Below are 55534 nucleotides of genomic sequence, written 5' to 3'. Positions count from 1 at the left end.
TCCGGAAGATGACGACCCAGCCGATCCGCTGGCCGAGTTTCGCTCCGGTCATCACGAGGGCGGCCACCGCGAGGCCGTACATGACGATGGTGGTGCTCGCGACCGTGGGCGGAACACCGAATTCGCTCACCATGCCGCCGAGCGAGATCGGCAGCGCCGCCACGTTGAACGACATCAGCACCTGAGCGAGGAACAGGCTGACCATCGGCAGCCACGAGGTCTTGGTCGGGCTCTGCACCGGCTGGATCATGAGTGCTCCTGCGGTGCGGCCGAGGGTGCGGGTGGATCTCTGCGCGCCGGGGCGGAGGCGAACAGGTTCAACCCCAGGACGCGCGACAGATAGCCGATCGCCATCTGCGATCGGATCGAGTTTCCGGCCTCGTCGAGCCGTGGCGAGAAGCCGGCCACCGCGCCCTTCCCGGGGGCGACCGCGACGACGCCTCCGGAGACGCCGGACTTCGCCGGGAGCCCGATCTCGAACAGCCAGTCGCCGGAGCGTTCGTACAGCCCTGTCGACGCGACCACGGCCAGGGTGTCTCGGCACACCTCTTCCGAGACGACCCGCTCACCGCTGACGGGGTTGACTCCCCCGTCGGCGAGCGTCGCCCCCATCACCGCCAGATCGTGAGCCGTCACGGCCAGAGCACACTGACGCGTATATACGTCGACCACCTCATCGGGATCCCCCTCGAGCCGACCGTAGCTGCGCAGCAGACGCCCCAGCGCGCGATTGCGATCGTTCGTCTGCGCTTCCGAGGCGTACACGACGCCGTCCAGGCTCAGCGGTCGCCCGGCGAAGGCGGAGAGCCCTTCCCGCACGCGCTCCCACTGCTCGACGGCTGTCCGACCCGGCATGAGCGCGGTCGTCGCGATGGCACCCGCGTTGACCATCGGATTCATCGGATGCCCATCGTTGAGCTCGACCGCCATCACGGAGTTGAACGCGAGTCCGGTGTTGTTCACGCCGACGATGTCGCGCACACGTTCGTGGCCGTGCTCCTGGATCGCCAGTGCGTAGACGAACATCTTCGAGATCGACTGGATGGAGAACGGGTGCAGGGCATCGCCGGCGTCGTGCCGCCCGCCGCCGACATCGATCACCACCAGCCCGAACAGTTCCGGGTCCACCTCCGCGAGCACGGGGATGTAGTCGGCGACGCCGCCCGAGTGCTCGCCCGCGTAGCGGGAGTGCGCCTCGCGTACGAGCTCCTCGACGCGATCCCATCCCGGCAGGGTGCCGGTGGAGACCTCCTGCGGAACACCGCGCCACGCCGTCGGGTCGAGCACATCTCCTCCTCGGATCCGTGACGCCTCCAGCCGTCAGAGTCACCGTAGCGCTCGACGGCCGCCTTCGGCTAGAGAATCCTCGGCGGGATGACCCGGGGTCAGTACCAGTTCATGGCCTGGGAATGCGACCACGCACTGCACGGCGTTCCGTACACCGACGAGATGTATCCGAGACCCCAGGCGACCTGGGTGGCGGCGTTCGTCTGCCAGTCGGAGCCCGCGGACGACATCTTGCTGCCGGGAAGGGCCTGCGGGATGCCGGTGGCGCCGCTCGGGTTGTACGCCTGGTAGTTCCAACGGGACTCCTTGTTCCACAGCGAGTTCAGGCAGGAGAACTGATCGCCGCCCCATCCGTAGGTGCTCGACATGATCTGCTGCGCGGCTGCCTTGGCGCCTTCCGGAGTGTTGGCTGCGGCCAGAGCAGCTGCGGCCTGCTGTTCCGCCGCGGCCTGCGCAGCGGCCTGCTCCGCCGCGACCCTGGCTGCCTCCTCCTCGGCCTGCTTCTGCTGAGCAGCGGTGAGCGCGCTCCGAAGCTCGTCGGTATCGGAGACGACGTTCGCCGTCTCCTCTTCGACCTCGTCGGCGAGGACCCCCACCAAGAGCACCGGCGTCACGTCGATGTCGTCGAGTTTGTCGATGTCCTTCTGCAGGTCGGTGGTGTCGACGGACGTCACCGCGCCGACGTCGAGCCCGGACGCGACGACCTCGGATTCCAGCGTGGATGCCGCCGTCGCGGCATCCTTCGCCTTCGCCAGCGTGGCGGCCGCATCCTCGGTGATCTGCGCGAGGGGTTCTGCACCGGCCAGCGCGGGGGCGGTGACGGCCACCGCGGGGTTGATGGCTCCGACCGCCGGCGCGGACGCGAGGCCGACGCTGAGGGTGATGCCGACCAGGGTGGCGGAGGCGAGGCCGAGGAGGGTCATGGGGCGGTGGGCGGCGGAACGGGCGGACGCCGCCGCGGAGGCGCGCCGAAGCGCACGGGTTTTCTGAAGCATGGGTTCGACTTTCGGGTGGTCGTACGCCCTTGCAGGAGACTCATCGGGAGCTCGTCCCAGGCGCAAGTCAACCACTCTGAACCACGAACCTGAGCGAAAACCATCCCTCACCTGGGATTTACATGAGAAGAGGGCCTCGTGCACGCCTTCCGGCGGCACGAGGCCCTCTCACTCGGAGCTTCGCCGAGTGTGGTCTCAGACGTTCGCGTCCTGACGCTTCAGACGAGCGGTCTCCCGCGCGCGGGTGTTCGCGTCGAGGTTCACCTTGCGGATGCGGACGACCTCGGGGGTCACCTCGACGCACTCGTCGTCGCGGGCGAACTCGAGGCTCTCCTCCAGCGTCAGCTGGCGCGGAGGCGTCATCGACTCGAAGGTGTCGGAGCTCGCCGCACGCATGTTGGTGAGCTTCTTCTCCTTGGTGATGTTCACGTCCATGTCGTCGGCGCGGGAGTTCTCGCCGATGACCATTCCCTCGTAGACCTCCTGCGTGGGCTGCACGAAGAACGACATGCGCTCCTGCAGGGCGATCATCGCGAACGGGGTGACGACGCCCTGGCGGTCGGCGACGATGGAGCCGTTCTGACGCGTCGTGATGGAACCGGCCCACGGCTCGTACCCGTGCGAGATCGCGTTCGCGATTCCGGTACCACGCGTGGTGGTGAGGAACTCGCTACGGAAGCCGATGAGGCCGCGCGACGGGACGATGAACTCCATGCGCACCCAGCCGGTGCCGTGGTTGGTCATGTTCTCCATGCGACCCTTGCGGTTCGCGAGCAGCTGGGTGATCGCCCCGAGGTGCTCCTCCGGAGTGTCGATCGTGAGGTGCTCGAACGGCTCGTAGGTCTTGCCGTCGATCTTCTTCGTGACCACCTGCGGCTTGCCGACGGTGAGCTCGAAACCTTCGCGACGCATGTTCTCGACGAGGATGGCGAGGGCCAGCTCTCCACGGCCCTGCACCTCCCACGCATCCGGACGCCCGATGTCGACGACCTTGAGCGAGACGTTTCCGATGAGCTCCTTGTCGAGACGGTCCTTGACCATGCGAGCAGTGAGCTTGTGCCCCTTGACCTTGCCCATGAGGGGCGAGGTGTTGGTGCCGATCGTCATCGAGATGGCGGGGTCGTCGACCGTGATGGCCGGCAGCGGGCGCACGTCCTCGGGGTCGGCGATGGTCTCACCGATCGTGATGTTCTCGAAGCCGGCGATGGCGACGATGTCGCCGGGACCGGCGGACTCGGCGGGGTAGCGCTCGAGCGCGCGAGTCTTCAGGAGCTCGGTGATACGCGCGTTCTGGTGCGTGCCGTCGGAACGGACCCAGGCCACGGTCTGGCCCTTCTTCAGCGTGCCGTTGAAGACGCGCAGCAGCGCCAGACGGCCGAGGAAGGGGCTGGAGTCGAGGTTCGTGACCCAGGCCTGCAGCGGGTGCTCGTCGTCGTACTCCGGAGCGGGAACGTGCTCGAGGATCGCCTCGAACAGCGGCTCGAGGTCGTCGTTGTCCGGCAGCGAGCCGTCGGCGGGACGGTTCTGCGATGCCGCACCGGCACGACCGGAGGCGTAGACCACCGGAACGTCGAGGAGCGCGTCGACATCGAGGTCGGGCACATCGTCGACCAGGTCGGAGGCAAGACCCAGCAGCAGGTCGTGCGCCTCTTCCTCTACCTCCGCGATGCGGGCGTCAGGACGGTCGGTCTTGTTGACCAGGAGGATGACGGGGAGCTTCGCCTCGAGCGCCTTGCGCAGCACGAAGCGGGTCTGTGGCAGCGGACCCTCGCTCGCGTCGACCAGCAGCACGACACCGTCGACCATGGACAGGCCGCGCTCGACCTCGCCACCGAAGTCGGCGTGACCGGGGGTGTCGATCACGTTGATCGTGATCTCCTTGCCCTGGGCGTGCTTGCCCTTGTATGTGATCGCCGTGTTCTTGGCGAGGATCGTGATGCCCTTCTCACGTTCCAGGTCGTTCGAATCCATGGCGCGCTCATCGACGTGGGCGTGTTCGCCGAAGGAGCCCGTCTGACGCAGCATGGCGTCGACGAGAGTGGTCTTGCCGTGGTCGACGTGCGCGACGATCGCGACGTTGCGGAGGTCAGAACGGAGGGCGTGCGCCATGCAGGTGTCCTAAAAGATGTGGGGTTTCGCCGGGAAGCCGACGTTCCAGGATAACGCAAGCTCAGGGCTTGTTCCTGAAAAGCAGGTCGTAGCATCGAGATCGTGACCCGACCGCAGGCTCCGTGGGACCTCCCCGACCTCTCCCCCGCTCCCTCCCGCGCACGACTGTGGTGGGAGATCGCCATCGTCCTCGCGCTGGGCCTCGGCCAGTCGGCGGTATATGCGATCGTGCAGCTCGCCTACCGGCTCACCGACGAGACCCCCATCGCCGACCAGGTGGCCGCGCTCAACCCCTCGCGAAGCGACCGGGAGATCTTCGACCTCATCTACCAGGTGCTCGCCATCGGCTTCTCCCTCGTCCCCGTCCTGCTGGTGTGCTTCCTGCTGTGGCAGTCGCGTCGCCCGCACCTGGCGCGGCTGGGGCTGGACGGCACGGGGATCGCGAAGGATGTCGGACGTGGGGTGCTCCTCGTCCTGGCCATCGGAATCCCCGGACTCGGCCTCTACCTCGCCGGCCGCGCCCTCGGGCTCACGGTCGCGATCGACCCCGCAGGGGTGGGCGCTTTCTGGTGGACCGTTCCCGTCTTGCTGCTGGCCGCCGCCCGAGCCTCCCTGCAGGAGGAGTTCGTCGTGCTCGGCTATCTCTTCACCCGGCTCCGGCAGCTCGGGTGGAGTCCGTGGGCGATCATCATCTCCACGTCGATCCTCCGCGCGAGCTATCACCTCTACCAGGGATACCCCGCCTTCATCGGGAATCTGGTGATGGGGCTGCTCTTCGGCTGGCTGTATCAGCGCACCGGGCGGTTGATGCCGTTCCTCGTCGCGCACTTCGTGATCGACGCCGCCGCGTTCGTCGGGTATCCGTGGGCGGCGGCCACCTGGCCCGAGCTGTTCGGGTTGCCCGGCTGAGTGTTGGACCCCGGGCACGTTCTCCTCCCCTCGGCGGGTATGTCCTAGCCTGGGTGCTTCCAATGACGGAACACGGAGGGATGTCCTATGAAGATGAATCGGATGACCAAGGCGGGGGCCGCGATCGCGATAGCGGCAGGGCTCACGTTGCTGAGCGTGGCGCCCGCGTCGGCCAGCGTTTTCGGGCCGTACTCGTCGGCAGCGCAGTGCAACGCCGATCGCACCGACTACGTCCGAGGTGGCGGGAAGGCAGCGCCCTGCATCCCGGGAACCGGCGGCTGGTATTTCCAGTCCTACTGAGCGCCATCGCACGGGAGGGCGGGCGCACAGCCCGTCCTCCCGTGCGTTGACAGGCTGTGACGCCCACCCTAGGCTCGGGGCACCCACGACGACGTGGGCACGACAATCCGGGGGGATTCGATGAAGAAGAAATTGTCCGCAACGGCCGCAGGTATCGTCCTGGTCGCAGGCATGGTGTTCGGTGGGGCCGCCGGCGCGCAGGCCGCCACGTGGTTCGGCCCGTTCACGGACCTGTCCTACTGCCAGGCCGAACGACGGGTCTTCATGCAAGAGGGCTACAGCGTCGGATCGTGCGTGCATCGCGCCGGTCAGCCGGGCTACTGGTTCTCCTACTCCTGAAAAGGGCTCGACCTCTGGAAAAGGGCTCGACGCGCATGACGATGCGCCCCCTGCCCTCACGAAGAGGGCAGGGGGCGCACGTGTCGAGGGGGCAGAACTCGTTCAGCCCGCGGCGACGATCAGTACGGCGACAACCGCCCAAAGGACGATCACGCCGAGCGCGAGCAGCGCGCTGGTGTCCCAGGAACGGCGGATCGGCGCGCTCGCACCATGCCCCGCCGCCGCCTGCCAGCGGTCTCGGATGTCGGTGAAGCTGCGCAGCGAGGTCGAGACGCTGGTCTCCTCGTCGCGCATCTTGCTGCGTCTCGGCCGGGCATGCGCCGGTCCGCCCCAGCAGGTGAGTTCCGTGTCGTCGTCGAAGGAGAACTTCAACTGCCACTCGAGATCGATGTCTCGAACCCGGTGCCAGCCGAAATCCGTCCGTCGCAGCATGTTCTGCACCTGCGCCCCGTCATCGCGGATGCGGACCATCGACACGTAGCTGATCTCGTAGACGATCCACAGGCCGAGAAGCACCCAGGGAGCCAGCAGCAGTGTCTGCGTCCATCCGCCCCGCACGACGGCGTCCCCGAGGAGGAAAACCGCGAGCGCGAGGCTCACGACCATGACGACCGTGCCCGAGGACGAGCGGAAAGTCCGCTCGTCCTCGGGAGAGTTCAGCCTCGCCACGATCAGAGGCCGCCCAGAGGGATCGACGCACCGGGGATGGCCTCGAGCAGGCGGCTCGTGTACTCCTGCTTCGGGTTCGCGAAGGTCTCATCGACCGTGCCCTGCTCGACGATCCGGCCGCGCTCCATGACGCAGACCAGGTCGCTCGAGACACGCACCACCGCGAGGTCGTGCGTGATGAACAGGTAGGTGAGCCCGAGCTCGGTCTGCAGATCGGCCAGCAGCCTGAGGATCTGCGCCTGGACGAGCACGTCCAGAGCGGAGACCGCCTCGTCGAGCACCACGATGTCCGGCTTGAGCGCCAGAGCACGCGCGATCGCGACCCGCTGGCGCTGTCCACCCGACAGCTCGCTCGGGTAGCGGGTTGCCAGATCCTGCGGCAATGACACCTGATCCAGAAGCTCACGCACGCGCTCGCGACGCGAAGTGCGATCACCCACACCGTGGATCTCGAGCGGCTCCGCGATCGTGTTCTCGAGGTTGCGCAGCGGATCCAGGGACCCATACGGATCCTGGAACACCGGCTGCATGCGACGACGAAGACCGAACGACTGCGCCCGGGAGAATCCGGACACGTCCATGCCGTCGATCTCGATGGTTCCCGAGGTGGGTTCCTCGAGCTTGAGGACCATCTTCGCGACGGTCGACTTGCCCGAGCCTGACTCGCCGACCAGCGCCAGCGTCTTTCCCCGCGGGATCTCGAACGACACGTCGTCCACAGCACGGAACATCTCACTGCGGAAACCACCCTGGCGGATGCGGTAGTCCTTCGTGAGAGCAGCGACGCGAACGGTCGGCGGGATATCGGCGAGGTCGTCGAGCGTTTCCACGCCGCGGTCCTCGACCACGGCCTGGATGCGCTGCGATGCCACGCTCGGCGCTGCGGCGACCAGGCGCTTCGTGTACGGATGCTGCGGGTTCTGCAGGATCTCCTTGCTCGGACCCGACTCCACGATCGAGCCGTTCTGCATCACGATCAGCCGCTCCGCGCGCTCGGCTGCGAGACCGAGGTCGTGGGTGATCAGCAGCATCGAGGTGCCGCGGTCGCGCGTCAGGCTCGCCATGTGGTCGAGGATCACGCGCTGCACGGTGACATCGAGCGCCGACGTGGGCTCGTCCGCGATCAGGAGCCGCGGGTCCGCAGCCAGTCCGATTCCGATGAGCGCACGCTGGCGCATTCCGCCGGAGAACTGGTGGGGGAACTGACGCAGCCGCTTGGCCGCGTCGGCGAGCCCCGCCTGCTGGAGCACCTCGATCGCGCGGGCGCGCACCGCAGCACGGCCCTGAGCGAGGCCGTTCGCACGAACCGCCTCCTCCACCTGGAAGCCGATGCTCCAGACGGGGTTGAGGTTCGACATCGGGTCCTGCGGCACGTAGCCGATCGCCTTGCCGCGGATGCGCTCCATCTCCCGCTCGGAGAGGTGCGTGAGCTCCTCGCCGTCCAGGGTGATGCTCCCGCCGGTGACCTTTCCGGTGCCGGCCAGCAGTTTGATGATGGACGTCGCCGCCGTCGACTTGCCCGAACCGGACTCGCCGACGATCGCGACCGTCTCTCCCGCCATGACATCGAAGCTGATGCCGTGCAGGACCTGTCGTGTGCCGTTCTGCGTGTCGAACGCGACCGTGAGATCGCGAACGCTCAGCAGCGGAGCTGTCGATTCGTTCATCGGCGTGCCCTCGCCCTCGGGTCGAGGGCGTCTCGGATGAGCTCGCCCAGGAGGATGAACGCGAGCACCGTGATGGTGAGCGCGATCGACGGATAGATCAGGGCCATCGGCGCGACGCGCAGGGAGCGCTGCGCCTGGCTGATGTCGTTGCCCCAGGACATGACGTCGCTGCCGAGCCCGACACCGAGGAAGCTCAGTGTCGCTTCGGCGACGATTCCACCGGCCAGAGCCAGCGTCGCCAGGACGAGCAGCGGTGCGAAGGCGTTCGGGATCACATGCGACATCAGGGTGCCGAAGCGCCCCTTGCCGAGCGCGGCCGATGCCATCACGAAGTCCGCCTGTTTCACTCTGAGTACTTCCGCTCTGACGACGCGCGCGGTCGCAGCCCACGCGAATCCACCGATCGCGAGAGCGAGGGTGAAGACGTTGCGGTACTGCGCGAACACCGTCATCACGACGACTGCCGCGAGGATGTAGGGGATCGAGAAGAAGATGTCGCCGACGCGGGAGAGCACCGCGTCGAGCCATCCACCGTAGTAGCCGGCGAGCGCACCCATGATCAGTCCGAGAGTCGAGCTGATGATGGTCGCCAGAAGACCGACACTGATCGACGTGCGCGAGCCCCACACGATGCGCGACCAGATGTCGCAGCCCTGGAACGTGTACCCGAGAGGGTGGCCCGCAGCCGGTCCGGCATTGGAGTTCGCGAGCTCGCACTGGTTGTTCGGCGGCGTCTGCGTGAAGAGCGTCGGCCACAGAGCCATCAGCAGGATGAGCGCGACGATTCCGAGGGAGATCCAGAATGACGGCCTGCGACGCAGATCCGTCCAGGCGTCCCGCCAGAGGCTCGCGGGCTTGCCTTTGACATTGATGGCATCCGTCGGCGGCTGTTCGGCCACCACCGGTGCGACGTAGTGGGTGGGACGGTCACTTGACATAGCGGATCCTCGGGTCGAGCAGCCCGTAGAGCAGGTCCACGAGCAGGTTGACGAGAACGTAGATGATGACGAACACCGTCACGAACGACACGATGGTCGGTCCTTCGTGCCTCAACGTCGCCTGGAACAGGGTCTGTCCCACGCCGGGAATGTTGAAGATGTACTCCGTCACTGTCGCTCCGACGAGGAGCACACCGAAGTTCGTCGCCGAGTTGGTGATCACCGGGATCAGGGAGTTGCGCAGCACGTGCACGGGGATCACGCGGTTGCGTGACAGCCCCTTGCCATATGCGGTGCGGACCCAGTCCTGGTTGAGGGTGTCGAGGACAGATCCACGCATCAGCCGCATGCTCGTCGCATACAGGCTCAGACCCAGCACGATGGCGGGCAGCCACAGGTCGCCCCAATCGTTCTGACCGCCCACCGTCGGACGGAACCAGCCCAGCTTGATCGCGAGGAAGTACTGCGCGAGGAAGGCGACGACGAAGATCGGCATCGAGAGGAACACGAGCGAGATGATCAGCGACACATGGTCGAAGAACTTGCCCTTGCGGAGCGCCGAGAGCGTTCCGATGATGATGGCGAGCGTGAACTCGATCGCGATCGCCATGATGGCCAGGCGTCCGGTGATGGGAAGCGTGCGCGCGAGGACGGTGCTCACAGACTCACCGGAGAACGTCGTTCCCATGTCGCCCTTGAAGACGCCGGTGATGTAGTAGAAGTACTGGACGAGGAACGGGTCGTCCAGGTGGTACTGCGCTCGGATCGTGGCGAGCAGCTGCGGGCTCGGCGGTTTGTCACCGAAGAGCGCCGCGATCGGGTCACCCGGCATCAGGAAGACGAGCGCGTAGATGAGAAGCGTCGCACCGAAGAAGACCGGGATCAGCTGGAGAAGTCGCCGCAGGGTATAGGCGAGCATCCTTGCTCCTTTCGTGGAGTCGGAGTCAGCCGGAGTGCACGACGCGAGGCGGTGACGTCGCCGCCACCGCCTCGCTGCCGTTCACTCCAAGGACCTACTCGGCCTTGGTGATCTCGTAGTAGAGCGGAACAGAGTTCCAGCCGACGGTGACGTTGTCGACGTTGTCGCCGAAACCGCCGATGGAGTTCTGGTACCAGAGCGGGATGACGGGAAGGTCGTTGAACAGGATCTCCTGGACCTTCTCGTACGCCGCGTTGGCGTCGTCAGCGCTCGTCGCCGCTGCACCCTCTGCGAGCAGTGCATCGACCTCCGGGTTCGAGTAGTCACCGTCGTTGGACGATGCGCCCGTGCCGTACAGCGGCTGCAGGAAGTTGTAGACGGCGGGGTAGTCGCCCTGCCATCCGGAACGGTTCGCCGTCTGGATCGTGCGCTTGCCGGCGTCGTCACGAGCGTTGACTGCAGCACGGAGCGTCGCGAGGTCGACGTACGGTGCACCCGACGCCTCGATGCCGAGAGTGTTCTTCAGCGAGTTCGAAACCGCGTCGACCCACACCTGGTGTCCACCATCGGAGTTGTACGCGATCTGGAACGTGCCGGACCACGGCGCGATGGCGTCAGCCTTCGCCCACAGCTCCTTGGCCTTCTCCGGGTCGTACTTCAGCACGTCGGAGCCGGGAACGCTGTCGCTCCAGCCGTCGATGACCGGCGTGGTGAAGTCGCTCGCGGGGGTACGCGTGTCGGCGAAGATCTTGCTCGTGATCTCCTCACGGTTGATCGCCAGCGAGATCGCCTGACGACGGAGCGTGCCCTCTTCGCCCGAGAAGTGGGCGAGCTGGCCACCGATGGTGAACGACTGGAAGATGGCTGCGGGCTGGTTGGTCGCCCGCTCGCCGAGCTCGTCCTCGAACACCGCGAGGGAAGCCTCGGGGATCTGGTCGATGACGTCGATGTTGCCGCCGAGAAGGTCGGCGTATGCGCCCTCGGGAGCCGTGTAGAACTTCAGCGTGAGGCCGCCGTTCTGCGCGACGCGCTCACCCTTGTAGTCGTCGTTCTTGACCAGGTCGATCTGGACATCGTGCTGCCAGGCACCGTCCTTGGCGAGCATGTACGGACCGTTGCCGATCGGGTTCTCGCCGAAGGCGTCCATGTCCTCGAAAGCCGCGTCGGGGAGCGGGTAGAACGCCGAGTATCCCAGGCGCGTCACGAAGTCGGATGCGACGTCGCTGCTCAGATCGATCGTGAAGGTCTGGTCGTCGACCTCGGTGAGGCCGGTGAGCTCGGAGTCGGCGTCGGCGTTGAAGCCGACGATGTCGGCGAACCAGGACTGGTTCAGCTGTGCGTTGGAGAGCTGCGCGCCGTAGTTCCACGCGTCGATGAAGTTGTGGGCGACGACGTCTTCACCGTTGGTGAACTTGTTGCCCTCCTTCAGCTTGACGGTGACCTTGTTGGGTGCGTCGACCGTGATCGACTCGGCCATGTCGTTGACGAGGGCGCCATCGCCGTCGTAGAAGGCGAGGCCGGCGAAGATCGAGTCGAGGATCTTGCCACCACCGACCTCGTTGGTGTTGGTCGGGATCAGCGGGTTCTCCGGCTCGTTGCCGTTCGCCGAGATGATGGCCGACGTCGAGCCCTTGGAGCCCTCGTCGCCCGAGTCGTTCCCGCCTGCACATCCGGCCAGCGCCAAGGCGCCGATCACGAGCAGAGCGCTGCCCGCGAGGGCAATCCTGTTTCTTTTCACTTTTCGTCCTCCTGTGGACAGTGCTGAGTCTGCGCGCTCACCATCGAACACGCAGGGATACCTGAGCGTAACCCGCCCCTTCGCCCACAGCCGCCCTCAGCTAACGAACTGTTACTGAGTGGTGACCATCTGTAACACCGGGGAAACACCACGAAACAGAAGACGGTGCCGCGCTCCACACGGAAGCGCGACACCGTCTGCTCGGATGAGCACGAGGCTCAGGCGAAGGCCTCCACGGGCGGGCAGGCGCACACCAGGTTGCGGTCGCCGTAGGCCTGGTCGATGCGGCGCACGGGCGGCCAGTACTTTCCGGCGACCAGCGCATGCACCGGGTAGGCGGCGTCCTCGCGCGAGTAAGCGTGGTTCCACTCCCCCGCGATGAGCGAGACCGCGGTGTGCGGCGCGTGCACCAGCGGGTTGTCATCGGCCGGCCAGCGACCGGCAGCGACGGCCTCCGCTTCGGCCTTGATCATGATCATCGCTTCGATGAAGCGCTCGATCTCGTCGACGTCCTCCGACTCCGTCGGCTCGACCATCAGGGTTCCCGCGACGGGGAACGACATGGTCGGCGCGTGGAAGCCGTAGTCGATGAGGCGCTTGGCGACGTCGTCGACCGTGATGCCGGTGGCTTCCTTGAGCGGACGCAGATCGAGGATGCACTCGTGCGCCACCCGACCGTTCTCGCCGGTGTACAGCACCGGGAAGTGGCTGCCGAGGCGCTCCGCGATGTAGTTCGCCGAGAGCACGGCCGCTGCCGTGGCGCGACGCAGCCCGTCGGCGCCCATCATGCGCACGTACGCCCACGAGATCGGCAGGATACCCGCGGACCCGTAGGGAGCTGCGGAGATCACACCGCCCTCGAACGTGAACCCGCCGAAGTGCTCCGCGCTCTGCGCGAGGGGGTGCGAAGGCAGGAACGGTGCGAGGTGCGACTTCGCCGCGACCGGCCCGATGCCGGGGCCGCCGCCGCCGTGCGGGATCGCGAACGTCTTGTGCAGGTTGAGATGCGAGACGTCGCCGCCCAGGTCACCGAAGCGCGCATAGCCGAGCAGGGCGTTGAGGTTGGCGCCGTCGACGTACACCTGCCCACCGGCGTCGTGCACGGCGGCCGTGATCTCCACGACCTGCTCCTCGTACACACCGTGCGTGGAGGGGTAGGTGATCATCAGGGCCGACAACTCGTCGGCGTGCTGGGCGATCTTCGCGCGCAGGTCGTCGAGATCGACGTTGCCGAGTTCGTCCGTCGCGACGACGACGACCTTCATGCCGGCGAGCACGGCCGAAGCCGCATTCGTGCCGTGTGCCGACGATGGGATGAGGCAGACCGTGCGATGCGTGTCGCCGTTCGCGTGGTGGTACCCGCGGATGGCGAGGAGACCAGCCAGCTCGCCCTGCGAGCCGGCGTTCGGCTGCAACGAGACCGCGTCGTAGCCGGTGACCTCGGCGAGCCAGCCCTCGAGCTGACCGATGAGCTCGAGGTAGCCCTGCACATCGGCGGCCGGAGCGAACGGGTGGATGCCCGCGAACTCGGGCCACGTGATGGCGGCCATCTCGGTCGCGGCGTTGAGCTTCATGGTGCACGACCCCAAGGGGATCATGCCGCGATCGAGCGCGTAGTCGCGGTCGGAGAGGCTCTTCAGATACCGCATCATGGCGGTCTCCGAGCGATGCGAGTGGAAGACCGGGTGCGTGAGGTACTCGTCCTGACGCCGCAAGTCGTTCGGGAGCGCCCGCAGCTTGTCGTTGCCGAAGAGACCGAACGCCCGCTCGTTCTTGCCGCCGAAGACCATGGCGACCTGGTGCAGCTCGCCGAGAGTCGTGGTCTCGTCGACCGCGATGCCGACCGTGTCGGCGTCGGCGACGTGCAGCAGGATGCCGTAGCCGTCGTGCGCCTGCGCGGCGTACTCGGCCGCCCGACCGGGAACGCGCACCTGCACGGTGTCGAAGAACTCCGCGTGCACGACCTCGGCACCGGAATCGACCAGCCAGTCACGCAACAGGGCGGCCTTCGCGGTCGTCTGGGTCGCGATCTCGCGCAGCCCGTCGGGGCCGTGGTACACCGCGTACATCGATGCCATGACGGCCAGCAGCACCTGGGCGGTGCAGATGTTCGACGTCGCCTTCTCGCGACGGATGTGCTGTTCGCGCGTCTGCAGCGAGAGCCGGTACGCGGGCTTGCCGTCGGCATCCACCGACACTCCCACGAGTCGACCGGGCAGCTGACGCTCGAGGCCGGAGCGGACCGCCATGTAGCCGGCGTGCGGCCCGCCGAAGCCCATCGGCACGCCGAAGCGCTGGGTCGTGCCGACCGCCACGTCGGCGCCGAGGGATCCGGGCGAGGCGATCAGGGTGAGTGCGAGCAGATCCGCCGCCGCGACGGCGAGAGCACCGGAGAGGTGCGCGGCGTCGAAGACGGCGGACGGGTCCCAGACCCGTCCGGATGCCCCGGGGTACTGGACGAACACACCGAACAGGTCGGCCGGCAGCTCCTCGCCAGCGGCGAAATCGACCGTGACGATCTCGATACCCAGGGCCTCAGCACGCGTGTCGAGCATCGCCCTCGTCTGCGGGAGGGCATCGGCGTCGACCGCGAACACGGTCGACGCCGACTTCGAGGCACGACGGGCGAGCAGCATCGCCTCGACGACCGCGGTCGACTCGTCGAGCATCGACGCGTTGGCCGTGGTCAGCCCGGTGAGCTCGGCGACCATCGTCTGGAAGTTGATGAGCGCCTCCAGACGCCCCTGGGAGATCTCCGGCTGGTACGGCGTGTACGCCGTGTACCAGGAGGGGTTCTCCAGCACGTTGCGCTGGATCACCTGCGGCGTGATGGTGCCGTAGTATCCCAAGCCGATCATCGGGCGGTTCACGGTGTTGCGCGACGCGAGCGTCCGGAGCTCGGCGAGAGCCTCGGTCTCGCTCGCCGCGGACGGGATGAGCGAGGGCGCATCCGTGGCCTCGGCAGACGGACCGGTGTAGATCGATGCCGGCACGGCCTGGCGCATGAGCGCCTCTACCGGACTCAGCGCAGAGTCGGCTGCGGTGGTGTCGAGACCGAGGGCGGCGAGCATCGTGCGCTGCGCGGCATCCGTGGGTCCGATGTGACGATCGGCGAAAGTGACCACTGGAGAATCAGCCCTCCGTGAGAGCGACATAGGCGTCGCGGTCGAGCAGACCGTCGAGAGCACCGGCGGCAACGGTGACCTTGAGCAGCCATCCGCCCTCGAACGGCGCCGCGTTGACGAGCGACGGGTCATCCACCGCTGCGTCGTTGATCTCGACGACCGTGCCCGAGACGGGAGCATAGAGCTCGCCGACCGACTTCGTCGATTCGATCTCGCCGACGACCGCTCCTGCGGTGACCTCGGTGCCGACGGCGGGGAGCTCGACGAACACGACGTCGCCCAGCTTCTCGGCGGCGTAGTCGGTGATCCCGATGGTCACGGTGTCGCCGTCAGCGGCGATCCACTCGTGCTCTTCGGTGTAGTGGAGTGCGGCGAGATCGGTCATTTGGTCCTCCGGTAGAAAGGCAGGGCGGTCACGGTCGCGGGGATTCTGGTTCCCCGCACATCAAGGAATACTGCGGTTCCCTCTTCCGCGGAAGACGGGGTCACGTAGGCCATCGCGATCGGATGACCGAGCGTGGGGCTGAGCGCGCCGCTCGTGATCTCACCGAGCACCGACCCGTGTTCGTCGACCACGGCGTAGCCGGCGCGACCGGCGCGCTTGCCCTCGGCGACGAGTCCGACCAGGACCGGCGCTTCCGATGCGTCGGCCGACTCCGCAGCGGCGGAGAGAGCGGCCTTGCCGACGAACTGCTCCTTCGCGCTCACGACGACCCGGCCAAGGCCCGCCTGCGCCGGCCGGGTGTCGAGGCTCAGCTCGTGGCCGTACAGGGGCATACCCGCCTCGAGCCGCAGGGTGTCGCGCGCGGCGAGTCCGGCGGGGACGAGGCCGTGCGGTGCGCCCGCGGCGAGGAGCGCATCCCAGAGCGACGCGGCGCGGTCGGCGGCGACCAGAAGCTCGAAGCCGTCCTCGCCGGTGTAACCGGTGCGCGCGAGGAGGACGGGCACGCCGTCGTAGTTCGCGGACGCCCAGGCGTAGTACTTCTGCTCGGTCCAGGGAATGCTGACGTCTGTGATGCCCGGCGTCTCGGCGAGGATCGCCTCGGCGTTCGGTCCCTGCACGGCGATGAGTGCATAGTCGTCGGAGACGTCCTGCACCACGACGTCGAAGCCGTCGGTGCGATCGCGCAGAGCAGCGGAGACGGCGTCGCGGTTGCCCGCGTTGGAGATGATGAGGAAGTCGTCGCCCTCGAGGCGATAGACGATCACGTCGTCGATGATCCCGCCGGACTCGGCGAGCAGGAGCGAGTACTTCGCCTTCCCGACGGCCAGCGCCGAGAGGCGGCCGGCCAGGGCGTTGTCGAGGAAATCGGCGGCTCCGCTGCCCTGGACCGTGAACTCGGCCATGTGCGAGATGTCGAAGATGCCCGCGCTCTGGCGCACGGCGTGGTGTTCGGCGAGGTCGGAGGTGTACCGCACCGGCATCTGCCAGCCGCCGAAGTCGGTGAACGATGCGCCCAGCGCCTCATGGCGTGCGCGCAGCGGGGTGTAGCGGGGGTCGGACATGGAGTTCTCCCGGGCTGTGTCGGGCGGAACGGCGGCACCGTCGTTCCTCGGAACTCCCCCTCTGTCATGGGCCTGAGAGCTTCACCCGTGCACGGAGGCGGGGCTTTCACCGTCGGCGGATCCGCAGAGTCGCCGGATCGCTTTTCAGAGTGGCCGGAACCGCGCGGTACGCGTACCTGAGAGATTGGCGGGGAGGCTTGCTCCTTCGGTGCCCGGCTGCGTTCGCCGGGGCTCTCCCGCGTGGTTCATTCGGCCTGTCTTCAATTGTGGGTCCAGTCTAGCCGGTCGGATCCTCGGTGCCGGATTCTCCGGAAGCGCGTTCGAATCGCGCGAATGGTCCGTTCGGGGGTCAGACGCGACCATTCACGCGATTCGAAGGCGGAGCTCCGGCCGTCAGCGGGTGATGCCGAGTTCGGCCCGCACCTCGTCGCGCAGGCGGCCGAGGTTGTCGGGTTCCGGTGCGGCACCGAGGAGCGTCCTGGTGTATTCGTGCTGCGGGTTGAGGATGACCTCGTCCGCGGGGCCGCGCTCGACGACGTCACCCTTGTAGAGCACCATGATCTCATCCGAGAAGTGCCTCGCCGTGGCCAGGTCGTGTGTGATGTACAGCACACCCAGGTTCTCCTCGCGCTGCAGATCAGCGAGAAGGTTCAACACCCCCAGCCGGATCGACACGTCCAGCATCGAGACCGGCTCGTCGGCGACGATGAACCGGGCGCCCGGGGCGAGAGCCCGCGCGATCGCGACACGCTGTCGCTGCCCGCCCGAGAGCTCGTGCGGGCGCCGCTCCGCGAAACTCTCCCCTGGGGTCAGACGCACCCGCTCCAGCAACTCCACCGCGCGCTCCCGCACCTGCGCCCGCGACAGCTCCGGGTGGTGCAGACGGATCGGCCGCTCCAGATGATGAACGATCGTGTGGAACGGGTTCAACGACGCGAACGGGTCCTGGAACACCATCTGCACGTCCGCGCGGTACCGCTCCAACGCGCGCCCCCGAGCCCCGGACGCCTTCCCGTCCAACAGGATCTCGCCGCTGGTGGGCGTCTCCAGCTTCATCAGCATCCGGGCGATCGTCGACTTCCCCGACCCCGACTCCCCCACCAGGGCGACCGTCTTGCCCGCCTCGATGGTGAACGACACGTCCTTCACCGCATGGAGGATGCTGGTCTTGAATCCCGACCGCAGGTGGAAATCCTTCACCAGATTCCGCGCCTCCAACGTCGCCACCTGCGGCACGGCCGCGGTGGAGCTCGTGATGCTCGTGGTCATCGGACGCCCTCCTGGCTCACACCGGTGCGGACGAAGTCGCCCCGCTCGCCCTTGAGCGACGGGAAGCTCGACAGCAACCGCTTCGTGTACTCGTGCTGCGGAGTCCGGTAGATCTCCTCCGCCGTTCCCTCCTCGACGATCTGCCCCTGCAACATGATCGCGATCCGATCACTGATCTCGATCAGCATCGGCAGATCATGCGTGATGAAGATCACCGCGAATCCGAGCTTCTCCCGCAGCCGCATGATCTCCCGGATGATGCCCCGCTGCACGACCACGTCCAGCGCCGTGGTCGGCTCGTCCATGATCATCACCTGCGGATCGAGGGCCAGAGCCATCGCGATCATCATGCGCTGCCGCATGCCACCCGACAGCTCATGCGGGAAACTCGACAGGCGGTTGGGGTCCACGCCGACGAGCGTCAGCAGTTCCTCCGCCCGCGCGGTCTTCGCCTTCTTGCTCATCCCGGGCCGGTGCGTGTCGAAGATGTCGAAGATCTGTGCCTTGACACTGATCACCGGGTTCAACGAGTTCATCGCCCCCTGGAACACCATCGAGATCTTGTCCCACCGGAACGCGCGCAGACCCTCGCCGTCCAGTCCCACAATGTCGATGTCATGACCATCCCGGTCATGGAACACGATCTCCCCGCCCGTCATCAGAGCCGGAGCCTTGAGCAGACGGTTCATGCCGTAGGCCAGGGTCGTCTTCCCGCAGCCCGACTCCCCCGCCAACCCCAGGATCTCGCCCCGGTTCAACGTCAGCGACACATCCCGCACGGCCTTCACCGGCGGATCCACCTCATACTCGATCGACACGTTCCGCGCCGTCAGGACCGGCTCGCTCATGCGGTGACTCCCTTGGTCTTGGCGGCCTTGCGCACACGCCGCGCGGCTTCGGGCGCATTGCGCAGCTTCGGATTGATGACCTCGTCGATCGCGAAGTTGATGAGCGACAGGCCGGCACCGAGAATCGCGATCATGAGCCCCGGCGGGACGAACCACCACCAGGCACCGCGTCCGAGGGCCTGCCCCGACTGCGCGTCGTTGAGGATCGATCCCCACGTGATCGAGGAGTTGGGGCCGAGACCGAGGTAGGACAGGCCGGCCTCTCCGAGGATCGCGAAGATGATCGCGAAGAGGAACTGGGCCGTGAGCAGCGGCAGGAGATTCGGCATGATCTCGACCAGGATCACGCGGAACGACCGCTCCCCTGCGACCTTCGACGCATAGACATAGTCACGGGTACGGAGCGATCGTGTCTGGAGCCGGAGCACATATGCCGCCCCGGCCCAGGAGGTGATGCCGAGCACGAACGCGACGAGCTGCCAACTGCGCTGCGGCACGAACGAGGCGATGACCATCACCAGCGGAAGCCCGGGGATCACGATCATCACGTTCGTGAGGAGTGCGAGACCGTCTTCGCGCCAGCCGCCCAGATATCCGGCCAGAACGCCGAAGAACAACGACAGCACGATCGCGATGCCGCCGGCGGTCACACCGATGAGCAGGGACCCCTGAGCGCCGATCGCCAGTTGCGCGAACATGTCGTTGCCGAGCTTGGTGGTGCCGAGCCAGTGTTCCGCGGAGGGCGGCTGGAGCGCAGGGTTCGCCGTGCTGCGCGGGTCCTGCGAGAAGATCGGCGCGATGATCGCGAACAGCACGATGGCCGCGACCAGGATCACGCCGACGATGAACTTCGGCGAAGTGCTGGGAAGGATGCGACGACGCTTGCGCCCCTGCTGCGTGGCGAGCGAGACCGTGCTGGCCGGGGCGGTGACGGGTGGCTCCTGCGTCAGGAGCGGGTTCTTCGTGTCAGACATTCTGGCGAGCCCTCGGGTCGATGAAGCCATAGACGAGGTCCATGATGAAGTTGGCGGCGAGCACCGTCAGGGTGATGACGAGGAACAGTCCCTGCATCAGCGCGTAGTCGTTGTTGGTCACGGCCTGGAACATCAGCTTGCCGATTCCGGGGTAGGTGAACACCTGCTCCATCACGATCGAGCCGGCGACCACGAAACCGAGCGTGATCGAGAAGCCCGCGATCGAGGGGATCGCCGCATTGCGGGCCGCGTAGGTGGTGAGCACGCGACGGGGCCGGAGACCCTTCGCCTCCGCCGTGAGCACGTAGTCCTCGGCGAGCGTGGAGACCATCATGTTGCGCATGCCGAACATCCACCCGCCGACCGAGCTGATCACGATCGTGATAGCGGGCAGGATCGCGTGCGCGACGGCGTCGGTGAAGAACGCCCAGGTCGGCTCGGGGCCGTCCGGGTAGTCGAAGACGTCGTACCCGCCGAAGATCGGGAACCAGCCGAGACCGACCGCGAACACCGAGACGAGGATCAGCGCCAACCAGAAGTACGGGATCGACTGGAGCACAGTCGTGACGGGGATCAGGTGGTCGACCCAGGTGCCTCGCTTCCATCCGGCCCAGGCGCCGAGCACGACGCCGAGGACGAAGGAGATGACGGTCGCGGTGCCGACCAGGACGAGCGTCCAGGGAAGCGCACCGGCGATGAGCTCCGTCACCGGAGTGGGGAACTTGGTGACCGATACTCCGAGATCGCCCTGGAACATGCGTCCCCAGTAGGACAGATACTGCTCCCAGAGAGAGGAATCGTCGCCGCCGAGCAGGAGCTTGATGTTGCGGATGGCGGTCTCGGAGACCTCACCGCCTGCTCGCTGCATCTTGGCGATCATGATGTCGGCCGGGTTCCCCGGCATGAGCCGGGGAAGAAGGAAGTTGATGGAGATCGCGGCCCAGAGCGTGAACGCGTAGAACCCGATTCTTCGTGCATAGAACTTCATGTCACTGTTTTCCTGACTTCCTTCTTCCCCGACTCCTTTACTACTTGACCGGCTGCAGCTGCGTCAGCACGTAGCCTGCCGCGATCGCACCCCAGGACGGCGGGAAGGCGTAGAGGTCTTCCTCGGTCGGCCAGCCCGTGTAGTCCTTCGTGTTGTAGAAGGTCTGCGTCGCGTTGATCACGAGCGGGATGTAGGGCAGGTCACGGACGATCTCGGTCTGAATCGTCGCGTACAGCTCCTTCTTCGTCGCCTCGTCGTTCGTGCTGATCGCCGACTGGATCGCGGTGTCGACGACCGGGTTGCTGTAACGGCTGAAGTTCCAACGGCCTGCCGGGACCTCCGTGCCGACGGGGCTCGTCGACTCGACGGCGGTGCCGCCGAACCAGTCGCGGTAGATCTGGAACGGGTCGGCGACGGACGTGCCGATCACACCACCCATGATCAGCTGGAAGTCGCCACCCTGACGGGAGTCGGAGAACTCCTGCCACTGCACGGTCGATGCCGTGATCTTGATGCCGGCCGCCTCTGCCTGCTCGGCGATCAGCTTCGCGGCGTCGTTGTAGTCGGTCCACCCGTCGACCGAGGTGAGCGTGAGCTCGAGCGGCACGCCACCCTTCTCGTAGATGCCGCTGGAGCCCTTGGTGTAGCCGGCGGCCTCGAGGATCGAACCAGCCTCGGCGGCGTTCGCCTCCTGCGGGCTGACCTCGTTGGCCGGATCGGCGAGCCACTTCTCGTCGCGCGGCAGCAGAGTGAACGCGGGAGAGATGTCGCCCGTCAGCCCGACGAACGCCTTGTCCTTGATGGTGGAGCGGTCGATCGCGACGTTGAGCGCCTGACGCACGGCGACGTCGGTCTGCGGACCGGTGCAGCCGAGGTCGGCGTTCGAGCAGGTGTAGAGAACCGTCGGGTCCTGGGGCGTGTTGATCCAGTCGATCTTGCCGTTGCCGGTCACGTCGTCCGGGTTCGGGATGAACATGCCGGTCCAGTCGAGCTTGCCGGCGGCGAGCAGATCCTGAGCGGTCTGGTTGTTGTCGACCGCGATGTACTGGACCTTCTTGATGCCGAGCTTGTCGGCATCACGGTAGTTCTCGTTGGCCACCAGCGTGTAGGACTCGCTCGTGGTCTTGTCGACGACGTAGGGGCCGGATCCGACGGGGTCCTCGTTCGTGAAGTTGGCGAAGTCCTTGACGTCTTTCCACACGTGCTCGGGGAGGATGTAGCTCGACCCCATCCGCTGGAACTCCGTGGTGTACTGCGCGGACGAGTAGGTCAGGACGGCGGTCGTGTCGTCGGTGGCCTCGGCGGAGACCAGACCGTTGCCTTCGGGGTTGTTGGCCTCGTAGTTGAACGAGAACGCCACGTCCTTGGCCGTGAGCGGCTCGCCGTCGCTCCACTTGAGGTCGGGCTTGATGGTCACGGTGATGACCGTGCCGTCCTCGTTGTACTCGAACGAGTCGCCGATCAGGCCGACCGGCTCGGAGTCCGCGGTCTTGTTGTAGAAGAACAGCGGTTCGTAGATCGGTCCGAGCGCGCCATGAAGCACTGTCGGTGCGAACGGGTTGTAGTTCGCGGCGATCGGGGTCTGGCTGCCGGCCCAGACACGCAGGGCCCGGTCGCCATCGGCGTTGCCGCTGTCGCTGCCGCCACCACAGGCCGTGAGGCCCAGGGCGAGGACGGATGCTCCGGCAATCGCGGTGAGCGCAATCTTGCGCCTTCCGTTACGGATCATTTCTCTTGTTTCCTCTCGGTGCTGCACTGCAGGAGGGATCGCTCCGGATGGAGCAGAACCCCGGAGGTGGGGTTCCTGGGCCCTGGGAGGCAGCCGGTCGGCTCCTCCCGAAGGGGTTTGTTAGGACAGTAACCTAACAAACCCCGCCCCGCCGAACAAGCTTCCCTGCGCCCACGAGATAACGTTTCGGACTCGACGCGAACCGCCGTCATCTGCGCCCACTAAGTGTCCGAATGACACTAAGATCGGTCTCGGAGGTTAAGGTGTCCATGACTCAAACTAGCGACATCCGGGTCGCCGTCTCGACGGTCATCCTGACGTTGCGTCGCACGGACGACGGACGCGCGGTCCTCGCGCTGCCCCTCGTGCGGCGCACCCGCGAGCCGTACGCCGATCAATGGGCTCTCCCCGGCGGCTGGCTCACCCCGACCGAATCGCCCGTCGACGCCTCGGCACGCACCCTGGCCGAGACCACAGGACTCTCCCCCAGCTACCTCGAGCAGCTCTACGCCTTCGGCGCCGTCGACCGCTCCCCCACCCGGGTCGTGTCGATCGTCTACTGGGCGCTGCTGCGACAGGACGATGTGACAGCGCAGAGCGCGGCGCATCGCGCGTCCGGTCACGCCCCCGAGAACGTGGAGTGGTTCGACATCGACGAGCTGCCGCAGCTGGCCTTCGACCACGCGAAGATCATCGAGTACGCGCTGTGGCGTCTGCGCAACAAGGTCGGCTACAGCCGCGTCGCCCAGGGATTCCTTCCTGCGGAGTTCACCCTCGCCGAGCTGCGCGAAGCCTACGAGGCGATTCTCGGCCGCACCCTCGACCCCGCCAATTTCCGGCGTCAGGTGGAGGCCGCGGGCAACCTGCTCCCCACCGACCGGTTCCGCACCGGAAGCCACCGACCTGCACGTCTGTACCGCGACAACACCGACGTAGAGCTGGCCGATCGCGGCCCGCTCGGTCCCGAAGAAACGAGCACCCGATGAGTATCACCTTCGTCCCCGCGCCGGCCGTCCCGCCGCTGGACGCCTCGGTCGACCATGCGATCCAGGCCATCGTCAGCGGCGCGTCGACCGACGCCACATGCACCACCGACCTCGCCGCCGGTCCGTGGGACTTCGACGCGCGACCGGGCTACGGACCCGGCTCTTCCATGGGCGACGTGATCCCGACGGGGGCGCCGCGTCAGGGAGAGCTGCCGACCGAGTACCGCGAGGCGACGGAGGAGGAGCTCGACAGACGGATCCGCGCCGCGAAGGCCACCCTCGGCGACCGCGTCGTGATCCTGGGCCATTTCTACCAGCGCGAGGAGGTCGTGCAGCATGCGGACTACGTCGGCGACTCGTTCCAGCTCGCGACCGCGGCCAAGGGACGGACGGATGCCGAAGCCATCGTGTTCTGCGGCGTGCACTTCATGGCCGAGACCGCCGATCTGCTCTCGCAGCCCGACCAGGCGGTGATCCTGCCCAACCTCGCCGCCGGATGCTCGATGGCGGACATGGCCGACATCGACCAGGTCGAGGACTGCTGGGAACAGCTCGAAGACGTGCTCGGCGACCTCGACGCCGTCGACGCCGACGGCCGCGTGCCGGTGATCCCGGTGACATACATGAACTCCTCGGCGGCGATCAAGGGCTTCGTCGGACGGCACGGCGGGATCGTCTGCACCTCGTCCAACGCTGAGACCGTGCTCGAGTGGGCTTTCGAGCGTGGGCGCCGCGTGCTGTTCTTCCCCGACCAGCACCTGGGTCGGAACACCGCGAAGGCGATGGGCGTGCCGCTCGAGCAGATGCCGATGTGGAACCCACGGCGAGCGCTCGGCGGATCCTCCGCCGCAGAGCTGCTCGACTCGCGCGTGGTCCTGTGGCACGGCTTCTGCTCGGTGCACCGGCGCTTCACCGTCGGCCAGATCGATCAGGCCCGTGCCGAGCACCCCGGCGTGCGCGTGATCGTGCACCCCGAGTGCCCGATGGAGGTCGTCGACGCCGCGGATGAGGCCGGTTCGACCGAGTACATCCGCCGGGCGATCGACACGGCCACCGAGCCGACCACATTCGCGATCGGCACGGAGATCAACCTCGTCCGCCGGCTCGCCGCCCAGTACCCGCAGCACGAGGTCTTCTGCCTCGACCCGGTGGTGTGCCCCTGCTCGACGATGTACCGCATCCACCCCGGATACCTGGCCTGGGTTCTGGAGGAGCTGGTGGCCGGCCGCACGCCGAACCGGATCACCGTCTCCGACGATGTGGCCGACCCCGCGCGTGTGGCGCTGGAGCGGATGCTCGCGGCGAGGCCTCCGGTGGTCGCGGGCGCACGATGAACGTCATCGTCGTCGGGTCGGGCATTGCGGGACTCACCGCGGCGCTTCATGCGCACGAGGCCGGACACGACGTGACGATCGTCACCAAGCGCGACCTCGGAGACGGCTGCACCGGGCTCGCTCAGGGTGGCGTCGCCGGGATCTACGGTCCGGACGACTCCGCCGCACTGCACGCCGCCGACACCCGAGACGCCGGTGCCGGGCTGTCGGACCGGGACGCCGTGCAGGTGCTGGTCACGGACGGAGCGGCACGGATCGCCGAGCTGATCGCACGCGGTGTCGGCTTCGATCGTGCGGTGGACGGCACTCTGCTGCTCGGGCGTGAGGCGGCCCACCGCCACGCCCGCATCGTGCACGCGGGAGGTGACGCCACGGGCGCGGCGATCTCCGCGGCGCTCGTCGCGTCCGTGCGGCGGACGGACATCCCCCTCGTCGAACATGCCTTCCTGGTCGACCTGCTGAGGCAGGAAGGCGCCGTGCGCGGAATCCGGATCCTCCTCGACGGTGAGGTCTCCGAGATCCCCGCCGATGCCGTCATCCTCGCCACCGGCGGCGCCGGCCACCTCTACGCGCACACGACGAACGCCGCGGGGACGACCGGAGACGGCATCGCCGCCGCGATACGGGCGGGCGCTGCGGTCGCCGACCTGGAGTTCGTCCAGTTCCATCCGACAATCCTGGCGAAGGGCCCCGCGTTCCTCATCTCCGAGGCGGTGCGCGGCGAGGGCGCGACCCTGATCGACGACGACGCCCGCCGGTTCGTGTTCGACAGCCACCCCGACGGCGAGCTCGCACCGCGCGACGTGGTGGCGCGAGCGATCGCACGCCGCGCCACGGCTCAGGCCGCCCCGGTCAGGCTCGACGCCACGATGCTCGGTGCCGAGACCCTCGCGCGGAGGTTCCCCACGATCGATCGGGTGACCAGAGAACGCGGCTTCGACTGGGCCCGCGAACCGATCCCCGTGACGCCGGCCGCGCACTACCTGATGGGTGGCGTGGTCACCGACCTCGACGGCCGCACCACCGTGCCCGGCCTCTTCGCCGCGGGAGAGGTGGCACGCACCGGGGTGCACGGGGCAAATCGTCTGGCGTCGAACTCGCTGCTCGAAGGCGCGGTGTTCGGGGCCCGTGCGGCGGCGGCGTTGACGAGACCCTGGGCGGATGTCGCGCACGGCTCCCCTCAGGCCCGCCCCCGTGCGGAAGGGAGCCGCGGTGCGATCGCCCCCGCGTTCAGCCGCGCCTCGCTGCAGCGGCTGATGTGGGAAGACGTCGGACTGCTGCGGAACAGAGACGGTCTCTCCCGCGCGCTCGACGTCCTGCAGACCTGGACCGCGGAGAGCTCGGCGCCGACGACCGTGTCGGCGCGCGAAGACGCGAATCTGCTGCTGCTCGCGCAGGCGACGGCCACCGCAGCGCTCGCCCGCACGGTATCCGTCGGCGCCCACCATCGTGTCGATGCGCCCGAACCCGCCGCCGATGCCTCTTCTCGCCTCCCCTCATCGATCCTGGAGCCCGTCTGATGCTGACCACCGCCACCATGAACCGCGTCGTCGGCGCGGCCCTCGAAGAAGACGCGCCCTGGGGGGACGTCACCAGTACCACGCTGCTGCCAGCGGATGCCACCGCGACCGCCGATCTCGTCGCCCGGGAACCCGGAGTCTTCAGTGGTGGAGAGGTCTTCGCCGCCGCGTTCCGGCTCACCGATGCGACTCTCGACATCGACCTGCACGTCGGTGACGGCGACGAGTTCGCCGCGGGCGACGTGCTCGCCTCGGTCTCGGGGTCGGCCCGCAGTGTGCTCACCGCAGAGCGCGTCGGCCTGAACTTCACGCAGCGGATGAGCGGTATCGCCACCCTCACCGCCGCGTACGTCGCCGCGATCGAGGACACTGGTGCTCGCATCGCCGACACCCGCAAGACCACGCCGGGACTGCGGGCGTTCGAACGGCATGCGGTCGAATCGGGCGGCGGACACAACCACCGGTACTCGCTGTCGGATGCCGTGATGGCGAAGGACAACCACCTGGCCGTGCTCACGCGTTCGGGGCTCGACCTCGCGACGGCGCTCCGCGAGGCGCTGTCCCGCCTCCCGCACACGACCCACGTCGTCGTCGAGGTCGACCGGCTCGACCAGATCCCCGCCGTCCTCGACGGCGGTGCCCACACCGTGCTGCTCGACAACTTCTCGCTCGACGACCTGCGCGCGGGGGTGGCCCTCATCTCCGGCCGTGCCACGGTCGAGGCCTCGGGAGGCGTGAACCTCGACACGGTCGGCGACATCGCCCGCACCGGAGTGGACGTGATCTCGGTGGGGGCGCTGACACACTCCGCGCGCGCCCTCGATCTGGGCCTGGATCTGCGGATCGACTGACCGCGATGTCGCCCTCGGACCTGCCCCGCACCGGCATGCTCTACCTCGATCACGCCGCGACCTCCCCGGTACGACCGGAGGTGCTCGAAGCGATGCGGCCGTTCCTCTCCGGCGTGTTCGGAAACCCGTCGAGCCATCACACGGCCGGCGAGGCCGCGGCGGGCGCGCTCGACGATGCCCGTGCACGGGTGGCGCGCGTGCTGGGGATGCGGACGGGCGACGTCGTGTTCACCGCCGGCGGCACCGAAGCGAACAACCTCGCGGTGAAGGGCATCATGCTCGCGGCTCTCGAGACGGGGCGGCGGCATCTGGTGACCTCGCCGATCGAGCACGAGTCGATCCTCGGATCCGCCGACTATCTACGACGCTTCCACGCCATCGAGGTCTCCCTCCTGCCCGTGGACTCGCGCGGACGGATCGACCCGGATGACCTGGCTGCGGCGATCAGGGACGACTCCGCTCTGATCTCGATCGGCCACGCCAACAACGAGATCGGCACCGTCCAGGATGTGTCGGCGCTCGCCGCCGTCGCCCGTGCCGCCCGCGTCCCCCTGCATCTGGATGCCGTGCAGTCGGCGGGATGGCTCCCTCTGCATGACCTCGGCGCAGACGCGGTGTCGATCGCCGGGCACAAGCTCGGGGCGCCCAAAGGCATCGGCGCCCTGGCCGTCCGTGGGCGCGTGCCGGTGGAGCCGCTGCTGCACGGCGGCGGCCAGGAGCGCGGGAGACGCTCCGGCACCGAGAACGTCGCGGGCGCCGTCGCACTCGCGACGGCGCTGGAACTCGCCGAGACGGAACGCGAGACGGTTGCGGCGCAGGTCGGCTCGGCGACCGCGCGGTTCATCGCCCGGGTGCTCACGAGCATCCCCGAAGCCACGCTCACCGGGGATTCCCGAGGCCGTCTGCCCGGAACGGCGAGCTTCACGTTCGCCGGCACCAGCGGGGAGTCGATTCTGCTCGAGCTGGAGCGCCGCGGGGTCATCTCGTCGAGCGGATCGGCATGCGCGGCGGGCAGCGACGAGCCGTCGCACGTGCTCCTCGCCTGCGGTGTGACCCCCGAAGTGGCGCAGACCGCCGTACGTTTCACGTTCGATCGCGCGGCTCTATCCTTGGATGCTCCCGAACGGCTGGCTGTGCTCGTCGCCGAGTCGGTACGCGCGGCCCACGGCTGAGCCACGGTCATAGACTCAGCAGGTGACTGCCTCCGCCCCGATCGTGACGCTGATCGTCCCCGGACGCGACATCGCGGCCTTCGCCCCCGCCGCTCTCGACTCGCTGCGCGCGCAGACCGAGTCACGATGGCGGGCGATCCTCGTCGACGACGGCTCGACGGATGACACAGGAGCGATCTTCGACGCCGCCGCAGCCGAAGACCCCCGCTTCACGACGATCCGCCACGGGGCCTCCCGCGGTCTCGGCGCCGCGCGCAATGTCGGTCTGGAGCTCGTCGACACCCCGTACCTCGGTTTCCTCGACGGCGACGACGAACTGCTGCCGAACGCCCTCGCCCGCATGACGGAGACACTGGGCCGGACCGGAAGCGACTTCGTCGCCGGCGCCTACGTACGCTCGCGGGTCCGCGGTGACGGCTACGTCGCCGGCCGCGTGCAGCCCTGGGTCGCCGCGGCCACGTCTCCGGAGCAGCTCGGCACGACCCTCGCCGCGCACCCCCTGGCTGTCTCGAACATCGTCGCCTGGTCGAAGGTGAGCCGCACCTCGTTCTGGCACGACCTGCGCTTCCCCGAGGGGGTCGCCTACGAAGACCAGGTGGTCGCGCAGCTCATGTACACCCGGGCACGCGCGTTCGATGTGATCCCCGATGTGGTCGTGCGCTGGCGGCTCCGCGCCGATGGCACCTCGATCACTCAGGGCAAGGCACAGCTGCCGGTGCTGCGCGACTACCTCGCGGCCCTCCGCGGCGGCCTCCACGTGCTGCACGAGGCCGGTGCCCGCGCCTCGGTGATCGCTCGCATCGAACTCATCCTCGCGATGGACGTCGCCTCGCTCCTCGAGATCGCCGAGAGCCATGCCGACCCGACCTACGCCGCCGAGGTCGACGCCTTCATCTCGGAGCTGCGGGCCCTCCCCGAGTTCGCCGACGCCGCGCCCGACCCCGCCATCGCCGCCGCGCTCGCGTGGTGACCCCCACCCTCCGAACCCCTGACGGTGAACACATGAACGACTACCTCTCCTCCCTGTTCTCACTCGACGGTCGCACCGCCGTCGTCACCGGCGGCAGCTCCGGGATCGGCCGGGGCATCGCCACCGCACTCGCTCGCGCCGGAGCGTCGACGGTCATCGTCGCGCGCGGTGAGGATCGCATCCGCGAGACGGTCGACGAGCTGCGCGCGCTCGGATGCCGCGCCCACGGCGTGATCGGCGACCTCAGCACGAGGGACGGGATCCACGCCGTCGGCGAAGCAGCGACCGCACCGTTCGGCGCGCCCGACATTCTCGTCAACTCCGCCGGCATCAACATCCGCCCGCCGTTCGCGGAGATCACCGAAGACGACTGGGACGCGACGATGACGGTCAACGCCCTCGCGCCGTTCCTGCTCGGTCAGCGCTATGCGCAGGGCATGGCCGCACGCGGATACGGTCGACTCATTCACATCAGTTCCCAGCAGGCCCACCGCGCCTTCGTGGGCAGCGGCATCTACGGCGCGTCGAAAGGCGCGGTGGAATCGCTCATGCGCTCCGAGGCCGAGGCCTGGGGTGGAACCGGCGTCACCAGCAACACGCTCGTCCCCGGCTTCGTGCTCACCCCTCTGAACGCCCGGTTGCAGCAGGACCCGGAGAAGGTCGCGGAGCTCGCCGCGCGCACGATGATCGGGCGCAACGGTCTGCCGAGCGACTTCGCGGGAGCCGCGGTGTTCCTTGCCGGAGCCGGCTCGGCCTACGTCACCGGCCAGTCGCTGTTCGTCGACGGCGGCCTCTCGGTGCACTGACGCGCGGTGGCACGACGCCTCCTCAGAGTGCAGTACTCATGGCTCAGGGCTCAGGGCTCAGGGCTCAGGCGGGTAGACCCGTTCGTCCGGTCGAGGCTCGGCGAGCAGCGGCACCGCAGCGGTGATGGTCGCGACCGCATCCGCCCCCACGGAATCGGCGGGCGCCTTGTCCGCGCGGCGATCGGCGAGGGGTGCCACGGCGCCCCCGGTCACTTCCTCCTCGACGGCGGCCTCGGTCTCGAGCACGCGCGACGCCGCTACCTGCTCGGCCGCGAGCTCGGCATACAGACCGCCGCGGGCGAGCAGTTCGACGTGCGAACCCGACTCGACGATGCGCCCGGCCTCCAGAACGTGGATCACGTCCGCGCCCATCACCGTCGAGAGCCGGTGGGCGATGGAGAGGGTCGTGCGCCCCTTCGCGGCCTCGTCGAGCGCCTCCTGCACCACGCGCTCCGAGACCGTGTCGAGTGCCGAGGTCGCCTCGTCGAGGAGCAGCACCGGAGGGTCTTTCAGCAGCACCCTGGCGATCGCGATGCGCTGTTTCTCGCCACCGGAGAGCCGGTAGCCGCGCTCCCCCACCACGGTGTCGTAGCCCTGCTCGAAGCCGGCGATGATGTGGTGGATGTTCGCGGCGGTGCAGGCGGCGATCAGTTCTTCCTCGGTCGCATCGGGCTTGGCGTAGCGCAGGTTCTCACGGATCGTGGCATGGAAGAGGTACGTCTCCTGCGACACGATGCCGACGTTGTCGATGATCGACTCCTGCGTGAGCGCGCGCACGTCGGCACCGGCGAACATCACGGCTCCTCCCTTCGCCTCGTACAGGCGAGGAGCCAGATACAGGATCGTGGTCTTGCCGGCGCCCGATGGGCCCACGAACGCGACGTGCTGGCCGGGTTCCGCCACGAAGGACACTCCGTCGAGCGTCGGACGGGCGTCGGAGGACGCGTCCGGGTAGCGGAACACCACCTCGGCGAACTCCAGGCGTCCTCGCGGCCCGGGTGCGTCGTCGACCGTGATCGCGTCGGGCGCATCCTGGATCTCCGGGACGAGGTCGAGGTATTCGAAGATGCGCGCGAACAGCGCCGACGACGTCTGCAGATCGAGCGACACCCGCATCAGACCCATCAACGGCATGAGCAGCCGCGCCTGCACCGTGGTGAACGCGACGACGGTTCCTGCGGTGATCGCCCCGGTGCCGCCGGCGATCAGGTATCCGGAGACGAGATAGATCACGGCAGGAACGCTGGCCATCAGCACCTGCACGACGGCGAAGAAACCCTGGCCGCTCATCGCCCGGCGCACCTGGAGGACCACCTGGTTGCGGTTCTCCGCCTGGTAGCGCTCCGACTCGGTGCGCTGGCGGTTGAAGGCCTTCGACAGCAGCATGCCCGAGACGCTCAGCGTCTCCTGCGTGATCGAGGTGAGCTCGGACAGCGATTCCTGCGTCTCTCCCGCGATACGTGCCCGCACCTGGCCCACCTTGCGCTGGACGAAGATCAGGAACGGCATCATGATCACGGCGATGAGCGTGAGACGCCAGTCGATCAGGATCATCGCGACGAGCGAGGCGATCACCGTGACGACGTTGCCCAGGATGCTGGTGACGGTGTTCGTCAGCACGCCGGAGACGCCGCCCACGTCGTTCTGCAGGCGTGACTGGATGACGCCCGTCTTGGTGCGGGTGAAGAAGCCGAGTTCCATCGCCTGCAGGTGCTCGAACAGCTTCACACGCAGGTCGCCGGTGACGCTGTTGCCGACCGTTGCCGTGAGCCAGGTCTGGGCCACTCCGAGAGCGGCGGAGAGCAGGAAGAGACCGATCATGGCGGCGACGAGCCAGGCCAGCAGTTCGAGGTGCGGCCCTCCCCCGGCGACGGGGAAGAGTGCATCGTCGAAGATCCGTTGCACGATCAGCGGCGGCACGACGGCTATCGCGGCGCCGACCACCACCAGGATGCCGGTGGAGAAGATGCGCCAGCGATACGCGCGGAACAGCGAGACGACCCGCGCACCGAGGCCGTTGATCCGGGGGGCCTCGGCATTCAGCTTCCGCTGCGCGCTCTCGTCGACCCCGCGGAAGCCACCACCCCGCGGGCCACCGCCCATGCCGCCGCCCATGCTCATGGCGCCAGCGTACTCACGTGCGGGGACACCGAGGCCCGCGCCTCCGCCGTCGGCGGATATCTGTGAATTCGGAATGAAATGTCCGCGGCTGCCGTTACGCTGAGTGACTCTTGCGAACTCTCGCGATACTCCGTTTCTTCTTCGCCCTGGAGGCCGCCCATGTCTGCCGTCGATACCGGCTCCATCTCGACGACCCCCGCAGCGGCAGGGGGCGAGATCTCCCGCAAGGACATGCGGGTGATCTGGCTGCTACTGGTCGCCGCCTTCGTCGCCATCCTCAACGAGACCACGATGGGGATCGCGATCCCTCATCTGAACACCGACCTGGGCATTCCGCCCGAGCTCGGCCAGTGGCTCACGAGCGCCTTCATGCTCACCATGGCCGTGGTCATCCCGACCACCGGGTTCATCCTGCAGCGGTTCACGACGCGTCAGGTCTTCATCGCCGCGATGATCGCGTTCTCGCTCGGCACGCTCGTGGCGCTCGTCGCCCCCGGCTTCGCCGTGCTGCTCGTCGGCCGTGTGATCCAGGCGGCCGGTACCGGCATCATGATGCCGCTGCTCATGACGACGATCATGAACGTCGTGCCGCCGCAGTCCCGCGGTCGCATGATGGGCCGTGTCGGCCTCGTGATCTCGCTCGCTCCCGCCATCGGCCCGACCCTCGCGGGTGCGGTGCTCGAACTCGCCAGCTGGCGCGCGCTCTTCGGAATCATCCTCCCGATCTCCCTCATCGCCCTGTTCATGGGCGTCAAGTGGATGACGAACCTGGGTGAGACCCGCGCCGTGCCGCTCGACGTGCTGTCGATCCCGCTCGCGGCGCTCGGCTTCGGCGGCATCGTGTTCGGACTCAGCCAGTTCGGCGGCGAGGGCGGATCGGGAGAGACCGCCGGCATCATCTCGCTGGTGGTCGGCGCGGTGTCGCTCGGCCTGTTCGTCTGGCGTCAGCTCGTGTTGCAGCGCGTCGACGACGCGCTGCTCGATCTGCGCGTGTTCCGCTCCAGCAACTTCACGCTGTCGGTGATCATCATGTCGATCCTGGCGCTGTCGATGTTCGGCACGCTGACGCTGCTTCCGCAGTATCTGCAGAACGTCGCCGGTCTCAACCCGCTGCAGTCCGGCCTGATCCTGCTTCCGGGCTCGCTGCTCATGGGGCTGCTCGGGCCCGTCATGGGCCGTGTCTACGATGCGCGCGGCACGCGTCCGCTGCTCATCCCCGGCACGATCCTGGTCTCGGCGTCGCTCTTCTTCTACTCGACGGTGGGCGAGCACACCGTGTGGTGGGTTCTCATCATCGTGCAGGCGGCGATGTCGGTCGGCCTGGCGATGTCTTTCACGCCGCTGTTCTCCGCCTCGCTCGGGTCGCTCCAGCGATCGCTGTACTCGCACGGTTCTGCGGTGCTGAACACGCTGCAGCAGGTCGGCGGCGCGGCCGGTGTCGCGCTGCTGCTGGTGACGTACTCTTCGATCCTGCACGCGGGCGAGCAGGAGGGGCTGTCGACCGCGGTCGCCGGCGCTCCCGGCGCCCGCATGGCGTTCCTCATCGCGGCGATCATCTCGCTCGCGGCGGTGGCGCTCAGCCCGTTCGTCCGCAAGCCCGCGGACGATGCCGGCGAGGGTTTCCACGGCGGTCACTGACCCTCCGTAGACGGCCTGCGATGGCGTCTGCCGCTTACTCGCTCTTCGGGGCGGGGAACTGGCAGACGCCATTGCTGCAATAGCCGACAGCATCGCCCTCGAGCAGATTCAGAGAGTCCAGGAGCGGCTGCAGCCCGACGGGCGCTTCCTGCTGCACGGAGTCCTGCTGCGTTTTCTTCATCCCTCGATCGTACGCCCGCCCGGAGGCGGTGGCGCCGAACCTGCCCGGTGGGCGTCGACAGCGGGCGGACAGCTGTTCTCCCCTACGGTTGATCCATGGTCACACGACTCCTCGCCCGCATCTTCTGGGCGTTCAGCAGATGGACGCTCGTGAGCGAGGCCGCGCCGACGCGCCCGACCGTGCTCGTGGGCGCGCCCCACACGTCGAACTGGGATTTCGTCCTGATGCTCGCCATCGCCTGGAAGCTCGATATCGACGTGCACTGGCTGGGGAAGAAGAGCCTCTTCCACGGCTGGCGAGGGCCGGTCATGCGTCGCCTCGGTGGGATCCCCGTCGACCGCGCCGATCCGGCACGCGTGGTGAGAGACGTCGTGAGCCAGGTCCACGACGGCACGGTCTTCGGCCTGGTTGTCACTCCGGATGGCACCCGCGGCGGCAACGAGTACTGGAAATCGGGCTTCTACCGGATCGCCCGAGAGACAGGCATGCCGGTGACGCTCGGGTTCGTCGATCGGACGACCATGACCACGGGACTCGGGCCGACGATCGACCTGACCGGCGATGTCGCGTCGGACATGGACCGGATCCGCGCGTTCTACGCCGACAAGGCCGGCGTGCGCCCGGAACGACGCACCGAACCGCGGCTGCGTGAAGAGGATGCGGCTACGACCGAGACCGACGACGCGTAAGCAGCCGAGCCGTGCACGCAGGAGGTCATTCCTCGTGCTCGGCGTGCGAGCGGGCGTACTCGAGGTCGTCGTCGCTCAGGGACTCCACCATCCCGACCACGGCGCCGGTGATGACGCGGATCTCCTCGCGCACCTCCTCTTCCAGGTGCGGGGTCTTGCTGTCGAGCACCGCCCGGCGCCCGTCTTCCGAGAGTTCGGACCACCAGTCGCGGATCGGCGGGAGCGTCATCGTGCCTTCTTTCGTTCTGCAGGTGCACGCGTCTGGACAGCACCGGAGTGCGGAATCCACACTGAGACCATGACATCAGAACCATCTGGTCGTGGGGACGGTCTCGACGACCGTGCCGACGGACGCGACGAGACCGCGAATGAACGCGCGGATCGCAACTGGGACGAGCTGTTGCAGGAGTTGCGCGTCATGCAGACCGGTACGCAGATCCTCACCGGATTCCTCCTCGCCGTCGCCTTCCAGCCGCGTTTCACCGACATGGACGAGCTCCAGCGAGATCTGTACGTCGTCCTCGTCGCTCTCGCTGCGGTGGCGACCATCCTCGCACTCGCGCCGGTGGGGATGCATCGTGCATTGTTCGGCCGCCGTCGCAAGCCCGACCTCGTCCGCATCGCCGCCCGGATCGTCCGTATCGACCTGGTCGTCATCGGTGCCCTGACCATCGGCGTGACGACCCTGATCGTCGATTTCACGGTGGACCGTACGGCGGGGATCATCGCTCTCGTCGCAGCGGTCGTGCTGGTGGTATCCCTGTGGGTGGGGCTGCCCCGCGTCATGCGGGGCCGTCCTCTCGTCCGCGGAGCCGCCGACGAGTGACGGCGACTCCGCGGACGCGAGAGGGCTCAGCGACCCGCCGGACTCCGGTTCTCCGCACTGACCATCCACGCGAACTGCTCGAGCCGCTCGATGATGGCGTGCAGGAGGTCGGCCGAGGTCGGGTCCTCTTCGTCGACGGCGTCGTGCACGTCGCGCACCGTTCCCACCGCGGCCTCGAGGCGCTCGGTGATCAGGTCGATGGTCTCCGTCGTCGACACCTCCCCCGCAGGGAACTCGGGAAGCGACGTCGTCTTCGCGATGGTCGCGCTGCGCCCGTCGGGCACGGCGTGCAGTGCGCGCATGCGCTCCGCGATCGTGTCGCTGAAGGCCCGTGCATCGTCGATGATCTCGTCGAGCTGACGATGCGTGTCGCGGAAGTTGCGTCCGACGACGTTCCAGTGCGCCTGCTTCCCTTGGATCGCGAGATCAAGCAGGTCGACGAGCACCGCCTGCAGGTTGTTCGCGAGCGTCGTCGAGGCGGTGAACCCCTTCTCCGCGTTCTGCTGCCTGGTCGTCTTCGCCGCGCCCTTCGTCGAGCCGCCGGTCTTCGTGGTCTTGCTTTCAGCCATGGTGGGACCTCCTGCCGGTGACGCTAGCCGGGGCGGCGACGCGCGGCGAGGGGGTTGACACCGTGGGGAGGCGACCCGGAATGTGGCTCGGGTGAATGACGCAGACAACGTGAAAGCAGACTCCGTGAACGAAGACTCCGTGAACGAAGATCCGAGCAGAAACCGGCCGGAGATCGTGATCTCCCCGATCGGCGACGAGGATGCCGGCGAGGTGCTGACCGTGCAGCGCGCCGCCTTCGTCTCGGAGGCTGCGATCTACGGGAGCGTCGACATGCCTCCGCTGACCCAGACTCTCTCCGAGCTGGAGGCGGAGCTGCGGTCCGAGTCCGGGCTGACGGCGCGCATCGACGGGCGCCTCGTCGGTGCCATCCGCTACGTCGAGAAGGACGGTCTGCTCCTGATCGGCAGGATCGCGATCGCCCCCGATATGCAGGGCGAGGGAATCGGGAGGCTGCTGCTCGAGAGCGCCGAGAAGGCGTCGGGCGCAGACGTCGCCGAGCTGTTCACCGGAAGCCTGAGCGAGGCGAACATCCGCCTGTACGAGTCGTGCGGCTATGAGGAGCATGAGCGGGTGCCCGACGGCGAAGGCACCGCGCAGGTGTTTCTGCGCAAGAACCTGCGAGCAGGGTAAGAGCCTCCTCCGAATCCGCACAAGGGGGTTGAGACGATCTCCGAGGTCCGGCATCGTGGCCCGGACATGCCGCGACCGTGGCATGCCCCAACCGGAAGGAGAGTCTCGTGCTCACCCTCACCGACAACGCCTCCGCCATCGTGACGACCCTTGTCAGCCGTCAGACCGACGCACCGGATGCCGGGCTCCGCATCCACTCCACCGAGGCCCAGGGCCCCGAGGGCGGTGCACGCCTCGCCGTGCTCGTCGCCGCGGACCCTGAGCCGCAGGACCAGGTCGTGGAGGTCGCCGGCACCCGGCTGTTCCTCGATGAGTCGGCGGCCGCTGCACTCGACGACAAGATCCTCGATGCCGGCGTCGACGACGAAGGCTCCGTGTCCTTCGCCGTCACCCCTCAGGTCGCCTGACCGAAGGATTCCGGATGCCGCGGCCGATGGGGTCGCGGCATCCGTCTGTCTGCACCGCGTAACCTGGAAGAAGCTCGCACACCCGTGCGAACACTGGAAAGGCCACCGTGAAGATCTCCCTGCTCCGCCGCTTCGTCGTCCTCGCGGAGGAACTGCATTTCCCGCGTGCGGCGGAGAAGCTCGGCATCCCGCTGGCTTCCCTCTACACGTCGATCGACAAGCTCGAAGCCGAGGTCGGTCATCCGATCGTCCATCGCGAGGGCCCGACCCGGCTCACCCCTGTCGGCGAACTCCTCCTCGTCGAAGCGAAGGCAGAGGTCGCCGCGGCTCCGGAGCCGGTGCGCAATGCGCCCGCCCCGGCCGGAGGAAAGGCCAAAGCATCGAAGGGCAAGGGCCGCACGCCCGCGGTGAAGGGGCAGCCGAAGCCCTACAAGAAGCGTCAGGGTCGGTAGCGGGTCACGTCGCTCGGCGAGGGCCTCTGGGCGAGGTGCTCAGTCCCAGTCGAGGTACTCCTCGATGACCACGGCGGTCTCGATCGGGTGCGTCATCGGGAACATGTGATCGGCCCCGTCGATGCTCTTCACGCTCGCACGCTCCGGCGCCGTCGACTGCAGCTGCTCACCGTTGGCGAACGGAGCGTCGATGTCCTTCGTGCCCTGGATGATCAGGATCGGCATCACCGGCGCGAGCGGAATGTCATTCTCTTCGACAGCAAGCAGGGCCAGGCCGTTCACGCGATCGGCGTGGGCCAGAGCGAAGGCCCGTGCGACGGTACCGCCGAAGCCATGGCCGCCGATCCAGGTGTCGCCCAGACCGACGTGATCGATCACGGCGAGTACGTCTTCGACCCGATCCTCCAGCGAGACCTCTTCATGCTTGACCTCGGCGCGATGACCGATGCGCAGCACGTGGAAGCCCGCCTCCTCGGCGAGGTAGTGCGCGACGACGCCGAGAACATCAGCCGCCAGATCGCGCTCCTGGATCAGGACGAGCTTGACGGGACCGTCGCCCTCGTCGACGAAGGGGATCGCGCGGCCGTCGGGCTCGAAGATCTGGGTGTCGGTCATCGGCGTCAATCTCCTCGTGCCGTCAGGGTCAGGAACTCCGGCGTAACGTCCACGGTGGACGCCAGCGACCGAACCGCGGCCGAAGCCGCCATGTTCCAGCGTATCCCGACCCGGCGGTCAGCAAGACGTTCCGGCAGCGGCGTCGTCGAGACGCGACTCCGAGACTTCGACTCCCGAATCTCGCGGAGAGCGGCGGCGCCCCGCGAGAAAGGCGAGTCCACCAGCTAGGAGGCACAGCCCGTTCAGCAGGCATGCGGTGATCACCAGAGGCGCCAACGTTCCCTCGTAGCGAGCCCACAGCACGAGAGGCGAGATGATCGAGACGCCGGCGAGCGCGAGCGCCGCCCGGCGAGAGAAAGGGAGGATACCGCGCTTCACGAATAGGCGGATACTGAGCACGAACATCACCAGGACGATGACTGCTGCGCACCCGATCACCGCGATGGCCGATATCTCTCGGGGAACCGGTCCGCGCTTCGCTATTCCGAAGCTCGCAATGAGCATGATGACGGAGGCGACCGGCAGAGACCACTCCGCGAACTCGATGACTGGATCGCCGCGCCGGATGGGCGGTCGGTGGATGGCCCGCCACCGTCGCCGGGACATTGCCGCTTCGACGTCTGCACCGTCTACCGAGGCCGGACGGTCCTCAGACCCGCGATGTCGTGGCATGGCTCAGCGCGAAGTCAGATGCTCGCGCCGCGGCTTCTCCCCCGCGACGACCGAGAGTGCCGAGTAGTAACGCCTGCCGACCTCCACCGCCGTGATCGCACGCAATTTGTAGCCGAGGGGTGCGGGGTGCCACGTGCCGTCGGGGCGAACCTCGTGGAGATACACGTACCGACCGGTGATCGTGTCCAGGGTCCCGATCCACGTCGCGCGACGTTCCGTCTCCTTCTGGATGCCCAGTAGATTGTCGCTGCCACCCAGTTCTCTGATCAGACCCGCTGTCGTCTCGAGGTCGACCTCAGGCGTGTACGTAGGTGGCCACTCGGGGAGCGTCTTGGCGAACGCCGCTGCCACGGACTCGTCGTCGGTGATCCGCTGCGCATCCTGCACCCGGAAGGCGATCAGGCCGTCGAAGTATCCGCCGTCGACCGTCTGCGCCATCAACGCCCACTTCGCTCCCACGCGCAGCACGAAGCCTTCGAGATGGTCGGCATACTTCGGCTTCCGCTCCACTCTCACGAGCGTCGTGGCAGTCATCGCCCGGAGCAGACGTGCCCGTGCCTTCTTGGGCTTCATGATCGGCCTCTGATCAGCGACCGATGGGCTGGCCGCTCAGAGCCGAGAAGAACAGCGTGGCCCAGAGGATGAAGAACAACACGAAGAACACGGTGCCGATCGCTCCGATCACCAGCGCCCACCGGGCGAGACCGGCTCCGGACTCGGTGTTGCCCGGGGTCCGCAGCTGCCGCAGAGCGAAAACTCCGAGGATGACGCCCGCGACAGGCATGACGAATGCGGCGATGAAGCCGATGAGCGCCAGCATGTTCGTGCGCGGCGCTGTGGTGGGCGAGGTCATGAAGGCCTTCTGATCGTAGACGTCACCCCGAGCGCTGGTGGCTCATGGCGAGGAGCTCCACGACGTCGCCGTCCGGCATCCTGAGCGATATTCTGGCGGGTTCCCACGGTCGTCCGCAACATCGGGCGTCCACACCGTCATACCTCGACGACCTGCCCCGCCTCCACCCGCCACTGCCGGTCGGTCTGCACGGTCGCGAGCATCCGACGGTCGTGGGTGACCAGCAGCAGGGTGCCCTCGTAGGACTCGAGCGCCTGCTCGAGCTGCTCGATCGCGGGCAGGTCGAGGTGGTTCGTCGGCTCGTCGAGCACGAGCAGGTTGACGCCGCGCGCCTGCAGCAGGGCCAGTCCTGCGCGCGTGCGCTCCCCCGGTGACAGTTCGTCGACAGCGCGCATCACGTGATCGGCCTTGAGCCCGAACTTCGCGAGGAGGGTACGGACTTCGCCGGATGCCATCTCCGGCACGAGCTGCTCGAAGGCGACGGCGAGGGGCTGCGTGCCGACGAGCAGTGCGCGGGCCTGGTCGATCTCGCCGATCTGCACACTCGCACCGAGACTCGCCGTGCCCTCGTCCGGAAGCTGCCGCCCGAGCAGCCCGCGCAGCAGCGTCGACTTCCCCGCGCCATTGGGTCCGGTGATGCCGATCCGCTCCCCCACGTTCACCTGGAGCGACACGGGTCCGAGCTGGAAGCTCCCCTGCCGGAACACGGCCGAGCTCAGCGTCGACACGACCGAGCTGGAGCGCGGTGCCGAGCCGATGGTGAACTCGAGCTGCCACTCCTTGCGCGGCTCCTCGACCTCTTCGAGCCGGGCGATCCTGCTCTCCATCTGACGCACCTTCTGCGCCTGCTTCTCACTCGACTCGGCCGACGCCTTGCGTTTGATCTTGTCGTTGTCCGGAGCCTTCTTCATCGCGTTGCGCACACCCTGGCTCGACCACTCGCGCTGGGTCCGGGCACGAGCGACGAGGTCGGCCTTCTTGTCTGCGAACTCGTCGTACTTCTCACGCTGGTGCCGCCGGACCGTGGCCCGCTCCTCCAGGTACGCGTCGTAGCCACCGCCGAACACCCGGTTGCTGTTCTGCGCGAGATCGAGTTCCAGCACACGGGTCACGCAGCGCGCGAGGAACTCGCGGTCGTGGCTGACCACGACGACACCGCCGCGGAGTCCGCGCACGAAGGCCTCCAGCCGCTCGATCCCGTCGAGGTCGAGGTCGTTGGTCGGCTCATCCAGCAGCGCGATGTCGAAGCGCGAGAGCAGCAGCGCGGCGAGCCCCACGCGGGCGGCCTGTCCGCCCGACAGCGAGGTCATCATCGCTGCGGCCAGGTCGTCGCCCAGGTCGAGTCCGAGGTCGGCGAGCACCACCGGAAGTCGCTCGTCGAGGTCGGCGGCACCGCTCGCGAGCCAGCGGTCCAGCGCGACGGAGTAGGTGTCGGCAGGATCGGTGCCAGGAGCGGCGAGAGACGGGTCCCCCAGGGCCGCTGCGGCAGCATCCATGGCTTCGGTCGCGGCCGCGCAACCGGTACGACGGCCGATGTAGTCGATGACGCTCTCCCCGACGATGCGTTCGTGCTCCTGCGGCAGCCAGCCGACGAAGGCATCCGCCGGTGAGAGCCGGATCGTGCCGGCCTGGGGCTCGTCGACACCGGCCAGCAGCTTCAGAAGGGTCGACTTCCCCGCCCCGTTCGCCCCGACGAGGCCGACGACGTCACCCGCGGTGACGGTCAGGTCGAGGGAATCGAACAGGGTGCGGTGGCCATACCCGCCGGCCAGCCCTTGGGCCACGAGTGTTGCGGTCATCCGTCAATCCTGTCACCCGTGCGGGTGGGCCGCGGACGCGGGTTCTCCGCGAGCGCCGATACGAGATCTCTCGAGTCGGCGGGTCAGCACGAGCGCGATCGTCAGCGGCACGGCCGCGAGGACGCCGAAGGAGATGTCGATGAGCTGCCAGCCGAATGGAAGACCCCTGATCGCCCCGGCGATGAGTGCCAGCGGAACGATGCCCGCGCACATGATCAGACCCCAGATGGTCACCCAGACGTTGCGGACCGGATCGATGAGCGGCCCGACGAGAGCGACCGCGATGGCCAGGTGGGCGAACGCCAGCCAGTCCGTGCCGTAGGCGAGGAACGGATAGTCGGTCCCGGTGACCTCGAGCCCCTCAGCGACCCGTTGCACCCAGAACGCGAGGTCGGCGAAGACCGCGCTGAGTCCTGTGTTGTTCAGGACGTCGCGTACGAGCATCAACTCCTCGCGGAGCGGGAAGGCGGTGACCCCGCTCACCACGAGCCCGACGATGACGATGATCAGGCAGATGCGGATGAGGAACATGCGTCGCAACGACGGCGGCGTCGATTCGCCTACCTGCTCATGCGTCCCCGGGAGGCGTTTCGCAGCGATGCTCTCGGGGTCGAACTCGGGCCAATGAGTGCGGACGAATGGGATCAGCTCCGCGGGCTCGACCCATTCGATGCCCCACTCCGACCACTCGGCGATAGTCTCGGCCTCCGGTGGCCAGTACGAATCCTCGCACTCTCCCTCGTGCGATTCGTCCCACGGCTTGTGGTGCAGCTCCCAGATTCCGTCGAGGGGGATAGCGAGGACGGCACGGCCGGCGAGATCACCTTTCGTCGCCCGTCCACCGCCGGTTGACCGTGTCTCCAGCGGAGTCACTACTGCCATCTGTTCCTCATCCTGGACTTCCAGCTACCCTGTCAGCCGCGGCGCCGTCGGCTCCTCATCGCCACGGAACGGGAGAGGTGTTCACTTCCAACTCCCTCGCCATTTCCGCCACTGTACATAGGACAGGCCTCCCGCCAACGCGATCATTCCGACGGGGACGAACGGCTCGATAGCGACTCCGAAGGAGGTGTGAACGATCTTGTCGTCGTCGCTGTTGCCGATCCCCGAGGGATGATACTGCGCCTCCGCCGTCCCGTCTGAGTCCGGAGCACCGTCGAGGTAGACGTCATCGAGTTGGACCGTGCCGTCGTGACTCACCCAGGTGCCGACGCTTCTGCAACCGAAACGCGTCTTCTCGGTACAGGATTCCTCAGTGAACGTGCCCCAGTACCGGGTCTCGTCCGCGTTCAAGAGGGCGACCCCGAGGGACAAGCCGACGATCGCCACGGTGCCCATCAGGAGAAAGAACAGCACTCTCGCCGTGTTCATGGAGAATGTCCCCACGCGGCCAACCCAAGAGCGCGGTCTATGCCTCACGCGCACCGCTACCCCCAGCTGTGGTCGGAATCAGTGCCCGACATCCGCCCACCAGCGGCGTTCCCGATGCAAAGCTCGACAACGTCGTGGGATCCCATGAGCGGATCACCGCAGCCCTCGGTTGTTGAGGCAGAGCGCCACGACGTCGTCGCCTCTCAGGTTGTCTCGCTCAGTTGTTGAAGCGGAACTCCACCACGTCGCCATCCTGCATGACGTAGTCCTTGCCTTCGAGGCGGGCCTTGCCCTTGGCGCGGGCCTCGACGACGGATCCGGTCTCGACCAGGTCTTCGAACGAGACGATCTCGGCCTTGATGAAGCCCTTCTCGAAGTCGGTGTGGATGACACCGGCCGCCTGAGGCGCCTTCGACCCCTTGGGGATCGTCCAGGCGCGAGCTTCCTTCGGCCCAGCCGTGAGGTACGTCTGCAGGCCGAGCGTGTCGAACCCGATGCGGGCGAGCTGGTCGAGGCCGGACTCGTCCTGGCCGGTCGAAGCCAGCAGTTCCGCCGCATCCTCCGGGTCGAGGTCGATCAGTTCCGATTCGATCTTCGCGTCGAGGAAGATGGCCTTCGCCGGGGCGACGAGGGCGGCGAGCTCCGCCTTGCGCGCGTCGTCGGTCAGCACGGCCTCGTCGACGTTGAAGACGAAGATGACGGGCTTCGCGGTGAGCAGACCCAGCTCGCGGATGGGCGTCAGGTCGATGCCGGCGACCGAGAGCAGCACGCCGCGCTCCAGCGCATCCTTCGCCGCATTCGCGGTCTCGAGCACGACGGGCTCGATCTTCTTGCCGCGAACTTCCTTCTCGTACCGGGCGATCGCCTTGTCGACGGTCTCCAGGTCGGCGAGCATGAGCTCGGCGTTGATCGTCTCCATGTCGGATGCCGGGTTGACCGTGCCGTCGACGTGCACGACGTCGTCGTCGGCGAAGCCGCGAACGACCTGCGCGATGGCGTCGGCCTCACGGATGTTGGCCAGGAACTTGTTGCCCAGGCCCTCCCCCTCGCTCGCACCGCGCACGATGCCGGCGATGTCGACGAACGACACGGCGGCGGGGAGGATCCGCTCGCTGCCGAAGATCTCCGCGAGCTTCTCCAGACGCGGATCGGGCAGGTTCACCACGCCGACGTTGGGCTCGATCGTCGCGAACGGATAGTTCGCCGCGAGCACGTCGTTCTTGGTGAGTGCGTTGAAGAGGGTGGACTTGCCGACGTTGGGCAGGCCGACGATGCCGATAGTGAGAGCCACGGGGCACGAGTCTACCTGGCCGGTGCCCGGCGATCCTGCGGGGCTGTGCGTCAGTCGCGGACGGCGCGGTACGCGCGGGTCACGTACGGAAGGTCGATGGTCGCATCGCCATGCAGGTCGAGCTCATCGAAGAGGGCGTCGAGCTCCCGGCGGATGCGCTCCTTCTCCTCGTCAGGGGCGGTGATGATGTAGCTGCGCGACGCCGCCATCCGGTGCAGCACTTCACGGGTGACGGGGCGGACCCATTCCCACCGCTCCTGCTCGATCGGGCCGAAAGGTGCGGCGACGACAGGATCGCCCTCGGCGAGCATGATCTCGGCGTGACTGCCGTGCATGATCTCGGTGAGCCTGCGGACCCACTCGACACGATCGTCGCGGATGTTCCAGATGAGGCCGAGCACTCCCCCGCTGCGTACGGTGCGCCCGATCTCCGCGGAGCCGGCGACCGGATCCACCCAGTGCCAGGCTTGCCCCAACACGACGGCGTCGACGCTCGCGTCCGGAAGCGGCAGCTGCTCCGCGGACCCGACGAAGGTGGGCACCCCCGGAACCGCAGCGCGGAGCGTGGCAAGCATCTCCGCGTCGGGGTCGACCGCGACGACCTCGGCGTCGGGAGCCTGCGAGAGGACGCGCGTGAGCTTGCCCGTTCCCGCGCCGACATCGGCGACGCGACGGGAATCCGCGGGCATCCGCTCGAGCATCCACGCCACCGCCTCGAACGGATAGTCGGGCCGTCCGGCCTCGTAATCCCCGGCCTGCGCTCCGAACGACGTCGCCATGTCCTCAGCCATGTCGCCAGCATACGGCGAGTCTCCGACCCCTCTGCGAGCCGCCGGGGGAAAGTGGGGATGTGCCACTGGATTTCACTGCGATCGACTTCGAAACCGCGAACTCCAGTCCGGCCTCTGCCTGCTCCGTCGGTCTCGTCCGCGTACGCGGCGGAGAAGTCGTCGCGACCACGGGATGGCTGATCCAGCCACCGCCAGGGCACGACGAGTTCCAGGAGTGGAACGTCCGCATCCACGGCATCCAGCCCGAGGACGTGCTGTCGGCCGCCACGTGGGTCGATCAATTCGATCGCCTGTGCGCGTTCGCCGGGGCCGACGTGCTCGTGGCGCACAACGCGGGCTTCGACCTCAACGTCCTGCGTCGCGCCTCCGAGGCGACCGGGCAGCTCTGCCCGCCCTACCGCTCGCTGTGCAGCCTGCAGGTCGCCCGCAAGACGTACACACTCGATTCGTATCGCCTGCCGATCGCCGCCGCCGCTGCCGGATTCGAGGAGTTCGCGCACCACGACGCCCTCGCCGATGCCCGCGCCTGCGCGCAGATCGTCATCGATGCGGCCGCGAGGGCCGGCGCGGCCGACGTGTTCGCACTCGCCGATGCCCTGAGCCTGCGCGTGACCGCCCCCGTCGCACCTGTCGCGCCCGTTCTGGAGCGCGCCGTCGCCTAAACCGCCGGGCCTGAACCGCAGAGCCTGAACCGCCGCACCGCGGCCGGCGCGTCACACGGCATCCGTGCGCGGCGACCCGGGAATGTCGGATGCCGGCCGCATCATGAACACATGGATGCTCTGGCTGTCGTTCTCCTCCTCGTCGCCCTCGCGGCGGGTGTCGCCGTGGGCTGGTTCCTCCGTGCCGGTCGCGGGGCAGCCGACCTCGCGCGTGCCCAGGCCGAGCTGGCGGCCGCGCGTGACGATCGCGACCGGCAGTACGACCTGTACCGCGACGCCGTCGAGCATGCGCGGAACGAGCAGCGTGCGGAAGCGCAGCGGGTGCAGCAGCAGAACGCCGTGCTGACGGCCCTGGCTCCGGTCCGCGAGAGTCTGCAGCAGATGCAGACCAAGGTCACGGCCATCGAGCGGGAGAGGCACGCCCAGTTCGGCACTCTCGAAGAGCAGCTGCGTCGTGCCCAGGAGTCCGACGAGGCGCTGCGGGCGACGACGGAATCGCTGGCCGGCGCTCTGCGTTCCACCGCCACGCGCGGTGTCTGGGGAGAGACCCAGCTGCGCCGCGTGGTGGAGGCTGCCGGGCTCACCCGTCACATCGACTTCGACCTGCAGGCGACGATCTCCTCCGACCGCGGTCAGGGGCGACCCGACATGGTCATCCGCCTCGCCGGCGGCAGCTCGATCGCGGTCGACGCCAAGGTCCCTCTCGACGCCTACCTCGAGGCCTCCGCTCTCCCCGGGGGCGACGCGCGAGAGCCGCAACGCCGCACGCTGATGCAGAAGCACGTCAAGGCGGTCCGTGCGCACATCGACGCCCTGGCGAAGAAGGCCTACTGGGCCGGGCTCGATGCCAGTCCCGAGTTCGTGATCTGCTTCCTGCCGAGCGAGTCGCTGCTGGCCGCCGCCATCGATGAGGACCCGACCCTGCTCGACTATGCGTTCAGCCGCCGGGTGGCGCTCGCCTCCCCCGTCAACCTCTGGGCGGTGCTGAAGACCGTCGCCTTCACCTGGACGCAGCAGGAGGTGTCGACCGAGGCGCGCACGCTGCTCGCCCTCGGCACACAGCTGTACGACCGGCTGGGTACGCTCGCCGGGCATGCCGACGACCTGCGTCGGGCGCTGGAGCGCACCGTCGACAGCTACAACCGATTCGCCGGCTCACTCGAGACGCGCGTGCTCGTCACCGCCCGCCAGTTCCCAGGCGTCGATGCCTCTGCGCTCGCGACCGCATCTGCCACCACGGTGGGCGCAGCGAGAAGATTCACCGCCCCTGAGCTCATCACGACGGATGACACCGCCTCAGGTGCGTCGCAGACCGGCGGGATCGATGCTCTCGAGGCCACGCGTGGCGAGACGGTCCGTGCGGACGTCGGCGACGTGCGGCATCGACTCGACGAGGGATGACGCGGGCGGATCAGCGACCGGGGACGGCCCTCAGGCGATGCCGGGAACGCCGCTGAGCAGCAGGATGACGAGACCGCTGGTCGCGAGGAACGCGCCGATCATCCACCAGGCGCTGATCTCGTGTCCCTCGTCTCGACGCACACGGAAGAGCACGTCGGCCCGGCGAGCCGGATCGACCACCGAAGCGGCCGGTGTGGCGACGGGCGGTGCCGGAACGGATTCCGCATCGGCGCTCACCCGCAGGATGCGACCCGTGTTGGTCGTGATGATCTTCGTCGGGGCGGCCTTCGAGCCGCTCGTGTGCTGCGTTGTCATCTGTTCGCCCTCCTGTGCCTGCGGTGCCTGGCGGCTCCGTCGACGGCGACAAACCCAGTGACAATTGTGACACGGCGCCCCGGAGAACCGTGGATCGCGCCTCTGCCGGGCGATACCGGCTCGATAACGATGCCGCCGGCTCCCCGGCCGACGATCACGGGACGGCAGGCTCCCGAACGATCAGAGCCACTTCGAGACGAGGTGCTCCGATGCGATGCGCCGAAGGGTTCCGGATGCCCCGCGGAGCACGACGCTCTCGGTGTAGACGTAGCCGCGCTCGCGACGGACGCCGGCGACGAGCTGCCCGTCGGTGACACCGGTCGCGACGAAGATCGTGTTGTTCCCCTGCACCAGGTCGTCCGCCTCGTAGACCTTGTCCATGTCGAGTCCGGCGTCGATGCCGCGCTGACGCTCGTCATCGTCGCGGGGCCAGAGGCGACCCTGGATGTGCCCGCCGAGAGCCTTGATCGCACACGCCGTGACGATGCCCTCCGGACTGCCGCCGACCCCGACGCACATGTCGGTACGCGCATCGTGACGGGCGGCGTTGATGCCACCGGCGACATCACCGTCGCTCATCAGACGGGTGCCGGCGCCGGCGTCGCGGATCTCCTGGATCAGCTGCTCGTGACGCGGGCGGTTCAGCACCGAGACGACGATCTCGTCGACCGGCTTGTCGAGCGCACCCGCGAGCTTGCGGATGTTCTCACCGATCGGCAGACGGATATCGACGACCCCGACACCTGCCGGGCCCGTGACGAGCTTGTCCATGTAGAAGACGGTCGAGGCGTCGAGCATCGTGCCACGATCCGAGACGGCGATCACGGAGAGGGCGTTCTGCCGACCAGCGGCCGTGAGAGAGGTTCCGTCGATGGGGTCGACCGCGATGTCGCACAGAGGTCCGCGGCCCGTGCCCACCACCTCGCCGTTGAAGAGCATCGGGGCGTTGTCCTTCTCCCCCTCGCCGATGACGACGCGGCCCTGGAAGTCGACCGTGCCGAGGAAGGCGCGCATGGCATCGACAGCCGCACCGTCCGCCGCCTCCTTGGCACCGCGGCCGATGAACGGCACCGCGCGGATCGCCGCGGCCTCCGTCGCACGCACCAGCTCCATCGCGAGGTTACGGTCGGGACGAAGAGGGCTCAGATCCGCTGTCAGACTCACCATGCGGTCAGCCTAGCCACCGACGGGTCCGAATCCGGCCCCTTTCGGCCCGTATCCCGCGAAGGATTCGCGATTCTTAACAAGGAAGCAGAAGCGGTCTCGCGCACTGGAGGTCATGACTGCGGTAGAGGCCCACACGCCCCGATAGAGTGGCAGCTGTCCCGGCTTCCCCTATCGCAGGAGTTCTCATGCCCGTCGCCACCCCGGATCAGTACGCCGAAATGCTCGACCGCGCGAAGGCCGGCGGCTTCGCGTACCCCGCATTCAACGTCTCCAGCTCGCAGACGATCAACTCCGTCCTCCAGGGGCTGACCGAAGCCGGCTCCGACGGCATCATCCAGGTCACCACGGGTGGAGCCGACTACTTCGCCGGCCACACGGTGAAGGCCCGCGCCACGGGCGCCCTCGCGTTCGCCCGCTTCGCCACCGAGGTCGCGAAGAACTACCCGATCACCGTCGCACTGCACACGGATCACTGCCCGAAGGATGCGCTCGCGGGCTTCGTCGAGCCGCTCATCGCCGCGTCCGAAGAAGAGGTCAAGGCCGGTCGCAACCCGATCTTCCAGTCCCACATGTGGGACGGCTCGGCAGTTCCCCTCGCGGAGAACATCGAGATCGCGAAGGACCTGCTCCCCCGCATGAAGAACATCAACGCCATCCTCGAGGTCGAGATCGGCGTCGTCGGCGGCGAAGAGGACGGCGTGCAGCACGAAGGCTCGAACGAAGCCCTCTACACGACCTTCGCCGATGTCGACCAGGCCGTCCAGGCACTGGGCCTCGGCGAGCAGGGCCGCTACATCGCCGCCCTCACCTTCGGCAACGTGCACGGCGTGTACAAGCCCGGTGGAGTGAAGCTGCGCCCGGAGCTCCTCGGCGAGATCCAGGCCGAGGTCGCCGCCAAGTACAACACCGGCGCCAAGCCGCTCGACCTGGTGTTCCACGGCGGATCGGGTTCCACCGATGAGGAGATCGCCCTCGCGGTCGCCAACGGCGTGATCAAGATGAACATCGACACCGACACGCAGTACGCCTACACGCGTGCGATCGCCGACTACATGTTCAAGAACTACGACGGCGTCCTCAAGGTCGACGGCGAGGTCGGGAACAAGAAGCAGTACGACCCGCGCGCCTGGGGAAAGATCGCCGAGTCGGCGATGGCTGCCCGCGTGGTCGAGTCGACCCGTCAGCTCGGCTCGTACGGCCAGTCCCAGAGCTGATCGGTCGCGAGACGACAGAAGGGGCCCGGCATTCCTGCCGGGCCCCTTCTTCGTAGCCGAAGGGCGTCGTGCGTCGACGCCGACGGGATGAGGTCAGGGAGCCGTCATCTGCTCGAGGTGGGCGACGAACGCCGGATCGCTCATCATCGGCACCGCGATGCAGATCGACACCACGCCCATCGTGATGATCGCGCCGACGATCGGGAGCCACCAGGTGATCCGTCCTCGACGCAGGCGACGGATCGAGAGCGCGGCGGTGACAGACCATCCGACCGCGAGCACGATCGCGGCGATCGTCCCCCAGGTCTTCCCCTGCGCGAAGTTCGTGAACTCCCCTTCGATGCCGAGGACCTTCATCGTCTGGTTCATGACCGTGGGCAGGTCGAGGTAGGACAGACCGGTGACGACGATGTTGATCAGCCCGTAGGCGAGCATCGCGATCGTCGCGAAACGATCGAGAGGGTGCGATCGCTTCGTCGCGGGATCACTCGTCGAAGGACCTGCCTGTGGAGCAGGCGCCAGGGGCGTCGTGGGCGGTGCGATCACCACGTCGTCGAGCGGCGGCAGACCGGCCGCTCGTCGCTGCTCCTCGGGAGTCGCGATTTCGCCGTACCGGGGCCGTTCTTCACTCATCTCGCCATGCTAACGGCCCCACCTCTGGCCGGTTCACAGCCGATCGCTGCGGGACCGCGCGCCGGAAACGATAGCGGCCCCGGAGAAGTGGGGACTTCTCGGGGCCGCGGACGTGGAGCACTGGGGACGCTCCTCATCCAGATTGATCGCCAGCGCTGGGGACGCTGAAGGCGATCAGTAGCGTTCGTGTATGCCGCTACTCTCCCCATAGTAGGAAAACGCATGCCGCAATACCAGGGGTCGTACTTCAGATAGTGAACTCCGCTCCGGAGCTCCCCTCGTCCAGCGCATCCGCCCCCAACTGCAGCGAGAGCTTCCGCGCGGTCTGCTGCAGCGCCGAGACGAGCGTGCGATCCACGACGGCCCGATCCGCCGGCAGTGATATCGCCAGGGACGCGGTGATCCCCGGCGCGATGACCGGCACGGCGACGCAGGTGGCGCCGATGGCGTATTCCTCCCGATCGATCGCCCAGCCCGGCGAGCGGTCCAGCTGAGTGAGCAGCGCCCTGCGGTCGGTGATCGTCCGCGGGGTGAGCTCCGGCAGACGGTGCCTCGAGAGGTAGTCCAGGCGATCGGCTTCCGGCAGGGCTGCGAGGATCTGCTTCCCCAACGCCGTCGCGTGGGCGCTCGACTGCAGCCCCACCCATAGTTCGATGCGGGGGTTGCGGACCGCGTCGACGATATCGACCAGGTGCATCTCCCCGTCGTCGAAGCGTGAGAGATAAGCCGCGGCACCCACGTCTTCCGTCACCTCGCGGAGCGCCGAGCGCACGCGGGCGAGGAACACGCCCCGCGAGCTGATCTGCTCCTGGAAAGACGGAAACCGGGTGCCGAGCACGACCCCGTCGGGTTCCGACGCGAGATACCCCTCGTGCACGAGCGTGCGCACCAGGTTGTAGGTGGTGCCCGGGGTCAGACCGGTGATCGCCGCGAGCATCTTGGGCGGAAGAGGACGAGGAGAGTTGGCGACGATGTCGACCAGCCGCAGAGCGCGTTGCACCGACCCGATGAGGGTGGGCTCCGCCTCCGCGGCGTTCACCGCTACGCGCCTCCTCCTGATGCACGACCGCCGAGTGCCCGCGCGTCGCGCTGTCCCGCAGCGTCCTGACGCAGTTCCTTGGGCAAGGAGAACATGAGGTCCTCCTCTGCCGTCTTCACCTCTTCGACGTCGCGGTAACCGGCGTCGCCGATCGCGTCGAGCACCTCGCGCACCAGGACCTCGGGCACCGAGGCGCCGCTGGTCACGCCGACGGTCTCGACGCCGTCGAGCCACTCCTGCTGGATCTCCTCGGCGTAGTCCACGCGATAAGCGGCCTTCGCCCCGTACTCGAGCGCGACCTCGACGAGGCGCACACTGTTGGACGAGTTCGACGAGCCCACGACGATCACCAGATCCGCACCGGCGGCGACCTTCTTGATCGCCACCTGGCGGTTCTGCGTGGCGTAGCAGATGTCGTCGGACGGCGGGTTCTGCAGCTCGGGGAAACGAGTGCGCAGACGGTTGACGGTCTCCATCGTCTCGTCGACCGAGAGCGTGGTCTGCGAGAGCCAGACGACCTTGTTCGGATCCTTCACGACGACCGTGTCGGCCTCTTCCGGAGAGTTCACGACCGTCACATGCTCGGGAGCCTCGCCGGCCGTTCCCTCGACCTCTTCGTGGCCGTCGTGGCCGATGAGCAGGATCTCGAAGTCGTCCCGGGCGAAACGCACGGCCTCGCGATGCACCTTCGTGACAAGCGGGCATGTCGCGTCGATCGCGTGGAGTCCGCGATCGGCGGCCGCGTTCACGACCGCCGGCGAGACGCCGTGAGCGCTGAAGACCACGTGAGCGCCCTCGGGGACCTCGTCGACCTCTTCGACGAAGATCGCGCCCTTCTCCTCGAGCTCCGTCACGACATGGATGTTGTGCACGATCTGCTTGCGCACGTAGACCGGAGCGCCATAGCGCTCGAGGGCCTTCTCGACGGCGACCACAGCGCGGTCGACGCCGGCGCAATAGCCGCGCGGTGCGGCGAGCAGAACGCGCTTGTGTCCGGCCACCGGGTTATCCTGAAGCCGCCCGGCCGCCGCACGCACTCGTGGAAGGCGGGGCACGGGGAGATGAACGGCAGTCGAAGTCACCCTTGAATTCTACCGTCGCACAGCTGTGCGCGGCCGGGGAGGTTCAGGGGCACGGAACGGGAGCGGATGACAGTCTTCGAAGCGACGACGGGCCAGGGCGAGACCCCTCCGGCCGATTCCGTCGCACCCCGCGACTCGACCGCTGACGCCCCCACCTCGGTCACGCGTCTGAATGCGACCATCCGCGACTTCATCGCCCGGTGGAACACCGTCTGGGTCGAGGGCGAGATCACCTCCTGGAACGTCCGCGCCGGCAACGTGTTCGCGCGACTGAAGGACACCCGCTCCGATGCGCAGATCTCCATCCGGGTGTGGTCGAGCGTGCGCGGACGCATCCCGTCCGACATCGGCGTCGGTGATCACGTCGTCGCCGCAGTGAAGGCCGACTACTTCGTCAAGGCCGGCGACTTCAGCTTCGCGGTCTCCGCGATGAAGCACGTCGGGCTCGGCGACCAGCTCGAGCGGCTCGAGAAGCTCCGCGTGCAGCTGCGGCAGGAGGGTCTGTTCGACCCGGCCAGGAAGAGGCGCCTGCCGTTCCTCCCGCACGTGATCGGTCTGATCACCGGTGAGCGGTCCGACGCCGAGAAGGATGTCCACCGCAATGCCGAACTGCGCTGGCCGCAGGTGCGCTTCCGCACCGAGTACGCCGCTGTGCAGGGCGACCGCTGCGTTCCCGACACGCTCGCGGCCCTCGCTCGACTCGACGCCGACCCCGAGGTCGACGTGATCATCATCGCCCGCGGCGGCGGCGACCCGCAGACGCTGCTCGGCTTCAGCGACGAGAAGCTGGTGCGAGCGGTCGCCGCGGTCTCCACCCCGGTGGTGAGTGCGATCGGGCACGAGAACGACCACCCGCTGCTCGACGACGTGGCCGATCTGCGCGCCTCGACCCCGACCGACGCCGCGAAACGCGTCGTGCCCGACGTCGGCGAACAGCGTGCGCTCATCGCCCAGCTGCGTTCCCGCGCCACCACGCGGCTGACGCAGCGACTCACCCACGACATCTCGCAGCTGGAGCAATTGCGCTCGCGCCCCGTGCTGCGCTCGCCCGCGCCGATCATCGACGCCCGCGCCCAGGAGATCTGGCTGCTGCTCGGACGTGGACGAGACGCCGTGAACCGACAGCTCGACGACGCCGGCCGCCGCACCGGCGAGCTCCGCGCGTCGCTGCGCGCGCTCTCCCCCGCGGCGACGCTGGCCCGGGGCTATGCCATCGCCCATCTCGACGGCGGCGTGATCCTGCGTGACGCCGCCGACGCGCCGGCCGGGAGCGCGCTCACGATCACCCTCGATCGGGGCTCGTTGAGCGCCCGCTCGGAGGGTGAGATCGCGGAAGACGCCTGAGCCGAGCACCCGCGGCACACGACGTAAGATGGAGGAGTGAGCGCCCTGAACGACACCCCTGTGGACACGCTGTCGTTCGAGGCGGCCCGTGACGAGCTGGTCAAGGTCGTGGCCGAACTCGAGCAGGGTTCCCCGACGCTCGAGCACTCCCTCGCCCTCTGGGAACGCGGTGAGGCTCTCGCCGCCCGCTGCGAGGAGTGGCTGCTGGGGGCCAAGCGCCGCCTGGATGCCGCCCGCGCCGCGGCTTCGGACGCCGAGACCCCGGCGGGAGATTCATGAGCAAGCAGCCCCCGATCATCGCCGAACTCGGCCGCCCCGAGACTCCGGACGAGACCGCCGCACGCAAGGCCGCATCCAGCAAGGCCTACCGATCGAGCCAGACGGTGCGCAACCTCGTCGCCGCGCTGCTGGTCACTCTCGCCGTGGTCGCCGTCATCATCTTCGCCGTGCCTCGCGGCGCCCCCGTCGAGCAGAAGCCCCTCGACGTCGCCGCGGTCGCCGAAGGTGTGGAGTCCTCGATGGACCGCCCTATCCTCATCCCCGAGCTCGGCGACTTCTGGCGTGCGAACGGTGCAGAGATGCAGGGTGGAGCCACCGTGGTGTGGGAGGTCACCCTCGCTCCCAAGTCCGACAAGGAACGTGGTTTCATCAAGGTCGCGCAGGCGTTCGACGCCGATTCCTCCTGGGCACCGCAGCGCCTGAACGGCATCGCCCCCACCGACACGGTGCGCATCGGCGGACTCGACTGGGACGTCTACAAGCCGGGCAGCGCCGAATCCAACGCGAACGTCACCTACGCCATCGGCACCCAGGCCGGCGACGACTACATCCTGCTCTACGGATCGCGGTCGGCGGATTCGACCGCTGAGCTCGCCGCGTCGCTCATTCCGCAGATCCGCACCATCTCGGAGGCTTCATGACGCACCCGCTGACCCCCACCGCCGCCTGGAAGCAGATGCAGGACGGCAACCGCCGTTTCGTGCAGGACGAGCCTCGGCACCCGAACCAGGACGTCGCCCGCCGCAAGGATCTGACAGCGGCCCAGCACCCGGTCGCGACGCTCTTCGGCTGCTCGGACTCGCGTCTCGCCGCCGAGATCATCTTCGACCTCGGCCTCGGCGACCTGTTCGTGGTGCGCAACGCCGGACAGGTGATCGGCGAGTCGATCGTCGCGAGCCTCGAATACGCCGTCGCGGTGCTCGAAGTGCCCCTGATCGTCGTTCTCGCCCACGACTCCTGCGGCGCCGTGCGCGCAGCGATCGACGGCACCGCGATCGACGCCGCTCCCCTGCCACCGCACATCTGGAAGCTGATCGCCCCGATCGTCCCCGCGGCGCGGAAGGTGCTGGCCGAGAACGGCGGAACCACCGTCGCCGAGATCGACTCGGAGCTCGTCGGCATCGAACACCTGCGCAACACGGTGAGCGACCTGCTGCAGTCGTCCGAGATCATCAGCGACGCCGTCTCCGCGGGCCGCCTGGGCATCGTCGGCGCCAACTACCGTCTGGCCGAGGGCACCGCGGTGCCCGTGATCACGGTCGGAATCGACGCCGACGGCGTCACCACCGAGGGAACTGACCCCGCAACCGAGGAGGGTTCGGAATGACCGAGCAGGACTACCGCATCGAGCACGACACCATGGGTGAGGTGCGGGTGCCCGTGAACGCGCTCTACGGAGCGCAGACCCAGCGCGCCGTGGAGAACTTCCCGATCTCGGGCAAGGGACTGGAGTCGACGCAGATCGCCGCCCTCGCCCGCATCAAGAAGGCCGCGGCGCTCGCCAACAAGGAGCTCGGCACCCTCGACGGCGCCATCGCCGACGC

At 67.8% G+C, this 55534-nt stretch carries 59 protein-coding genes and 2 riboswitches (2 of these 61 cut by a window edge); of the genes, 24 read left to right on the top strand and 35 right to left on the bottom strand.

Features of this window, described 5'->3' with window-relative positions; translation table 11 throughout:
- The 4 genes from DW307_RS15465 to typA all read right to left on the bottom strand — a co-directional run.
- On the bottom strand, positions 1-250 hold the beginning of the coding sequence (locus tag DW307_RS15465) for an MFS transporter (protein WP_136025135.1). 1376 nt of this gene lie to the left of the window's left edge; the window shows 250 of its 1626 coding nt (coding positions 1-250); the start codon lies at positions 248-250; its stop codon lies beyond the left edge, outside the window.
- Positions 247-1287 (bottom strand): glutaminase A, encoded by a 1041-nt coding sequence (gene glsA / locus DW307_RS15460; protein ID WP_136025134.1) that lies wholly within the window; start codon positions 1285-1287, stop codon positions 247-249. The genes DW307_RS15465 and glsA overlap by 4 nt, the downstream gene beginning before the upstream one ends.
- 98 nt (positions 1288-1385) lie before the next feature.
- Positions 1386-2282 carry an aggregation-promoting factor C-terminal-like domain-containing protein gene (locus DW307_RS15455; protein WP_029260345.1) on the bottom strand — a complete coding sequence of 299 codons (897 nt, stop codon included), beginning with the start codon at positions 2280-2282 and terminating at the stop codon, positions 1386-1388.
- Between the two features lie 195 nt (positions 2283-2477).
- Positions 2478-4391, bottom strand: coding sequence for a translational GTPase TypA (gene typA / locus DW307_RS15450; RefSeq protein WP_021199602.1), 1914 nt, complete (start codon positions 4389-4391; stop codon positions 2478-2480).
- 102 nt (positions 4392-4493) lie between these two features.
- Here typA and DW307_RS15445 point away from each other — a divergent pair, with 102 nt between their 5' ends.
- The 3 genes from DW307_RS15445 (at position 4494) to DW307_RS15435 (ending at position 5939) form a co-directional block, all read left to right on the top strand.
- A complete protein-coding gene (locus tag DW307_RS15445; RefSeq protein ID WP_136025133.1) occupies positions 4494-5300 on the top strand; it encodes a CPBP family intramembrane glutamic endopeptidase in 807 nt (268 codons plus the stop codon).
- 87 nt (positions 5301-5387) lie between these two features.
- Positions 5388-5600 (top strand): hypothetical protein, encoded by a 213-nt coding sequence (locus tag DW307_RS15440; protein WP_021199600.1) that lies wholly within the window; start codon positions 5388-5390, stop codon positions 5598-5600.
- A 120-nt stretch (positions 5601-5720) separates the two neighbouring features.
- A complete protein-coding gene (locus DW307_RS15435) occupies positions 5721-5939 on the top strand; it encodes a DUF3693 domain-containing protein (RefSeq protein ID WP_021199599.1) in 219 nt (72 codons plus the stop codon).
- A gap of 102 nt (positions 5940-6041) precedes the next feature.
- Here the strand turns inward: DW307_RS15435 and DW307_RS15430 are convergent, their stop codons facing one another.
- The 13 genes from DW307_RS15430 to DW307_RS15370 all read right to left on the bottom strand — a co-directional run bounded on the left by DW307_RS15430 (position 6042) and on the right by DW307_RS15370 (position 22309).
- On the bottom strand, positions 6042-6608 hold the full coding sequence (locus tag DW307_RS15430; protein ID WP_021199598.1) for a hypothetical protein: 567 nt from the start codon (positions 6606-6608) through the stop codon (positions 6042-6044).
- 2 nt (positions 6609-6610) lie between these two features.
- Complete coding sequence (locus DW307_RS15425) at positions 6611-8275, bottom strand: dipeptide ABC transporter ATP-binding protein (RefSeq protein WP_029260348.1); 1665 nt, start codon at positions 8273-8275, stop codon at positions 6611-6613.
- Entirely contained in the window at positions 8272-9213 is a 942-nt protein-coding gene (locus tag DW307_RS15420; protein WP_021199596.1) for an ABC transporter permease, read from the bottom strand. Before DW307_RS15420 ends, DW307_RS15425 begins: the two co-directional genes overlap by 4 nt.
- A complete protein-coding gene (locus DW307_RS15415) occupies positions 9203-10132 on the bottom strand; it encodes an ABC transporter permease (RefSeq protein WP_021199595.1) in 930 nt (309 codons plus the stop codon). The genes DW307_RS15420 and DW307_RS15415 overlap by 11 nt, the downstream gene beginning before the upstream one ends.
- Positions 10133-10226: 94 nt before the next feature.
- Entirely contained in the window at positions 10227-11870 is a 1644-nt protein-coding gene (locus tag DW307_RS15410) for a peptide ABC transporter substrate-binding protein (protein WP_029260349.1), read from the bottom strand.
- A 218-nt stretch (positions 11871-12088) separates the two neighbouring features.
- Complete coding sequence (gene gcvP, locus DW307_RS15405) at positions 12089-15025, bottom strand: aminomethyl-transferring glycine dehydrogenase (protein WP_136025132.1); 2937 nt, start codon at positions 15023-15025, stop codon at positions 12089-12091.
- Positions 15003-15380 (bottom strand): glycine cleavage system protein GcvH, encoded by a 378-nt coding sequence (gene gcvH / locus DW307_RS15400; protein ID WP_021199592.1) that lies wholly within the window; start codon positions 15378-15380, stop codon positions 15003-15005. The genes gcvP and gcvH overlap by 23 nt, the downstream gene beginning before the upstream one ends.
- Positions 15377-16501: a glycine cleavage system aminomethyltransferase GcvT gene (gcvT, locus tag DW307_RS15395; protein WP_029266698.1), complete on the bottom strand. Its 1125-nt coding sequence runs from the start codon at positions 16499-16501 to the stop codon at positions 15377-15379. The genes gcvH and gcvT overlap by 4 nt, the downstream gene beginning before the upstream one ends.
- Positions 16502-16555: 54 nt before the next feature.
- Positions 16556-16654: riboswitch (glycine riboswitch) on the bottom strand.
- Between the two features lies 1 nt (position 16655).
- A riboswitch (glycine riboswitch) is annotated at positions 16656-16750 on the bottom strand.
- 144 nt (positions 16751-16894) lie between these two features.
- Positions 16895-17770, bottom strand: coding sequence for an ABC transporter ATP-binding protein (locus DW307_RS15390; protein ID WP_051667994.1), 876 nt, complete (start codon positions 17768-17770; stop codon positions 16895-16897).
- Complete coding sequence (locus DW307_RS15385) at positions 17767-18618, bottom strand: ABC transporter ATP-binding protein (protein WP_021199589.1); 852 nt, start codon at positions 18616-18618, stop codon at positions 17767-17769. Before DW307_RS15385 ends, DW307_RS15390 begins: the two co-directional genes overlap by 4 nt.
- Positions 18615-19592 (bottom strand): ABC transporter permease, encoded by a 978-nt coding sequence (locus DW307_RS15380; RefSeq protein WP_021199588.1) that lies wholly within the window; start codon positions 19590-19592, stop codon positions 18615-18617. Before DW307_RS15380 ends, DW307_RS15385 begins: the two co-directional genes overlap by 4 nt.
- Positions 19585-20580, bottom strand: coding sequence for an ABC transporter permease (locus DW307_RS15375; protein ID WP_021199587.1), 996 nt, complete (start codon positions 20578-20580; stop codon positions 19585-19587). The genes DW307_RS15380 and DW307_RS15375 overlap by 8 nt, the downstream gene beginning before the upstream one ends.
- 40 nt (positions 20581-20620) lie before the next feature.
- Entirely contained in the window at positions 20621-22309 is a 1689-nt protein-coding gene (locus DW307_RS15370) for an ABC transporter substrate-binding protein (protein ID WP_029260355.1), read from the bottom strand.
- A gap of 269 nt (positions 22310-22578) precedes the next feature.
- On the opposite strand from DW307_RS15370, the gene DW307_RS15365 reads away from it, so the two are divergent.
- Genes DW307_RS15365 through DW307_RS15335 form a run of 7 tightly spaced genes read left to right on the top strand, consistent with a single transcriptional unit; the run spans position 22579 to position 29948 of the window.
- Positions 22579-23295 (top strand): NUDIX hydrolase, encoded by a 717-nt coding sequence (locus tag DW307_RS15365; RefSeq protein ID WP_136025131.1) that lies wholly within the window; start codon positions 22579-22581, stop codon positions 23293-23295.
- Positions 23292-24629: a quinolinate synthase NadA gene (gene nadA / locus DW307_RS15360; RefSeq protein ID WP_136025130.1), complete on the top strand. Its 1338-nt coding sequence runs from the start codon at positions 23292-23294 to the stop codon at positions 24627-24629. Before DW307_RS15365 ends, nadA begins: the two co-directional genes overlap by 4 nt.
- Entirely contained in the window at positions 24626-26149 is a 1524-nt protein-coding gene (gene nadB / locus DW307_RS15355) for an L-aspartate oxidase (RefSeq protein ID WP_136025129.1), read from the top strand. The genes nadA and nadB overlap by 4 nt, the downstream gene beginning before the upstream one ends.
- Complete coding sequence (gene nadC, locus DW307_RS15350) at positions 26149-27000, top strand: carboxylating nicotinate-nucleotide diphosphorylase (protein WP_136025128.1); 852 nt, start codon at positions 26149-26151, stop codon at positions 26998-27000. Before nadB ends, nadC begins: the two co-directional genes overlap by 1 nt.
- Before the next feature lie 35 nt (positions 27001-27035).
- Positions 27036-28172, top strand: coding sequence for a cysteine desulfurase family protein (locus DW307_RS15345; protein ID WP_136025150.1), 1137 nt, complete (start codon positions 27036-27038; stop codon positions 28170-28172).
- Between the two features lie 22 nt (positions 28173-28194).
- Positions 28195-29142 carry a glycosyltransferase family 2 protein gene (locus tag DW307_RS15340; protein WP_136025127.1) on the top strand — a complete coding sequence of 316 codons (948 nt, stop codon included), beginning with the start codon at positions 28195-28197 and terminating at the stop codon, positions 29140-29142.
- Between the two features lie 32 nt (positions 29143-29174).
- Complete coding sequence (locus tag DW307_RS15335) at positions 29175-29948, top strand: SDR family NAD(P)-dependent oxidoreductase (protein ID WP_136025126.1); 774 nt, start codon at positions 29175-29177, stop codon at positions 29946-29948.
- Positions 29949-30005: 57 nt separating this feature from the next.
- Here DW307_RS15335 and DW307_RS15330 read toward each other — a convergent pair whose 3' ends face one another.
- The gene (locus DW307_RS15330; RefSeq protein ID WP_136025149.1) at positions 30006-32063 is read right to left on the bottom strand and encodes an ABC transporter ATP-binding protein; all 2058 of its coding nucleotides are present in this window, start codon (positions 32061-32063) and stop codon (positions 30006-30008) included.
- Between the two features lie 165 nt (positions 32064-32228).
- Here DW307_RS15330 and DW307_RS15325 point away from each other — a divergent pair, with 165 nt between their 5' ends.
- Positions 32229-33707: an MDR family MFS transporter gene (locus DW307_RS15325; RefSeq protein ID WP_021199577.1), complete on the top strand. Its 1479-nt coding sequence runs from the start codon at positions 32229-32231 to the stop codon at positions 33705-33707.
- A gap of 34 nt (positions 33708-33741) precedes the next feature.
- Here the strand turns inward: DW307_RS15325 and DW307_RS18165 are convergent, their stop codons facing one another.
- On the bottom strand, positions 33742-33888 hold the full coding sequence (locus DW307_RS18165) for a hypothetical protein (RefSeq protein ID WP_168441045.1): 147 nt from the start codon (positions 33886-33888) through the stop codon (positions 33742-33744).
- A 95-nt stretch (positions 33889-33983) separates the two neighbouring features.
- Here DW307_RS18165 and DW307_RS15320 point away from each other — a divergent pair, with 95 nt between their 5' ends.
- Complete coding sequence (locus DW307_RS15320) at positions 33984-34577, top strand: 1-acyl-sn-glycerol-3-phosphate acyltransferase (protein ID WP_029266684.1); 594 nt, start codon at positions 33984-33986, stop codon at positions 34575-34577.
- 25 nt (positions 34578-34602) lie between these two features.
- Here the strand turns inward: DW307_RS15320 and DW307_RS15315 are convergent, their stop codons facing one another.
- On the bottom strand, positions 34603-34806 hold the full coding sequence (locus DW307_RS15315; RefSeq protein ID WP_021199574.1) for a hypothetical protein: 204 nt from the start codon (positions 34804-34806) through the stop codon (positions 34603-34605).
- A gap of 69 nt (positions 34807-34875) precedes the next feature.
- Here DW307_RS15315 and DW307_RS15310 point away from each other — a divergent pair, with 69 nt between their 5' ends.
- Entirely contained in the window at positions 34876-35403 is a 528-nt protein-coding gene (locus DW307_RS15310) for a DUF6328 family protein (RefSeq protein ID WP_136025125.1), read from the top strand.
- A gap of 26 nt (positions 35404-35429) precedes the next feature.
- On the opposite strand, the gene DW307_RS15305 is transcribed toward DW307_RS15310, so the two are convergent.
- On the bottom strand, positions 35430-35972 hold the full coding sequence (locus DW307_RS15305; RefSeq protein ID WP_021199572.1) for a Dps family protein: 543 nt from the start codon (positions 35970-35972) through the stop codon (positions 35430-35432).
- A gap of 124 nt (positions 35973-36096) precedes the next feature.
- Between DW307_RS15305 and DW307_RS15300 the strand changes: the two genes are divergently transcribed.
- From DW307_RS15300 to DW307_RS15290, 3 genes are all read left to right on the top strand, one after another.
- Complete coding sequence (locus DW307_RS15300) at positions 36097-36603, top strand: GNAT family N-acetyltransferase (RefSeq protein WP_446723839.1); 507 nt, start codon at positions 36097-36099, stop codon at positions 36601-36603.
- A 107-nt stretch (positions 36604-36710) separates the two neighbouring features.
- Complete coding sequence (locus DW307_RS15295; RefSeq protein ID WP_017828684.1) at positions 36711-37010, top strand: hypothetical protein; 300 nt, start codon at positions 36711-36713, stop codon at positions 37008-37010.
- Between the two features lie 107 nt (positions 37011-37117).
- Positions 37118-37462: a helix-turn-helix domain-containing protein gene (locus tag DW307_RS15290; RefSeq protein WP_021199570.1), complete on the top strand. Its 345-nt coding sequence runs from the start codon at positions 37118-37120 to the stop codon at positions 37460-37462.
- 39 nt (positions 37463-37501) lie between these two features.
- Here DW307_RS15290 and DW307_RS15285 read toward each other — a convergent pair whose 3' ends face one another.
- The 9 genes from DW307_RS15285 to DW307_RS15245 form a co-directional block, all read right to left on the bottom strand.
- On the bottom strand, positions 37502-38077 hold the full coding sequence (locus DW307_RS15285; protein WP_021199569.1) for an alpha/beta fold hydrolase: 576 nt from the start codon (positions 38075-38077) through the stop codon (positions 37502-37504).
- A gap of 117 nt (positions 38078-38194) precedes the next feature.
- Positions 38195-38683: a hypothetical protein gene (locus tag DW307_RS15280; RefSeq protein ID WP_136025124.1), complete on the bottom strand. Its 489-nt coding sequence runs from the start codon at positions 38681-38683 to the stop codon at positions 38195-38197.
- 69 nt (positions 38684-38752) lie between these two features.
- The gene (locus DW307_RS15275; RefSeq protein ID WP_136025123.1) at positions 38753-39283 is read right to left on the bottom strand and encodes a hypothetical protein; all 531 of its coding nucleotides are present in this window, start codon (positions 39281-39283) and stop codon (positions 38753-38755) included.
- Between the two features lie 52 nt (positions 39284-39335).
- A complete protein-coding gene (locus DW307_RS15270) occupies positions 39336-39602 on the bottom strand; it encodes a DUF4190 domain-containing protein (RefSeq protein WP_029260371.1) in 267 nt (88 codons plus the stop codon).
- 137 nt (positions 39603-39739) lie between these two features.
- Entirely contained in the window at positions 39740-41401 is a 1662-nt protein-coding gene (locus tag DW307_RS15265) for an ABC-F family ATP-binding cassette domain-containing protein (protein WP_136025122.1), read from the bottom strand.
- Positions 41402-41413: 12 nt separating this feature from the next.
- Positions 41414-42283 carry a hypothetical protein gene (locus DW307_RS18310; protein WP_240750694.1) on the bottom strand — a complete coding sequence of 290 codons (870 nt, stop codon included), beginning with the start codon at positions 42281-42283 and terminating at the stop codon, positions 41414-41416.
- 81 nt (positions 42284-42364) lie between these two features.
- Positions 42365-42772, bottom strand: a complete 408-nt coding sequence (locus DW307_RS15255; RefSeq protein WP_136025121.1) for a hypothetical protein — start codon at positions 42770-42772, stop codon at positions 42365-42367.
- 217 nt (positions 42773-42989) lie between these two features.
- Entirely contained in the window at positions 42990-44063 is a 1074-nt protein-coding gene (ychF, locus tag DW307_RS15250; RefSeq protein WP_136025120.1) for a redox-regulated ATPase YchF, read from the bottom strand.
- 50 nt (positions 44064-44113) lie between these two features.
- Complete coding sequence (locus DW307_RS15245; RefSeq protein WP_136025119.1) at positions 44114-44854, bottom strand: class I SAM-dependent methyltransferase; 741 nt, start codon at positions 44852-44854, stop codon at positions 44114-44116.
- A 59-nt stretch (positions 44855-44913) separates the two neighbouring features.
- Between DW307_RS15245 and DW307_RS15240 the strand changes: the two genes are divergently transcribed.
- Complete coding sequence (locus DW307_RS15240) at positions 44914-45516, top strand: exonuclease domain-containing protein (protein ID WP_021199560.1); 603 nt, start codon at positions 44914-44916, stop codon at positions 45514-45516.
- A 111-nt stretch (positions 45517-45627) separates the two neighbouring features.
- Entirely contained in the window at positions 45628-46917 is a 1290-nt protein-coding gene (locus DW307_RS15235; protein ID WP_029260378.1) for a DNA recombination protein RmuC, read from the top strand.
- A 30-nt stretch (positions 46918-46947) separates the two neighbouring features.
- Here the strand turns inward: DW307_RS15235 and DW307_RS15230 are convergent, their stop codons facing one another.
- Positions 46948-47232: a hypothetical protein gene (locus tag DW307_RS15230; protein ID WP_029260379.1), complete on the bottom strand. Its 285-nt coding sequence runs from the start codon at positions 47230-47232 to the stop codon at positions 46948-46950.
- A gap of 180 nt (positions 47233-47412) precedes the next feature.
- Positions 47413-48399, bottom strand: coding sequence for a class II fructose-bisphosphatase (gene glpX / locus DW307_RS15225; RefSeq protein ID WP_017828697.1), 987 nt, complete (start codon positions 48397-48399; stop codon positions 47413-47415).
- A gap of 185 nt (positions 48400-48584) precedes the next feature.
- Here glpX and fbaA point away from each other — a divergent pair, with 185 nt between their 5' ends.
- Positions 48585-49613, top strand: a complete 1029-nt coding sequence (gene fbaA, locus DW307_RS15220; RefSeq protein WP_021199556.1) for a class II fructose-bisphosphate aldolase — start codon at positions 48585-48587, stop codon at positions 49611-49613.
- A gap of 93 nt (positions 49614-49706) precedes the next feature.
- Here the strand turns inward: fbaA and DW307_RS15215 are convergent, their stop codons facing one another.
- The 3 genes from DW307_RS15215 to DW307_RS15205 all read right to left on the bottom strand — a co-directional run bounded on the left by DW307_RS15215 (position 49707) and on the right by DW307_RS15205 (position 52367).
- On the bottom strand, positions 49707-50246 hold the full coding sequence (locus DW307_RS15215; RefSeq protein WP_136025118.1) for a DUF6264 family protein: 540 nt from the start codon (positions 50244-50246) through the stop codon (positions 49707-49709).
- A 247-nt stretch (positions 50247-50493) separates the two neighbouring features.
- The gene (locus tag DW307_RS15210; RefSeq protein ID WP_136025117.1) at positions 50494-51285 is read right to left on the bottom strand and encodes an IclR family transcriptional regulator; all 792 of its coding nucleotides are present in this window, start codon (positions 51283-51285) and stop codon (positions 50494-50496) included.
- 2 nt (positions 51286-51287) lie between these two features.
- Complete coding sequence (locus DW307_RS15205; RefSeq protein ID WP_172889151.1) at positions 51288-52367, bottom strand: 4-hydroxy-3-methylbut-2-enyl diphosphate reductase; 1080 nt, start codon at positions 52365-52367, stop codon at positions 51288-51290.
- A gap of 66 nt (positions 52368-52433) precedes the next feature.
- Here DW307_RS15205 and xseA point away from each other — a divergent pair, with 66 nt between their 5' ends.
- The 5 genes in view from xseA to DW307_RS15180 are tightly spaced (at most 36 nt apart) and all read left to right on the top strand, a layout consistent with a single transcriptional unit that may run on beyond the window.
- Positions 52434-53711 (top strand): exodeoxyribonuclease VII large subunit, encoded by a 1278-nt coding sequence (xseA, locus tag DW307_RS15200; RefSeq protein WP_021199552.1) that lies wholly within the window; start codon positions 52434-52436, stop codon positions 53709-53711.
- Positions 53712-53747: 36 nt separating this feature from the next.
- Positions 53748-53990, top strand: a complete 243-nt coding sequence (locus DW307_RS15195; protein WP_021199551.1) for an exodeoxyribonuclease VII small subunit — start codon at positions 53748-53750, stop codon at positions 53988-53990.
- A complete protein-coding gene (locus DW307_RS15190) occupies positions 53987-54631 on the top strand; it encodes a DUF4245 family protein (protein WP_136025116.1) in 645 nt (214 codons plus the stop codon). Before DW307_RS15195 ends, DW307_RS15190 begins: the two co-directional genes overlap by 4 nt.
- Positions 54628-55317 (top strand): carbonic anhydrase, encoded by a 690-nt coding sequence (locus tag DW307_RS15185; protein WP_029266660.1) that lies wholly within the window; start codon positions 54628-54630, stop codon positions 55315-55317. The genes DW307_RS15190 and DW307_RS15185 overlap by 4 nt, the downstream gene beginning before the upstream one ends.
- Positions 55314-55534 carry the 5' end (the start) of a class II fumarate hydratase gene (locus DW307_RS15180; RefSeq protein ID WP_021199548.1) on the top strand. It continues 1174 nt past the right edge of the window, so the window shows 221 of its 1395 coding nt (coding positions 1-221); it begins with the start codon at positions 55314-55316; the stop codon falls past the right edge of the window. Before DW307_RS15185 ends, DW307_RS15180 begins: the two co-directional genes overlap by 4 nt.

It is taken from the genome of Microbacterium sp. K27, assembly GCF_004794435.1.
Taxonomy (GTDB): domain Bacteria; phylum Actinomycetota; class Actinomycetes; order Actinomycetales; family Microbacteriaceae; genus Microbacterium; species Microbacterium maritypicum_A.
Note: the sequence above shows the minus strand (reverse complement) of the source record. Positions and strands in the feature narration are given on the sequence as shown.

Bases quoted from the DNA above. Each gene is read 5' to 3' on its own strand.
- DW307_RS15455 (WP_029260345.1), bottom strand. From the start codon at position 2,282: ATGCTTCAGAAAACCCGTGCGCTTCGGCGCGCCTCCGCGGCGGCGTCC.
- DW307_RS15370 (WP_029260355.1), bottom strand. From the start codon at position 22,309: ATGATCCGTAACGGAAGGCGCAAGATTGCGCTCACCGCGATTGCCGGA.
- DW307_RS15310 (WP_136025125.1), top strand. From the start codon at position 34,876: ATGACATCAGAACCATCTGGTCGTGGGGACGGTCTCGACGACCGTGCC.
- DW307_RS15385 (WP_021199589.1), bottom strand. From the start codon at position 18,618: ATGAGCGAGCCGGTCCTGACGGCGCGGAACGTGTCGATCGAGTATGAG.
- DW307_RS18310 (WP_240750694.1), bottom strand. From the start codon at position 42,283: ATGGCAGTAGTGACTCCGCTGGAGACACGGTCAACCGGCGGTGGACGG.
- fbaA (WP_021199556.1), top strand. From the start codon at position 48,585: ATGCCCGTCGCCACCCCGGATCAGTACGCCGAAATGCTCGACCGCGCG.
- gcvT (WP_029266698.1), bottom strand. From the start codon at position 16,501: ATGTCCGACCCCCGCTACACCCCGCTGCGCGCACGCCATGAGGCGCTG.
- DW307_RS15415 (WP_021199595.1), bottom strand. From the start codon at position 10,132: ATGCTCGCCTATACCCTGCGGCGACTTCTCCAGCTGATCCCGGTCTTC.
- DW307_RS15380 (WP_021199588.1), bottom strand. From the start codon at position 19,592: ATGTCTGACACGAAGAACCCGCTCCTGACGCAGGAGCCACCCGTCACC.
- DW307_RS15185 (WP_029266660.1), top strand. From the start codon at position 54,628: ATGACGCACCCGCTGACCCCCACCGCCGCCTGGAAGCAGATGCAGGAC.
- DW307_RS15285 (WP_021199569.1), bottom strand. From the start codon at position 38,077: ATGACCGACACCCAGATCTTCGAGCCCGACGGCCGCGCGATCCCCTTC.
- DW307_RS15265 (WP_136025122.1), bottom strand. From the start codon at position 41,401: ATGACCGCAACACTCGTGGCCCAAGGGCTGGCCGGCGGGTATGGCCAC.
- nadB (WP_136025129.1), top strand. From the start codon at position 24,626: ATGAACGTCATCGTCGTCGGGTCGGGCATTGCGGGACTCACCGCGGCG.
- DW307_RS15425 (WP_029260348.1), bottom strand. From the start codon at position 8,275: ATGAACGAATCGACAGCTCCGCTGCTGAGCGTTCGCGATCTCACGGTC.
- DW307_RS15365 (WP_136025131.1), top strand. From the start codon at position 22,579: ATGACTCAAACTAGCGACATCCGGGTCGCCGTCTCGACGGTCATCCTG.
- xseA (WP_021199552.1), top strand. From the start codon at position 52,434: ATGACAGTCTTCGAAGCGACGACGGGCCAGGGCGAGACCCCTCCGGCC.
- nadC (WP_136025128.1), top strand. From the start codon at position 26,149: ATGCTGACCACCGCCACCATGAACCGCGTCGTCGGCGCGGCCCTCGAA.
- DW307_RS15330 (WP_136025149.1), bottom strand. From the start codon at position 32,063: ATGGGCGGCGGCATGGGCGGTGGCCCGCGGGGTGGTGGCTTCCGCGGG.
- typA (WP_021199602.1), bottom strand. From the start codon at position 4,391: ATGGCGCACGCCCTCCGTTCTGACCTCCGCAACGTCGCGATCGTCGCG.
- DW307_RS15230 (WP_029260379.1), bottom strand. From the start codon at position 47,232: ATGACAACGCAGCACACGAGCGGCTCGAAGGCCGCCCCGACGAAGATC.
- DW307_RS15245 (WP_136025119.1), bottom strand. From the start codon at position 44,854: ATGGCTGAGGACATGGCGACGTCGTTCGGAGCGCAGGCCGGGGATTAC.
- DW307_RS15420 (WP_021199596.1), bottom strand. From the start codon at position 9,213: ATGTCAAGTGACCGTCCCACCCACTACGTCGCACCGGTGGTGGCCGAA.
- glpX (WP_017828697.1), bottom strand. From the start codon at position 48,399: ATGGTGAGTCTGACAGCGGATCTGAGCCCTCTTCGTCCCGACCGTAAC.
- DW307_RS15235 (WP_029260378.1), top strand. From the start codon at position 45,628: ATGGATGCTCTGGCTGTCGTTCTCCTCCTCGTCGCCCTCGCGGCGGGT.
- DW307_RS18165 (WP_168441045.1), bottom strand. From the start codon at position 33,888: ATGAAGAAAACGCAGCAGGACTCCGTGCAGCAGGAAGCGCCCGTCGGG.
- DW307_RS15345 (WP_136025150.1), top strand. From the start codon at position 27,036: ATGCTCTACCTCGATCACGCCGCGACCTCCCCGGTACGACCGGAGGTG.
- nadA (WP_136025130.1), top strand. From the start codon at position 23,292: ATGAGTATCACCTTCGTCCCCGCGCCGGCCGTCCCGCCGCTGGACGCC.
- DW307_RS15215 (WP_136025118.1), bottom strand. From the start codon at position 50,246: ATGAGTGAAGAACGGCCCCGGTACGGCGAAATCGCGACTCCCGAGGAG.
- DW307_RS15325 (WP_021199577.1), top strand. From the start codon at position 32,229: ATGTCTGCCGTCGATACCGGCTCCATCTCGACGACCCCCGCAGCGGCA.
- gcvP (WP_136025132.1), bottom strand. From the start codon at position 15,025: ATGTCGCTCTCACGGAGGGCTGATTCTCCAGTGGTCACTTTCGCCGAT.
- DW307_RS15375 (WP_021199587.1), bottom strand. From the start codon at position 20,580: ATGAAGTTCTATGCACGAAGAATCGGGTTCTACGCGTTCACGCTCTGG.
- DW307_RS15315 (WP_021199574.1), bottom strand. From the start codon at position 34,806: ATGACGCTCCCGCCGATCCGCGACTGGTGGTCCGAACTCTCGGAAGAC.
- DW307_RS15440 (WP_021199600.1), top strand. From the start codon at position 5,388: ATGAAGATGAATCGGATGACCAAGGCGGGGGCCGCGATCGCGATAGCG.
- DW307_RS15390 (WP_051667994.1), bottom strand. From the start codon at position 17,770: ATGACCACGAGCATCACGAGCTCCACCGCGGCCGTGCCGCAGGTGGCG.
- DW307_RS15305 (WP_021199572.1), bottom strand. From the start codon at position 35,972: ATGGCTGAAAGCAAGACCACGAAGACCGGCGGCTCGACGAAGGGCGCG.
- DW307_RS15335 (WP_136025126.1), top strand. From the start codon at position 29,175: ATGAACGACTACCTCTCCTCCCTGTTCTCACTCGACGGTCGCACCGCC.
- DW307_RS15275 (WP_136025123.1), bottom strand. From the start codon at position 39,283: ATGACTGCCACGACGCTCGTGAGAGTGGAGCGGAAGCCGAAGTATGCC.
- DW307_RS15280 (WP_136025124.1), bottom strand. From the start codon at position 38,683: ATGTCCCGGCGACGGTGGCGGGCCATCCACCGACCGCCCATCCGGCGC.
- DW307_RS15270 (WP_029260371.1), bottom strand. From the start codon at position 39,602: ATGACCTCGCCCACCACAGCGCCGCGCACGAACATGCTGGCGCTCATC.
- gcvH (WP_021199592.1), bottom strand. From the start codon at position 15,380: ATGACCGATCTCGCCGCACTCCACTACACCGAAGAGCACGAGTGGATC.
- DW307_RS15255 (WP_136025121.1), bottom strand. From the start codon at position 42,772: ATGAACACGGCGAGAGTGCTGTTCTTTCTCCTGATGGGCACCGTGGCG.
- DW307_RS15190 (WP_136025116.1), top strand. From the start codon at position 53,987: ATGAGCAAGCAGCCCCCGATCATCGCCGAACTCGGCCGCCCCGAGACT.
- DW307_RS15320 (WP_029266684.1), top strand. From the start codon at position 33,984: ATGGTCACACGACTCCTCGCCCGCATCTTCTGGGCGTTCAGCAGATGG.
- DW307_RS15435 (WP_021199599.1), top strand. From the start codon at position 5,721: ATGAAGAAGAAATTGTCCGCAACGGCCGCAGGTATCGTCCTGGTCGCA.